The 57,671-nt window shown below is 40.2% G+C and carries 60 protein-coding genes (2 of these 60 running past the window's edge); all 60 read right to left on the bottom strand.

Features of this window, described 5'->3' with window-relative positions; translation table 11 throughout:
- A protein-coding gene (gene infB, locus CSV76_RS01170; RefSeq protein ID WP_099624517.1) for a translation initiation factor IF-2 crosses the window boundary here: on the bottom strand, nucleotides 1–1,649 show its 5' portion. It extends 637 nt beyond the left edge of the window; only the first 1,649 of its 2,286 coding nucleotides appear in the window; the start codon lies at nucleotides 1,647–1,649; the stop codon falls past the left edge of the window.
- Nucleotides 1,627–1,977, bottom strand: a complete 351-nt coding sequence (locus CSV76_RS01165) for a YlxQ family RNA-binding protein (RefSeq protein ID WP_099624516.1) — start codon at nucleotides 1,975–1,977, stop codon at nucleotides 1,627–1,629. Before CSV76_RS01165 ends, infB begins: the two co-directional genes overlap by 23 nt.
- On the bottom strand, nucleotides 1,974–2,252 hold the full coding sequence (rnpM, locus tag CSV76_RS01160; protein ID WP_085429111.1) for an RNase P modulator RnpM: 279 nt from the start codon (nucleotides 2,250–2,252) through the stop codon (nucleotides 1,974–1,976). The genes CSV76_RS01165 and rnpM overlap by 4 nt, the downstream gene beginning before the upstream one ends.
- 21 nt (nucleotides 2,253–2,273) lie before the next feature.
- A complete protein-coding gene (gene nusA, locus CSV76_RS01155; protein ID WP_099624515.1) occupies nucleotides 2,274–3,467 on the bottom strand; it encodes a transcription termination factor NusA in 1,194 nt (397 codons plus the stop codon).
- A gap of 200 nt (nucleotides 3,468–3,667) precedes the next feature.
- Entirely contained in the window at nucleotides 3,668–4,138 is a 471-nt protein-coding gene (gene rimP, locus CSV76_RS01150) for a ribosome maturation factor RimP (protein ID WP_085428676.1), read from the bottom strand.
- 141 nt (nucleotides 4,139–4,279) lie between these two features.
- Nucleotides 4,280–8,587 carry a PolC-type DNA polymerase III gene (locus tag CSV76_RS01145; protein ID WP_369823261.1) on the bottom strand — a complete coding sequence of 1,436 codons (4,308 nt, stop codon included), beginning with the start codon at nucleotides 8,585–8,587 and terminating at the stop codon, nucleotides 4,280–4,282.
- A 64-nt stretch (nucleotides 8,588–8,651) separates the two neighbouring features.
- Nucleotides 8,652–10,346, bottom strand: a complete 1,695-nt coding sequence (locus CSV76_RS01140; protein WP_099624605.1) for a proline--tRNA ligase — start codon at nucleotides 10,344–10,346, stop codon at nucleotides 8,652–8,654.
- Between the two features lie 18 nt (nucleotides 10,347–10,364).
- Entirely contained in the window at nucleotides 10,365–11,624 is a 1,260-nt protein-coding gene (gene rseP / locus CSV76_RS01135) for an RIP metalloprotease RseP (RefSeq protein ID WP_085428674.1), read from the bottom strand.
- Nucleotides 11,625–11,660: 36 nt separating this feature from the next.
- Nucleotides 11,661–12,815: a 1-deoxy-D-xylulose-5-phosphate reductoisomerase gene (dxr, locus tag CSV76_RS01130; protein ID WP_099624513.1), complete on the bottom strand. Its 1,155-nt coding sequence runs from the start codon at nucleotides 12,813–12,815 to the stop codon at nucleotides 11,661–11,663.
- Between the two features lie 19 nt (nucleotides 12,816–12,834).
- Entirely contained in the window at nucleotides 12,835–13,629 is a 795-nt protein-coding gene (locus tag CSV76_RS01125; RefSeq protein ID WP_099624512.1) for a phosphatidate cytidylyltransferase, read from the bottom strand.
- Nucleotides 13,626–14,417, bottom strand: coding sequence for an undecaprenyl pyrophosphate synthase (locus tag CSV76_RS01120; RefSeq protein WP_085428671.1), 792 nt, complete (start codon nucleotides 14,415–14,417; stop codon nucleotides 13,626–13,628). Before CSV76_RS01120 ends, CSV76_RS01125 begins: the two co-directional genes overlap by 4 nt.
- Before the next feature lie 132 nt (nucleotides 14,418–14,549).
- Nucleotides 14,550–15,107, bottom strand: coding sequence for a ribosome recycling factor (frr, locus tag CSV76_RS01115; RefSeq protein ID WP_085428670.1), 558 nt, complete (start codon nucleotides 15,105–15,107; stop codon nucleotides 14,550–14,552).
- The gene (pyrH, locus tag CSV76_RS01110) at nucleotides 15,104–15,832 is read right to left on the bottom strand and encodes a UMP kinase (RefSeq protein WP_085428669.1); all 729 of its coding nucleotides are present in this window, start codon (nucleotides 15,830–15,832) and stop codon (nucleotides 15,104–15,106) included. The genes frr and pyrH overlap by 4 nt, the downstream gene beginning before the upstream one ends.
- A gap of 79 nt (nucleotides 15,833–15,911) precedes the next feature.
- The gene (gene tsf, locus CSV76_RS01105) at nucleotides 15,912–16,799 is read right to left on the bottom strand and encodes a translation elongation factor Ts (RefSeq protein WP_085428668.1); all 888 of its coding nucleotides are present in this window, start codon (nucleotides 16,797–16,799) and stop codon (nucleotides 15,912–15,914) included.
- Between the two features lie 99 nt (nucleotides 16,800–16,898).
- Nucleotides 16,899–17,636 (bottom strand): 30S ribosomal protein S2, encoded by a 738-nt coding sequence (rpsB, locus tag CSV76_RS01100; RefSeq protein ID WP_085428667.1) that lies wholly within the window; start codon nucleotides 17,634–17,636, stop codon nucleotides 16,899–16,901.
- Nucleotides 17,637–17,788: 152 nt separating this feature from the next.
- Nucleotides 17,789–18,307 carry a helix-turn-helix domain-containing protein gene (locus CSV76_RS01095; RefSeq protein ID WP_085428666.1) on the bottom strand — a complete coding sequence of 173 codons (519 nt, stop codon included), beginning with the start codon at nucleotides 18,305–18,307 and terminating at the stop codon, nucleotides 17,789–17,791.
- A gap of 5 nt (nucleotides 18,308–18,312) precedes the next feature.
- A complete protein-coding gene (locus CSV76_RS01090) occupies nucleotides 18,313–18,606 on the bottom strand; it encodes an RNA polymerase subunit sigma (protein WP_099624511.1) in 294 nt (97 codons plus the stop codon).
- Nucleotides 18,603–19,379, bottom strand: coding sequence for a FliA/WhiG family RNA polymerase sigma factor (locus CSV76_RS01085; protein ID WP_085428664.1), 777 nt, complete (start codon nucleotides 19,377–19,379; stop codon nucleotides 18,603–18,605). The genes CSV76_RS01090 and CSV76_RS01085 overlap by 4 nt, the downstream gene beginning before the upstream one ends.
- A gap of 115 nt (nucleotides 19,380–19,494) precedes the next feature.
- A complete protein-coding gene (locus tag CSV76_RS01080) occupies nucleotides 19,495–19,989 on the bottom strand; it encodes a chemotaxis protein CheD (RefSeq protein WP_085428663.1) in 495 nt (164 codons plus the stop codon).
- A complete protein-coding gene (locus tag CSV76_RS01075) occupies nucleotides 19,990–20,622 on the bottom strand; it encodes a chemotaxis protein CheC (RefSeq protein WP_099624510.1) in 633 nt (210 codons plus the stop codon).
- Nucleotides 20,612–21,079 carry a chemotaxis protein CheW gene (locus tag CSV76_RS01070; RefSeq protein ID WP_099624509.1) on the bottom strand — a complete coding sequence of 156 codons (468 nt, stop codon included), beginning with the start codon at nucleotides 21,077–21,079 and terminating at the stop codon, nucleotides 20,612–20,614. The genes CSV76_RS01075 and CSV76_RS01070 overlap by 11 nt, the downstream gene beginning before the upstream one ends.
- Nucleotides 21,080–21,092: 13 nt before the next feature.
- Nucleotides 21,093–23,165: a chemotaxis protein CheA gene (locus CSV76_RS01065; protein WP_099624508.1), complete on the bottom strand. Its 2,073-nt coding sequence runs from the start codon at nucleotides 23,163–23,165 to the stop codon at nucleotides 21,093–21,095.
- 15 nt (nucleotides 23,166–23,180) lie between these two features.
- The gene (locus CSV76_RS01060; RefSeq protein ID WP_233204378.1) at nucleotides 23,181–24,260 is read right to left on the bottom strand and encodes a protein-glutamate methylesterase/protein-glutamine glutaminase; all 1,080 of its coding nucleotides are present in this window, start codon (nucleotides 24,258–24,260) and stop codon (nucleotides 23,181–23,183) included.
- Nucleotides 24,261–24,312: 52 nt separating this feature from the next.
- On the bottom strand, nucleotides 24,313–25,146 hold the full coding sequence (locus tag CSV76_RS01055) for a MinD/ParA family protein (protein WP_232319550.1): 834 nt from the start codon (nucleotides 25,144–25,146) through the stop codon (nucleotides 24,313–24,315).
- A 25-nt stretch (nucleotides 25,147–25,171) separates the two neighbouring features.
- On the bottom strand, nucleotides 25,172–26,284 hold the full coding sequence (gene flhF / locus CSV76_RS01050; protein ID WP_099624506.1) for a flagellar biosynthesis GTPase FlhF: 1,113 nt from the start codon (nucleotides 26,282–26,284) through the stop codon (nucleotides 25,172–25,174).
- Nucleotides 26,284–28,314: a flagellar biosynthesis protein FlhA gene (gene flhA, locus CSV76_RS01045; protein WP_099624505.1), complete on the bottom strand. Its 2,031-nt coding sequence runs from the start codon at nucleotides 28,312–28,314 to the stop codon at nucleotides 26,284–26,286. The genes flhF and flhA overlap by 1 nt, the downstream gene beginning before the upstream one ends.
- Before the next feature lie 24 nt (nucleotides 28,315–28,338).
- Nucleotides 28,339–29,430, bottom strand: a complete 1,092-nt coding sequence (flhB, locus tag CSV76_RS01040) for a flagellar biosynthesis protein FlhB (RefSeq protein WP_085428655.1) — start codon at nucleotides 29,428–29,430, stop codon at nucleotides 28,339–28,341.
- Entirely contained in the window at nucleotides 29,423–30,199 is a 777-nt protein-coding gene (fliR, locus tag CSV76_RS01035) for a flagellar biosynthetic protein FliR (protein ID WP_099624504.1), read from the bottom strand. Before fliR ends, flhB begins: the two co-directional genes overlap by 8 nt.
- Nucleotides 30,200–30,203: 4 nt before the next feature.
- Complete coding sequence (gene fliQ, locus CSV76_RS01030) at nucleotides 30,204–30,473, bottom strand: flagellar biosynthesis protein FliQ (protein ID WP_085428653.1); 270 nt, start codon at nucleotides 30,471–30,473, stop codon at nucleotides 30,204–30,206.
- 12 nt (nucleotides 30,474–30,485) lie between these two features.
- Nucleotides 30,486–31,151: a flagellar type III secretion system pore protein FliP gene (gene fliP, locus CSV76_RS01025; protein WP_085428652.1), complete on the bottom strand. Its 666-nt coding sequence runs from the start codon at nucleotides 31,149–31,151 to the stop codon at nucleotides 30,486–30,488.
- On the bottom strand, nucleotides 31,144–31,755 hold the full coding sequence (locus CSV76_RS01020; protein ID WP_158232597.1) for a flagellar biosynthetic protein FliO: 612 nt from the start codon (nucleotides 31,753–31,755) through the stop codon (nucleotides 31,144–31,146). The genes fliP and CSV76_RS01020 overlap by 8 nt, the downstream gene beginning before the upstream one ends.
- Nucleotides 31,756–31,818: 63 nt before the next feature.
- On the bottom strand, nucleotides 31,819–32,181 hold the full coding sequence (locus tag CSV76_RS01015; RefSeq protein WP_085428650.1) for a response regulator: 363 nt from the start codon (nucleotides 32,179–32,181) through the stop codon (nucleotides 31,819–31,821).
- A 22-nt stretch (nucleotides 32,182–32,203) separates the two neighbouring features.
- Nucleotides 32,204–33,382, bottom strand: coding sequence for a flagellar motor switch phosphatase FliY (gene fliY / locus CSV76_RS01010; RefSeq protein WP_099624604.1), 1,179 nt, complete (start codon nucleotides 33,380–33,382; stop codon nucleotides 32,204–32,206).
- Nucleotides 33,375–34,376, bottom strand: a complete 1,002-nt coding sequence (gene fliM, locus CSV76_RS01005) for a flagellar motor switch protein FliM (RefSeq protein WP_099624502.1) — start codon at nucleotides 34,374–34,376, stop codon at nucleotides 33,375–33,377. The genes fliY and fliM overlap by 8 nt, the downstream gene beginning before the upstream one ends.
- Nucleotides 34,377–34,424: 48 nt before the next feature.
- Nucleotides 34,425–34,856, bottom strand: a complete 432-nt coding sequence (fliL, locus tag CSV76_RS01000) for a flagellar basal body-associated protein FliL (RefSeq protein ID WP_085428648.1) — start codon at nucleotides 34,854–34,856, stop codon at nucleotides 34,425–34,427.
- Entirely contained in the window at nucleotides 34,846–35,070 is a 225-nt protein-coding gene (locus tag CSV76_RS00995) for a flagellar FlbD family protein (RefSeq protein WP_085428647.1), read from the bottom strand. The genes fliL and CSV76_RS00995 overlap by 11 nt, the downstream gene beginning before the upstream one ends.
- Before the next feature lie 54 nt (nucleotides 35,071–35,124).
- Entirely contained in the window at nucleotides 35,125–35,958 is an 834-nt protein-coding gene (flgG, locus tag CSV76_RS00990; protein WP_099624501.1) for a flagellar basal body rod protein FlgG, read from the bottom strand.
- Between the two features lie 84 nt (nucleotides 35,959–36,042).
- Nucleotides 36,043–36,414, bottom strand: coding sequence for a TIGR02530 family flagellar biosynthesis protein (locus tag CSV76_RS00985; protein WP_099624500.1), 372 nt, complete (start codon nucleotides 36,412–36,414; stop codon nucleotides 36,043–36,045).
- A gap of 17 nt (nucleotides 36,415–36,431) precedes the next feature.
- The gene (gene flgD / locus CSV76_RS00980) at nucleotides 36,432–37,121 is read right to left on the bottom strand and encodes a flagellar hook assembly protein FlgD (protein ID WP_233204377.1); all 690 of its coding nucleotides are present in this window, start codon (nucleotides 37,119–37,121) and stop codon (nucleotides 36,432–36,434) included.
- A 3-nt stretch (nucleotides 37,122–37,124) separates the two neighbouring features.
- Nucleotides 37,125–38,654, bottom strand: a complete 1,530-nt coding sequence (locus tag CSV76_RS00975; protein ID WP_099624499.1) for a flagellar hook-length control protein FliK — start codon at nucleotides 38,652–38,654, stop codon at nucleotides 37,125–37,127.
- A gap of 28 nt (nucleotides 38,655–38,682) precedes the next feature.
- Nucleotides 38,683–39,294, bottom strand: a complete 612-nt coding sequence (locus tag CSV76_RS00970) for a MotE family protein (protein ID WP_099624498.1) — start codon at nucleotides 39,292–39,294, stop codon at nucleotides 38,683–38,685.
- Between the two features lies 1 nt (nucleotide 39,295).
- Nucleotides 39,296–39,748 (bottom strand): flagellar export protein FliJ, encoded by a 453-nt coding sequence (gene fliJ, locus CSV76_RS00965; RefSeq protein WP_085428641.1) that lies wholly within the window; start codon nucleotides 39,746–39,748, stop codon nucleotides 39,296–39,298.
- Nucleotides 39,745–41,085 carry a flagellar protein export ATPase FliI gene (gene fliI, locus CSV76_RS00960; RefSeq protein ID WP_099624497.1) on the bottom strand — a complete coding sequence of 447 codons (1,341 nt, stop codon included), beginning with the start codon at nucleotides 41,083–41,085 and terminating at the stop codon, nucleotides 39,745–39,747. Before fliI ends, fliJ begins: the two co-directional genes overlap by 4 nt.
- Nucleotides 41,082–41,855, bottom strand: a complete 774-nt coding sequence (fliH, locus tag CSV76_RS00955; protein ID WP_158232724.1) for a flagellar assembly protein FliH — start codon at nucleotides 41,853–41,855, stop codon at nucleotides 41,082–41,084. The genes fliI and fliH overlap by 4 nt, the downstream gene beginning before the upstream one ends.
- Nucleotides 41,848–42,861: a flagellar motor switch protein FliG gene (fliG, locus tag CSV76_RS00950; RefSeq protein WP_085428638.1), complete on the bottom strand. Its 1,014-nt coding sequence runs from the start codon at nucleotides 42,859–42,861 to the stop codon at nucleotides 41,848–41,850. The genes fliH and fliG overlap by 8 nt, the downstream gene beginning before the upstream one ends.
- Before the next feature lie 14 nt (nucleotides 42,862–42,875).
- Complete coding sequence (gene fliF / locus CSV76_RS00945; protein ID WP_085428637.1) at nucleotides 42,876–44,477, bottom strand: flagellar basal-body MS-ring/collar protein FliF; 1,602 nt, start codon at nucleotides 44,475–44,477, stop codon at nucleotides 42,876–42,878.
- A 61-nt stretch (nucleotides 44,478–44,538) separates the two neighbouring features.
- Complete coding sequence (gene fliE, locus CSV76_RS00940) at nucleotides 44,539–44,847, bottom strand: flagellar hook-basal body complex protein FliE (protein WP_085428636.1); 309 nt, start codon at nucleotides 44,845–44,847, stop codon at nucleotides 44,539–44,541.
- Between the two features lie 31 nt (nucleotides 44,848–44,878).
- Nucleotides 44,879–45,340 carry a flagellar basal body rod protein FlgC gene (gene flgC / locus CSV76_RS00935; protein ID WP_085428635.1) on the bottom strand — a complete coding sequence of 154 codons (462 nt, stop codon included), beginning with the start codon at nucleotides 45,338–45,340 and terminating at the stop codon, nucleotides 44,879–44,881.
- A 2-nt stretch (nucleotides 45,341–45,342) separates the two neighbouring features.
- Nucleotides 45,343–45,732 (bottom strand): flagellar basal body rod protein FlgB, encoded by a 390-nt coding sequence (gene flgB, locus CSV76_RS00930; protein WP_099624496.1) that lies wholly within the window; start codon nucleotides 45,730–45,732, stop codon nucleotides 45,343–45,345.
- A gap of 552 nt (nucleotides 45,733–46,284) precedes the next feature.
- Nucleotides 46,285–47,061, bottom strand: coding sequence for a GTP-sensing pleiotropic transcriptional regulator CodY (gene codY, locus CSV76_RS00925; RefSeq protein ID WP_099624495.1), 777 nt, complete (start codon nucleotides 47,059–47,061; stop codon nucleotides 46,285–46,287).
- An 86-nt stretch (nucleotides 47,062–47,147) separates the two neighbouring features.
- On the bottom strand, nucleotides 47,148–48,536 hold the full coding sequence (gene hslU, locus CSV76_RS00920) for an ATP-dependent protease ATPase subunit HslU (RefSeq protein ID WP_099624494.1): 1,389 nt from the start codon (nucleotides 48,534–48,536) through the stop codon (nucleotides 47,148–47,150).
- Between the two features lie 3 nt (nucleotides 48,537–48,539).
- Nucleotides 48,540–49,079 carry an ATP-dependent protease subunit HslV gene (gene hslV / locus CSV76_RS00915; protein WP_099624493.1) on the bottom strand — a complete coding sequence of 180 codons (540 nt, stop codon included), beginning with the start codon at nucleotides 49,077–49,079 and terminating at the stop codon, nucleotides 48,540–48,542.
- Between the two features lie 8 nt (nucleotides 49,080–49,087).
- A complete protein-coding gene (gene xerC / locus CSV76_RS00910) occupies nucleotides 49,088–49,987 on the bottom strand; it encodes a tyrosine recombinase XerC (protein WP_099624602.1) in 900 nt (299 codons plus the stop codon).
- Nucleotides 49,988–50,373: 386 nt separating this feature from the next.
- The gene (gene trmFO, locus CSV76_RS00905) at nucleotides 50,374–51,684 is read right to left on the bottom strand and encodes an FADH(2)-oxidizing methylenetetrahydrofolate--tRNA-(uracil(54)-C(5))-methyltransferase TrmFO (RefSeq protein ID WP_099624492.1); all 1,311 of its coding nucleotides are present in this window, start codon (nucleotides 51,682–51,684) and stop codon (nucleotides 50,374–50,376) included.
- A 45-nt stretch (nucleotides 51,685–51,729) separates the two neighbouring features.
- Nucleotides 51,730–53,808, bottom strand: a complete 2,079-nt coding sequence (gene topA / locus CSV76_RS00900; RefSeq protein WP_085428629.1) for a type I DNA topoisomerase — start codon at nucleotides 53,806–53,808, stop codon at nucleotides 51,730–51,732.
- Between the two features lie 125 nt (nucleotides 53,809–53,933).
- Nucleotides 53,934–54,812 carry a DNA-processing protein DprA gene (dprA, locus tag CSV76_RS00895; RefSeq protein WP_085428628.1) on the bottom strand — a complete coding sequence of 293 codons (879 nt, stop codon included), beginning with the start codon at nucleotides 54,810–54,812 and terminating at the stop codon, nucleotides 53,934–53,936.
- Between the two features lie 74 nt (nucleotides 54,813–54,886).
- The gene (gene sucD / locus CSV76_RS00890) at nucleotides 54,887–55,789 is read right to left on the bottom strand and encodes a succinate--CoA ligase subunit alpha (RefSeq protein WP_085428627.1); all 903 of its coding nucleotides are present in this window, start codon (nucleotides 55,787–55,789) and stop codon (nucleotides 54,887–54,889) included.
- Nucleotides 55,790–55,807: 18 nt separating this feature from the next.
- Complete coding sequence (sucC, locus tag CSV76_RS00885) at nucleotides 55,808–56,968, bottom strand: ADP-forming succinate--CoA ligase subunit beta (RefSeq protein ID WP_085428626.1); 1,161 nt, start codon at nucleotides 56,966–56,968, stop codon at nucleotides 55,808–55,810.
- 134 nt (nucleotides 56,969–57,102) lie between these two features.
- Nucleotides 57,103–57,390, bottom strand: a complete 288-nt coding sequence (locus tag CSV76_RS00880) for an EscU/YscU/HrcU family type III secretion system export apparatus switch protein (protein WP_085428625.1) — start codon at nucleotides 57,388–57,390, stop codon at nucleotides 57,103–57,105.
- Nucleotides 57,387–57,671 carry the 3' end of a hypothetical protein gene (locus CSV76_RS00875; protein WP_099624491.1) on the bottom strand. The gene runs 1,947 nt beyond the window's last position, so 285 of the gene's 2,232 nt are visible here — the last part of the coding sequence; its start codon lies beyond the right edge, outside the window; its stop codon occupies nucleotides 57,387–57,389. The genes CSV76_RS00880 and CSV76_RS00875 overlap by 4 nt, the downstream gene beginning before the upstream one ends.

The following is a 57,671-nucleotide window of genomic DNA, read 5'->3' as shown; positions in this document are numbered from 1 at the left end:
AAGTTATCAAGTGTCACACGAGTTTTTTCTACGCGTTGTTCTTGAAGAGCTTCTCCGGCACGTGTTTCCCCGATTTGACGAGCAGTCTTTTCATCTTTAAACACAACGAAACGATCTCCTGCAAATGGAACATCACTCAATCCAGTAATTTCTACCGGTGTGGATGGGCCTGCTTCTTTTACGCGACGTCCAAGGTCACTGACCATTGCACGTACACGACCATACGTATTTCCGACAACGATTGGATCTCCTACATGTAATGTACCATTTTGTACAAGCAATGTAGCTACTGAACCTTTACCTTTGTCGAGCTGCGCTTCAATTACAGTTCCTCTAGCTCTAATAGATGTATCCGCAGTAAATTCTCCTACTTCTGCAACTAGTAAAACCATTTCAAGTAACTGTTCAATTCCTTCACCTTTTAGTGCGGAAATCGGAACGAAAATGGTGTCGCCGCCCCAATCTTCTGCGACTAAACCGTGTTCAGTCAATTCTTGCATGACGCGGTCTGGATTTGCTGCTGGTTTATCCATTTTATTAACTGCTACAATGATTGGAACTTCAGCAGCTTTCGCATGATTGATCGCTTCAATCGTTTGCGGCATTACACCGTCATCCGCTGCAACAACTAAGATTGTCAAGTCTGTGACTTTTGCACCACGTGCTCTCATTGTTGTGAAAGCTTCGTGACCTGGCGTATCTAAAAATGTGATTTTCTTGCCATTAGCTGTTATTTGGTATGCACCAATATGCTGAGTAATACCACCCGCTTCACCTTGAGTTACTTTAGTGTCACGAATCGAGTCAAGCAATGTTGTTTTACCATGGTCTACGTGACCCATGATAGTGACGACTGGTGGTCGCTCTGTCAACTCGCCTGCTACTTCTTCTTCCTCTTCAGGATCTTCGAAGTAGATCTCCAAGTCTGTTACGTCAATACGGATCTCTTCTTCTACCTCAACCTCGTATTCAGCACAAATCAATTCAATTGCATCTTTATCTAATTCTTGGTTAATGGTAGCCATTACCCCAAGCATGAACAACTTTTTAATGATCTCGGAAGGCTCTTTACCTAACTTTTTAGCTAGCTCGCCAACTGACAATGATTCATAAAATGTGATTTTATCCGGTAAAGGTATTTCAACCTTTTGTGCTGGTACTGCCGGACGATATCTACGGCGCCCTTGGTTGATTCCGCGTGCTGGTGGTCTTCCACCGCGACCGCCGCCTGGACGACCGCCTCCACCAGCTGGACGTGGTCCGCCGCCTTGTGCTTGACGAGGTGGCGGAGTGCTACCCGTTTTTGGAGCTGATGTAGATTGCCCTTGTGGACGTGTTGATGATGGTCGGTTCGATCCGCCTTGGTTACTAGCAGGACGATTAGTACCTTGTGTTGAGGCTGGTTTGTTTGTATTGCTTGGACGATCTGTTCTTTGGTTCGCTGGCTTGCTCGCCGGCTTAACTGTAGCAGTTTTTACCTCAGGCTTTTTCAGGTCTCCAAACTTTTCATCTAATTTTGCAATTGAAACTGGATCTAGTTCTTCCATATGGCTCTTAATCACAATATCACTCTTAAGTAATTCTTCAGCAAGATCTCTACTTGTTTTTCCTATTGATCTGGCATATTCATGTACTTTCATTTTCGTCATTAGCCCACCCCCGGTTATAATCGTTGAGTAGCTCGGATATTTTTTTTGCGAATCCTTTATCTGTTAGTGCCAAGACAACTCGGGCTTCTTTTCCAATTGCATGCCCCAGTTCTTCACGACTTCCAAATACATGCTTCTCAACGTTGTACGTAATACATTTATTCGTTAATTTCTTCATTGTATTCTTTGATGCATCGCCTGATAGGATGACCAGATGTGCTTCACCTGAACGAACCGCCTGTACGACTAAATCTTCACCCGTTGCAATTTTACGTGCACGGGCAGCCATACCTAGCAGTTGATATATTTCTGTCGGATCTTTTGTCATTTGATTGCCTCTCGTCGAATTGCATGTAAAAGGTCATCGTAGACTTGTTCCGGTACTTTAACTCCCAATTGATGTTCAAATGAGTGTTGCTTACGTGCTTTCTCCACGGCATCCTCCGTTTTAGAAACATATGTACCGCGGCCTGACTTCTTTCCTGTCAAATCTACGGATACTTCTCCTTCTTTCGTACGGACAATTCGTATCATTTCTTTTTTAGGTAACATGTCACCAGTCGCTGCACATTTACGCAAAGGGATTTTCCGATTGTTCGACATCAGCATGCAATCCTTTCCAAATCAATCTTCTTTGTCTTCATCTGCGTATAAATCAAAGTCTTCAGCTGTTTCAACAGGTGTTTCTTCTTCATACTCGTATGTTTCCAAGAACTCATCTGTTTCGACTTCAGGTTCTTCTACTAGAACTGCAAGAGATTCTTCACGAGGATAGATCCCTAATTCTCTAGCGTCAGTTTCGCTTTTGATGTCGATTTTCCAGCCTGTTAATTTAGCAGCCAATCTTGCATTTTGCCCTCTTTTTCCGATAGCTAATGAAAGTTGGTAATCCGGCACGACAACTGTTGTCGAGCGTTCTTCTTCATTTACTTGTACATCAATTACTTTAGAAGGACTTAGAGCATTTGCAACGAAGACTACAGGGTCTTCTGACCACTCTACGATGTCCACTTTTTCGCCATTTAATTCATTTGAAATAGATTGTACGCGCGCCCCTCTTGAACCTACACAAGAACCGACCGGATCTACTTCTTCATTTGTTGTGTAAACAGAGATTTTCGAACGATCACCGGCTTCGCGTGCAATCGATTTAATTTCCACTGTTCCATCATAGATCTCAGGTACTTCAAGTTCGAATAAACGACGTAGTAGCCCTGGGTGTGTTCTAGAAACAAACACTTGCGGTCCGCGTGCTGTTCTTTCGACTTTTGTAATATACACTTTAATGCGATCGTGCGGAGCATAGTTTTCTGTTTGGATCTGTTCGCTTGTCGGCAATACAGCCTCCACTTTTCCTAATCCAACGAATAAGTTTTTCGGATCCATACGCTCTACGATTCCGTTTACGATATCTTCTTCACGGTCGATATACTCTTCATAAATCAAACCGCGTTCAGCTTCACGTACACGTTGTGTCACAACTTGTTTAGCGGTTTGCGCAGCAATACGGCCAAAGTCACGTGGTGTAACTTCTTCTTCGACGACATCTGTTAGTTCATAGACTGGATTAATCATTTGTGCATCTTCCAATGAAATTTGCAAACGATCATCTTCCACTTCTTCTACTACGTCTTTTCTTGAATAGACAGCCATAGTGCCTTTATTTAAGTTCAAATCAACACGGACGTTTTGCGCCTGGTTAAAATTTCGTTTGTACGCTGTTACAAGCGCTGCTTCAATCGCATCAACTATTACTTCTCTTGATATACCTTTTTGCTGTTCAAGAGCTGTCAATGCCTCGAGTAGCTCACTACTCATGTTCATCACTCCTACATTCCGATTGTCATTACTCATGGTGATTTAGTCGCTAGCACAGGACTAGACGGTGTTTGTGCTTTTGTTTACATCTAGCTTCAAGAACCAGGGGTCACTTCGAAATTCCCATAAAGGCAAAAAGCGCCTTTGTGGGAATTTCTCCAACGCCTGTCGAGGCTAGATGGTTCTTTGCGCTTTTGTTTTTAAAAGTCAATCGCCAGTCGCGCTAAAGCAATTTTTGTTTTATCGATTTCTACTAGTACTTTTCTTGTCTTGATCCGTATTTCCACTTTTGCATGGTCCGGTCCGTATCCGAGTAAGTAGCCTTCGAATTCTTTCATTCCATCAATCGGTTCATAAGTTTTGATGAACACATATTGGCCTACGGCTTTTTCAAAATCTTCATCTTTTTTCAATGGTCTTTCCGCTCCGGGAGAAGACACTTCAAGGAAGTAATTTTGCGTAATCGGGTCCACACGGTCCAGTTCCTCGCTTAGCTTATTACTAACAGCCGCACATTGATCTATGTCAATGTTACCTTCCGGCGTATCGATGTAGACGCGTAGAAACCAATCGCTACCTTCTTTTAAGAACTCAACATCAACCAGCTCAAGACCCAATTCTTCAACGATCGGTCTTGCCAACTGTTCGACTTCTTCTGTAATTTTACTCAAATGGTATCCCTCCCGAAATTCAAAATAACAACAGAAAAGAGCGGGGAGCCCCACTCTTTTCCGCAAGACGTATAGCAAAAGTTGTTTTAATCGTATCACATGGCCTTTTACAATGCAACTGAAGCAACCGCCACGAGCCCATTAGAATAGGGATAATTGGTTCGCTTCTGGCATTCCTTCCATACAACCAAGATTATCTAGATACTCAACTACTGTTTTAGAAACACGGCCTCTCTTCTGAAAGTCCTCTTTCGATAAAAACTCGCCATCTTTTCTTGCTTCAACAATCGTCTTCGCAACGTTCGTTCCGAGTGACGGAATCGAGTTAAATGGTGGAATTAATTTATTACCTTCAATAATAAACTGCGTTGCATCTGATTTATAGAGGTCGGGTTTAGCAAATGTAAATCCTCGCTCGACCATTTCAAGTGCAATCTCTAAAACAACTACTAAGTTCTTTTCTTTTGGAGGTGCATCCAATCCCTTAGCATTGATCTCTTTAATCATCGCTCGAATACTTGCTGAACCTTTACACATCGTCACTAAATCGAAGTCAGTCGCACGAACGGTAAAGTATGTCGCATAGTACATGATAGGATGATGGACTTTGAACCAAGCGATTCGAAGTGCCATTAAAACATATGCGGCTGCGTGAGCTTTCGGGAACATATACTTAATCTTCTTACATGAGCCGATATACCAAGCAGGTACTTTATTTTCTTTCATTGCTTCTTCAAATTCAGGTGTTAGCCCTTTACCTTTTCGAACTGACTCCATTATTTTAAATGCAAGCGAAGGTTCTAGACCCTGATAGATCAAATACACCATAATATCATCACGACAACCGATTACCTCTGACAGTTGACATGTTTTATTTTGGATTAATTCCTGAGCGTTCCCCAGCCAAACATCGGTGCCGTGTGACAATCCCGATATCTGGATCAACTCGGAGAACGTAGATGGTTTTGTTTCTTCCAACATTTGACGTACAAACCGAGTACCAAATTCCGGCACACCAAGCGTCCCAGTTTTACAATCAATTTGTTCTTCTGTGACACCAAGTGAAGACGTGCCGCTAAATAATTCCATAACACCTTTATCGTCGGGCGGTATGGTTAACGCATCGATGCCAGACAAGTCTTCTAGCATTTTGATCATCGTCGGATCATCATGTCCTAAAATATCTAATTTCAATAAGTTATTATCGATGGAGTGGAAATCAAAATGCGTCGTTTTCCAGCTGGATTCAAGATCATTGGCCGGGAATTGAATGGGTGTAAAATCAAAGATGTCCATTGTATCCGGTACAACAATAATACCACCAGGGTGCTGTCCAGTATTTCGTTTAACACCTGTGCAGCCCTGCACAAGCCGATCGATTTCAGCACCGCGCATTTGGATATCATTATCATTCATATATCCTCGAACATATCCGTAAGCAGTTTTTTCAGCTACTGTCCCAATTGTCCCTGCACGAAATACATAATCTTCACCGAATAATTCTTTAGTATAGTTATGTGCGTGTGACTGATACTCACCACTAAAGTTCAAGTCAATATCTGGAACTTTATCACCGGCAAAGCCAAGGAACGTTTCGAATGGTATATCTTGACCATCCTTTTTAAACATTGTCTGGCAATTTGGACATTCCTTATCCGGCAAGTCATAACCTGAGCTAACTGAACCGTCGTCGAAGAACTCATATGTCTTACAAGATGGGCACACATAATGTGGCGGCAAGGGATTTACTTCTGTTATTTCCATCATCGTTGCAACAAATGAAGAACCGACTGATCCACGCGAACCAACTAAGTAGCCGTCATCCAAGGACTTTTTGACAAGCTTATGTGAGATAAGATAAATAACTGAGAAGCCATTGTCAATAATAGAAGTCAATTCTTTTATGATACGGGCTTCAACAATTTCAGGTAATGTTTCTCCATATATTTGATGTGCCATAGAGTAAGTTAAATCTCGCACTTCGTCTTCCGCACCATCGATTGTAGGAGTATATAAGTCATCTTTGATTGGTTTGACGTCACCTACACGCTCCATTATTTTCACCGGATTATCAACCACGATTTCTTTTGCTACATCTTCACCTAAAAACTCAAACTCCTTCAACATTTCATCTGTTGTACGAAAATGAACTTCAGGTAAAGAGTGCCGATTCAACGGATTCGCCCCACCCTGTGAACGAACAAGTACTTGGCGATAGGTTGCATCAGTTTCATCCAAATAATGAACATTTCCCGTAGCACAAACGGGCAAGCCAGTTTTCTTACCAAGCTTAATCATCTTACGCATGATATCTTCGAGGTTCCACTCATCGCGAATCAAATCGAGTTCAAGTAAATGAGAGTAGACTGGCTTCGGATGAATTTCTAGGTAATCGTAGAAACTCGCAATTTCTTCTACCTCTTCCATCGGTTTTTGCATTAAACCTTCAAACACTTCACCTTTATCGCAGCCCGAACCAACTATTATGCCTTTTCGATACTTTACGAGCAACGAACGAGGGATACGTGGCACCCGATAGAAGAAGTCCATATGCGATATAGATACGAGCTTGAATAGATTTTTTAACCCTTCATTGTCTGTTGCAAGCAACGTGCAGTGTGAAGGTCTTGACCGCTTATAGGCATCTCCTTCACCGATGTTTTTATTAAGATCATCTAACCACTCGATCCCTTTTTCCTGTGCATCTGATAATAAACGCAAAAATAGATGTGCTGTAGCTTCTGTATCGTATATAGCACGGTGATGTTGTGTTAGTTCAATATCGAATTTTTTAGCTAACGTATTTAGACGATGATTTCGTAGTTCTGGATATAGGAATCGCGAAAGTTCCAACGTATCGATAACAGGATAAGCTACAGTTTCAATCTTCGCGCGCTTACATGAAGCATAAAAGAAGCCCATATCGAATGAAGCGTTATGAGCAATCAACACACTATCGCCTATAAAGTCTATAAACTCTGCCATGACATCTTCAACTTCGGGTGCATTTTCAACCATGTCATCTGTAATACCTGTCAAATTGGTAGTGATAGAAGACAGCGGATGATGCGGATTGGCAAAACGTTCAAAGCGATCAATGATTTCCCCATCTTTCACCCGCACAGCCGCCAGTTCAATGATTGTGTCGTAGACTGCTGACAAACCTGTAGTCTCAACGTCGAATACGACATACGTATCTGTTTCTAGCAAACGGTGTTGTTCTTCATAAACGATTGGCACACCGTCATCGACCAAGTTGATTTCTAAACCAAACAACACTTTTATACCATGCTTTTTACCTGCATTATACGCGTCAGGATAAGATTGTACGTTCGCATGATCGGTAATGGCAATTGCGGGATGTCCCCACTTGGCTGCTTGAGCAACTAAAGCTGAAGCTGAAACGACTGCATCCATTTGACTCATGGAAGTATGTGCATGTAATTCCACACGCTTCTGCCCATCTGGAGCTTTATCTTTCCGTTCAATTGTTGGAATAACCGCAATGTCCTGCGCCATCATGATTAAGTCTCTAACGAATGTATCGTTCTGTATACCGCCACGCGCACGAACCCACATACCTTTTTTGAAAGACTTCATGATTTCAGCGTCCTCATTATCTCGTGAAAACATTTTAACTAAGATCGAATCGGTGTAATCCGTTACTTTCAGTGTCAATAAAGAACGACCACTTCTTAATTCACGTACTTCTGCATCAAATACAAAGCCTTCTATAATCAAACGTCTTTCTTCATCTTGTATTTCATGGATTGGAACGATTGGCTCGTTAGCTTTGATTGGTGTACCAAGAGCAAGTACTTTATCAGAATCACCTTGTTCACTTTTCATCGATTCACGTTGTTGCAGCTGATGATAGGCCTGCTTGGATAGTACATCCTCTTCTTGTTTCTTTTGTGAGAGGAATTGTTGACGTTCTTCTTCTGCATTATGGTTTTCAACTATTGAAACATCTAACATATACTTTGGAAAACCGAATTGTTGATACAGGGCTGATATGGTTTCGATATATTTGTTTTTTAACGTTTGACACTCCAAGTCGCTTGAGCAATTAAGCAATAACTTCTCACCATGTATCTTAGGTGTTTGACCCACTAAACATTGACGCAAAGGGGGAGATATATCTGCTAATTCATCAATTATAATTGGCCAATAATCTATAATTAATTGTTCGTTTACTTCGTTGTTTCTTGCTTCCATTTCAAGATGAACATTCGCTATCGCAGCAAACGATTCATGAACGCGTTGTTGCATAAACTGAAAAACATCAATCGGCAACACTTTATCCAATGTAATGTTGAATTTCCACACTCTTGATTTCTTCTGTACGGTGACACGATTCAACTCACCATTTTGAAAATAGTTCATTAACTGATCATCTGTTAGACCTGTCTGTTGGAGCAATGTTAAAAACTTTTGAGCGGCATCCACTATATATTCCTCCGTTCTATCGCGAAAAGAAGGGAAGTTCCGTTAACGGACTCCCCTTCTTGGATTAATCTGCACTAAAGAAGGACTGTAGTTTTTCCAACACTTCTTCTTTTTGCCATTCTATTGACTCACCACTGTGGCGATACATAACTTCCACAATTCCTTCATCTGCTCTTTTACCAATTATAATGCGAACCGGCAAACCAATCAAGTCTGCATCAGCGAATTTCACACCCGCTCTTTCGGCACGATCATCATATAATACATCATATCGATATGACTCTAGTACAGCATATAATTCATCAGCTAGTTGTACTTGCACTTCATCTTTAACATTCATCGCAATTAAATGTATATCAAACGGCGCTAAATGTTTTGGCCATTTCAAACCATTTTCATCATTAAACTGCTCAGCAATTGTCGCCAGTAAACGTGAGATTCCCATACTATAACTTCCCATAATGAATGGCTTTGTTCGACCGTGTTCATTGAGGAAAGTTCCTTTCATCTGCTCACTGAAAACAGTACCTAGTTTACGAATATGCCCGACACCAATTCCTTCAGTGAATTTAATCGTACCCATTCCGTCCGGTGAGGCATCTCCTTCTTGAATAAAACGAAGATCCACGTAATCGTCTATGGCAAAGTCACGTTCTGGGTTAACGTTCAATAAATGATAATCGTCAATATTTGCTCCTGCTACTACGTTAACCATTGCATTAACCGCATGATCTGCATATACCCTTACACCAATAGGTAGTTTCACAGGACCAATTGAACCAATATGACAGCCTAGTAATTCTTCGATCTGTTGTTTAGTTGCCAGTTCTATATGAGTTACATTTAAAAAACGCTTTAATTTATGTTCATTGATGCTATGATCACCACGACATATAACCATAACAAAATCTTCATCTGCTTTATACACCAATGACTTGATGATACGCTCAGGGTCAACCGATAAAAATGAAGCGAGATCCTCAATTGTTTGTTGGTTTGGCGTGGAGATTTTTGACATTTCCAATTGCTTTTCATCTGGTGTCTCATACTCCGCATTCACTTCAGCAAACTCCATATTCGCAGCGTAGGAGGAGCTATCACTATACGCAATCCGGTCTTCTCCATTTTCTGCTAACGCTATGAACTCATGAGATCCTGCCCCCCCATCCGACATGACCATGCGGAAATGCATTCCAAGACGGGTTAACATATTGGTATAGGCTTGCATGACTTCCAAATACTTTTCATCCAAACTTTCTTGTGTGGCATGAAATGAATAGGCATCTTTTCTTATGAATTCCCTACTATGAAGTAAACCTGCACGAGGTTTTACTTCATCCCGGAATTTCGTTTTGATTTGAAAAATGGTTAGAGGCAACTTTTTATATGATCGAACTTCGTCACGCAACAAGTCGATGATTGCTTCTTCATCACTTGAGCTCAACGTCAATTGATTAGTTTGTCTGTCAGCGACATGGAACATTTCCTTACCGTATGAGTCCCAACGCTCGGTTTCTTTTAGGATACTCGAGCTTTGCAATGCAGGCAAAGAGATTTCTATTCCTTCGATAGCTTCCATTTCTTGACGGATAATCGTCGCGATCTTTCTAAACACTTTTTGTGCAAGAGTTAAATACGTGTACACACCATTGGCATTCTGTCGGATATAACCTGCCCGCAACAATAACTGATGTGAACGCATCTCTATATCTGCTGGATTTTCACGCATTGTGGGTATAAACGTTTTCGATTGTTTCATCATATACTCCCACCTTCTTTAGAAGAAAAATCGTTGGATGTCATTCCATGTCACAACAAGCATCAAAACCATTAATAGCATGATCCCTACAAAATGCACCATACCTTCTTTTTGTTTATCAATTGGTTTACCTCGTAAGCCTTCAAACAGGAAGAATAATAATCTACCGCCATCTAATGCAGGCAATGGCAGTAAATTCATGATTCCCAGATTGATACTCAGCACAGCGCCCCAATTCATTAAGTTGAAAATACCATGTTGGGCCACTTCTTCTGTCGCCTTATAAATACCAACAGGACCCGATAGTGCGTCTATTGTAAACTGACCTGTAACGAGCATACCTAATAATTCGAAGATCTTCACAGTCCATGTGTACGTCTGTTCAGCGCCGAACACAATGGATTTGATAATTCCTTTTTCCAATGGACTTGAATACATAACTCCAATTTGACCGAATTCCTGTCCTGCATCTTCTACTGTATCAGGTACTACATCTAAAACAACTTGTTTACCTGCACGTTCCACTTCTATAGACATAGGGACTCCGGCACTGTTTTGAATTGCTTCAGAAAACTTTGGCCAAGAATCAATTGACTTACCGTCTACTCCAGTAATTAAATCATCTTTTTTCATTCCGGCCATTTCTGCCGGTGTATCCGGCTTCACTTCTGAGATGATAGGTTCATTGGTTGGTACACCATTCATTAAACCCAAAGCCAAGAAAATAAAAAATGCTAGAATAAAGTTGAATAGAGGTCCTGCAAATATTGCCAACGCCCTGCTACCCAATGACTTGGATTCAAATTGACGATCATAAGGAGCAATTAATGTTTCTTGACCTTTTTCGATAATCATTGCCGTTCTGGCAATTTTCAGATGAACCAGTTGGCCATCTTCGTCATATCCTTCAATATATAGTTCTCTATCTAAATCCGACTTTTCTACTTCTACGTTTAAAATATTCGGATTAGAAACATTTCGATTCAAATAAATCTTTTCTATCTCGTCTTGTGCATTCAATAATAGACCTACGCGGTAACCTGGCTGCAATTCGACTGTATCGAAATCTTCACCAGCCATGCGTACATATCCACCTAAAGGCAACAAGCGTATCGTATATTGCGTTTCACCTTTGCGGATCGCTAAAATTTTAGGTCCCATTCCGATAGCGAACTCTCGAACCATGATGCCGGCTCTCTTAGCAAACAAGAAATGACCAAACTCATGAAATGCTACAAGTGTCCCGAATATTACTATAAACGCAATAACCGTTTCCATTCAGTAACCACCTTCACCGGCTGTGTCAGCCTGAAATTAATCTTGATACTTAACTATACCATAGACTTTTTTTCTCGTATTGCGATCTGTCTCTAAAATTTCTTCCAAATCAGGATTTTGAATAGTTTGATGCTGATCCATCATTCTTTCAATAATATCTTCAATTTGCATGAAGGAAATATGTCCTTCCATAAACAGTTGAACCGCCACTTCATTGGCCGCGTTCATCGCTGTAGGCATAGTACCTCCTTCCCTACCTGCATCATATGCAAGAGACAAGGCTTTAAATCGTTCATAATCCATTTTTTGAAAGTGTAATTTCCCAATTTCATCAAGACGAAGACGTTTGGCATCAGCCATCGGAATACGATCCGGATACGTAAGTGCATACTGAATTGGAACACGCATATCAGGAGACCCCAGTTGTGCCATAACGCTTGTATCTTCAAACTCCACCATAGAGTGGATAATACTTTCTTTATGTAGTAAACATTCAATTTGATCATAAGCCATCGCAAATAAATGATGTGCTTCAATCACCTCAAGCCCTTTATTCATCATGGTTGCCGAATCGATTGTCAACTTATTGCCCATTGACCAGTTAGGATGCGCAAGCGCTTGTTCCACTGTGACGTGTTGAAGTTGATCCCGAGTATAGTCCCTAAAGCTTCCACCGGAGGCCGTTAAAATCAAATTGGTAATTCGCTTCGGATTTTCCCCATTCAGCGATTGGAATAAAGCAGAGTGTTCACTATCTACCGGAACAAGCGGTACGTTATGGTGCTTAGCTGCTTCTACAACTAAGTCCCCAGCCGCCACTAATGTTTCCTTATTAGCAATAGCAATTGTCATACCTGCTTTAATTGCAGCAAGTGTCGGTCTAAGTCCTACACTACCGATAACTGAGTTCAGCAAGACATCGGCTTCCATCCCAACCGCTGCTTCAATAAGTCCTTCATCACCATGAACGAATTGAACGTCAGGAAACTCATTTTGTAAGCGTACTGCGTCTGCTTCTTCCAATACAGAAACTAACTTAGGATGAAACTTTGCAATGATTTCACTTACTTTTTGAATATTTCTTCCTGCCGACATTGCTGTTAATTCAAAGCGATCAGGATGAGCTGCAATAATGCTTAATGTTTGAGTACCGATAGAACCAGTCGCACCAAGCAAATTGATTTTCTTCATATTATGAACTTCCTTTCCATTATCCTATGAATTGAACAAAATGAAGCAATGGGAGTACAAACAGTAAGCTGTCAAATCTGTCCATAATACCGCCATGTCCAGGCAACAACTTCCCTGAATCTTTTACGTTATAGAAACGTTTCAGTGCAGATTCAACTAAGTCTCCCATTTGACCTACAACCGATGCCACTATTGTAATAATAATGAATGATACATACGATGTAGAGATAGGATAGAACATATTATAAATCAAAGTAATTGCTACCGCACAAATAATACCTCCGACAAATCCTTCGATGGTTTTGTTAGGTGATATTTCAGGCCAAAGTTTTCGTTTCCCTATTTTCCGACCAACAAAATATGCACCAGAATCTGTTGACCAAATAATAAGTAACGCATAGCCTATGTATTCTAAACCAAATAAACGCGTTTCAATTAAATAGTAAAAACCGATGCCGACATATAATGCGCCAATCGCACTGAATGCAATGTCCTCAAATGTCCACTTGTTTTTCATGACTACAGTATAGACTAATAATAATAATACCAGTACATAGATCATTTCAAGTTTCCCTAACCGCAGAAAACCTTCTACCTGTCCCGTCCATCTTGAAGGAAGTAAAATGACGAGTAAAAGTAACCAAGAGATAAATCCACCTATTGAAAAGATGGACATATTCCGCATACGTAGTAGTTCATATAAACCAATCGTAGATATTGCAAAGATCATAATAATAAACGGTAATCCACCGACGATAATCAAAGGTACGAAAAATGCGAGTGCTACAATGGCTGTGATGATTCTTTGCTTCATCTTTTCTGATCTCCTTCCAAGCTTCCAAAGCGCCGATCTCTATTTTGGAAATCTTCTATCGCTTGTAAAAAGCATTCTTCATCGTAATCAGGCCATAGTACATCGGTAAAAATGAATTCTGCATACGCTAATTGCCACAGCATGAAATTGGATAATCGCACTTCACCACTTGTGCGAATCAGTAAATCTGGCTCCGGTAGATGTGCAGTCATCAGCTTAGATTCAATTGAATCTTCATTAATTTCATCCACTCTTAATGTTCCAGCAGCCACTTCTTCTGCCAATTCTTTCATAGCATGAACTAGCTCGACTCTACTTCCATAATTCATCGCAAAGTTCAATACTAAGCCTTTGTTATCTTTCGTTTGCTCTATTGCTTTCTTAATTGCTTTTTCTGTATGACTTGGAAGTGCATCCATATTGCCTATCATTTCCACCTTGATACCCTTTTCCATTAATTCGGGTAAATACGTATTAAGGAATTCACCAGGAAGATTCATCAAAAAGTCAATTTCGATTTTCGGTCGTTTCCAATTTTCGGTCGAAAATGCGTAGAGAGTGAGGGCCTTCACACCCATGGCATTTGCGAAATTGGTGATTTGACGAACCGTTTTCATTCCTTCATGGTGGCCGGCAATTCGCGGCATTTTACGTTGCTTTGCCCATCTTCCGTTTCCATCCATGATAATTGCCACATGGTTAGGAATCTGTCTATTTTTAACAGCGTCAATCCGTTCATCCAGCAACTGAATATCTGCCGTTTTTTTTCGCATTAGTTTTCTAAGCATAGCGTTCCCCCACTTGGCTCTATTCGGATACTCCTACTGACTATCCTACCAAATTGCATGGTAAATAGCATGCAAAAGAAAGAAAAGAGCGTCCTAAAAGTAGGACGCTCCTCCTTATAGAAAGTTCTGTACTCAAATTTCCAAGATTTCGTTTTCTTTATCTTTTGCTGTTTGATCAATCTTTTCGATAAATTCATCTGTCATCTTTTGTACTTGTTCAGTAAAACGGCGTAACTCATCTTCAGTAATTTCTGCATCTTTTTCAAGCTTTTTCAAATCTTCATTGCTGTCGCGACGAACATTACGAATCGCTACTTTTGCATCTTCCGCTTCACGCTTTACATCTTTAACTAAATCTTTACGGCGTTCTTCTGTAAGAGCAGGTACCGCTAGACGAATTACTGAACCATCGTTGGACGGTGTGATACCGATATCCGATTTCATAATCGCTTTTTCGATTTCACCGATTGTTGTTTTATCATATGGTTGAACTACTAGCAATCGTGGCTCAGGAACAGAAATTCCCGCCATTTGATTTAATGGTGTAGGTGCACCATAATAAATCACTGAAATTCTGTCTAATAGGCTTGCATTAGCTCTTCCAGCACGGATAGAAGCCAATTGTCTTGAATAGGCGCTATGTGCTTTATCCATACGTTCTCTCGTCTGATCCATTATTTCTTTAGTCATTGCTTGTTCCTCCTAACGACTGTCCCGATTTTATCACCGAGTACAGCTTTTTTGATGTTGCCATTTTCCATGATTGAGAATACTACAAGTGGGATATCGTTGTCCATACATAGTGTAGAAGCAGTCGAATCCATTACTTCAAGACCTTGACTAATAACTTCAAGATAAGAAAGTTCCAAGTATTTCGTAGCAGATGAGTCTTTCATTGGATCGGCTGTATACACCCCGTCCACATTGTTCTTCGCCATTAAAATAACATCCGCTTCGATTTCAGCAGCACGTAATGCAGCTGTTGTATCTGTGGAGAAATAAGGGTTACCTGTTCCTGCCGCAAATATTACGACACGTTTTTTCTCTAAATGACGGATAGCTTTTCGGCGTATGTAGGGTTCAGCTACTTGTCTCATGTCAATAGACGACATAACCCGTGTTTCTGGTCCTAACTTTTCAAGAGCGTCTTGAAGTGCAAGAGAGTTCATGACCGTTGCAAGCATTCCCATATAGTCAGCTGTTGTACGGTCCATTCCCATTTCGCTTCCGACTTTCCCGCGCCAAATGTTTCCGCCGCCTACTACTACTGCTACTTCTACACCAAGCTCTACTACTTCTTTAACTTGGTTTGCGACCGATTTCACAACTTCCGGAGATAGTCCGTAACCTTGCTCACCAGCTAATGCTTCACCACTTAATTTTAACACGATACGCTTATATTTTGGAATACTCATGTTGGCCCTCCTGCAATTTCTTATTCTCAAAAAAGAGGAACACATAATGGATGTGCCCCTCTGTAAGATTGTATTATACTTAGTTACCTTTAACTTGACTCATTACTTCGTCAGCAAAGTTGTCTTCACGCTTCTCGATGCCTTCGCCTACTTCATAACGAATAAACTCTACTAATGTTCCACCAGTAGTTTTAACGAAATCACGAACTTTTTGGTCAGAGTTTTTAACGAAAGCCTGGTCTAGGACACAGATTTCTTCAAAGTACTTTCCAAGACGTCCTTCTACCATTTTCGCTACGATATTTTCTGGCTTACCTTCGTTTAGAGCTTGCTCAGTCAATACGTTACGCTCTTTTTCTACTTCATCAGCAGATACTTCATCACGTGAGATGTATTTCGGGTTCATTGCTGCGATATGCATTGCTACATCTTTCGCTGCATCTGAATCTGTTGAACCTTCAAGAACAGTCAACACTGCGATACGTCCACCCATGTGTAGGTATGGTCCGAAAGCATCTTGATCTGTTTTCGTACGGATTTCAAAACGACGAAGAGTGATTTTCTCTCCAATTTTAGCCACTGCGTTTGAAATGTGTTCAGATACAGTCAAGCCGTTATCCAATTTCGCAGAGTTTGCTTCTTCAACTGAAGCTGGTTTAGTAGCAATCAAGAACTCAGAAATTTCTTTAACAAGTGTTTGGAAGCCTTCGTTTTTCGCTACGAAGTCTGTCTCCGCATTCACTTCAAGGATTACTGCTTCGTTACCTTGAACTAGAATGTTTGCAACTCCTTCAGCTGCAATGCGATCTGCTTTCTTAGCTGCGCTTGAAAGACCTTTTTCACGCATGAAGTCCATTGCCGCTGCCATATCACCGTCTACTTGAGTTAGAGCTTTTTTGCAGTCCATCATACCTGCGCCTGTTTTTTCACGAAGTTCTTTAACCATTTGAGCTGTAATTGTTGCCATTTTGAAAATTCCTCCTATTATATATAATCTGAAGTCGCTTATTACTTTAAAAAGAGACGATAAGGGGTAAGCCACCTATCGTCTCGTCATTTACTAATTTCAGTCTGCAGAAACAGTTGCTGTTTCGTTCGCTGTTTCAGCTACTTCTTCATCTTCACCTTGACGGGATTCAATCAAAGCATCGGCCATTTTACTTGTTAGTAGACGAACTGCACGGATTGCATCGTCGTTCGCAGGGATGACATAATCGATTTCGTCCGGATCACAGTTAGTATCAACGATTCCAACAAGTGGAATATGCAATTTGATTGCTTCAGCTACCGCAATACGCTCTTTACGTGGATCTACAATAAAGATTACATCTGGTAAGCCTTTCATGTCACGGATACCGCCTAGGAATTTCACAAGACGTTCGTGCTCTTTATTTAATTGAGAAACTTCTTTTTTAGGAAGTACGTCAAACGTGCCATCCTCTTCCATTTTCTCAATAGCTTTCATACGCGCTACACGCTTTTGAATAGTTCCGAAGTTAGTTAATGTTCCACCCAACCAACGTTGGTTGATGTAGTACATTCCAGCACGTTCTGCTTCTTCTTTGATTGCTTCTTGTGCTTGTTTCTTCGTACCTACGAAAAGAACTTTACCACCATCAGCACCGACTTGGCGCATGAAGTTGTAAGCTTCCTCTAATTTTTTGACCGTTTTTTGAAGGTCGATGATGTAAATGCCGTTACGCTCCACGAAGATAAATTTCTTCATTTTTGGGTTCCAACGACGTGTTTGGTGTCCGAAATGTACACCAGCTTCTAGCAATTGTTTCATTGAGATTACTGACATGTTTAATTCCTCCTATTGGTTTTTATCCTCCGCGTACTTCTAGCGAATAAGTGACCACAATGGCACCAACTCATTCATCCGCACGCGTGTGTAGTAATACCATCTACAAAAATAACACAATTCTACGTTCTTTGCAACCTTTGCATTTAACTTTAGCCAAACTTTAATAATAATTCGATTTCAGTCTTACCTTTTTTTAGCTCTCTTGCAATATCTGAAATGGATTTCCCTTCAGCATATAGCTGTTTTGCTTTCTCCCTGTCATCGAGTGGTCTAGCTTGTGGCTCTTTTTGCGTTTCTTTTTCGTTCCTTTCGTTCTCCACCGTTTTCTGGTAAGATCGTAAAGCGAAATGGACAGGAACCGGATGAGGCTTCGGCTTTGGTATCGACTCGGGCGTTTCAGCTTCTTCATCTATTGAATACTCAGGCGTTGCTGTATTTGATAAAGGGTTCACATTGTCTTCCGTCCGTTGATTCAATTGATGGATCAAACGATCATTTTCTTCCTTGATCTCTGATAGATAAGCTAACACCGATTGATCCATCTCTTTCATAAGTTGTTGTTGCTTTTTCTCCAGATCATTGAACTTAGAAATTCTCAAGTACAGCAATGTCATTACCATAAAACCTACGATTTGTAAGATGAATAAAATAGCTAATAAAATCCCCATACTCATTACCCACTGTAATCAACGAACGAACCTTTAAACGGGTGCTTGGCTTGTTGTTGCTCTTTCTCTTTTTTTTCTTGTTGTGGAGATCCTTCTTTGGGTTGCCCATCATCTGCATCCAACTTTGCATACGGATCGGATTCCAAAACGGTTTCCTGATTTTTTAGTGCCTGCTTTTCTGTTTGCATATTCGCACTGTCCTGAGCAAGTTGAGACTGCTGTTGTTTTTGCTCCGCAATCTTTCCCGCTTCAAATGTTTTGGGTATAGCAATTTGAAGTTCAATCGCTTTCAAACTCATAAAATCCCTCCATCTGTAATTTCAGCGGCTAGTAACGACCGTAATTTAAACAGCGCTTTTGAATGTATTTGCGAGATTCTAGATGTAGATAAGCTTAATATCTCTCCGATTTCCGTCAACGTCATGTCTTCTTGATAAAAAAGACTGAGCACCAATTGTTCATTTTCATTCAGTTCTTTAATTTTCGTAACCAAATCCCCTATCAATTCGCTTTTTACAGCTTGTTGTTCAGGCGTTTTCGTTTGTTCATCTTGCAACACGAAAGTCTGATCGTGATCATCGTCTTCGTTCATTTTTTCATCGATCGATAATACATTTGCAAAATACTGTTCATGCACAGTTTGATAGACTTGATCGGTTGTCATGCCTAAATGATCCGCTACTTCCTCAGGTGTTACCGTTCGCAGGTAGGACTGTTCAAGCTTACTGATTTCTTCATCCATCTTTTTTGTTTTTTCTCGTGAAGAGCGTGACAACCAATCTTCCTTTCGTAGTCCATCTATAATGGTACCTCGGATACGAAAAGATGCATATGTGTCAAATTTCAAATCACGTGAAGGATCAAATTTTGTTAATGCGTCGAAAAGGCCTTGATAACCAAGTGATTTAATTTCATCACGCGATACATTTTTCGGCAACCCAGCGCTGATTCGTTGAACGTGATAATTCACAAGAGGTGTATACATTCGAACTAGCGTATCACCTGCATCAGGATCACGGTCTTCGATCCATAACTTCCACTGATGTCGTTCAGTTACATCTTGATTTGCCATCGAATTCACGCCTTTCCTGTGAGGTTTCTTCTACCGATCTTATCTCTTATGTATAAGTATAACAAATGCCAATAGATAAAGGCGACTAATGCATTAGCCGCCTTTGCTCTTACTGTTAAATTTCCTGTGTTCCGGCATTGACGGTACGAACATGTAGGATACCTGTATCAGGATCAAATTCAATTGTACGTCCACTCGAGCCACCCGTATCCTCTGCAACAATTGGGATTGAATATCTCTTCAATTCCTTTTTAACAGCTTCTACATTGCGCGGGCCGATACGAATTGTATCATTCGAACCGAATTGAAACATTTGTGCGCCACCCGCAATTTTTGCTTTAATACTGAAAGGTCTGACCCCTTCTGATTTTAATAATTCTAACAAAGCATGAATACCCGTGTCAGCGAATTTCGCTACATTTAGTTTTGTCGATTTACCTAACTCGCTGTCAGGCAACATAACATGTACCATACCTGCTATTTTCTTTGAAGAATCATACAGTATTACACCTACACATGAACCCAGTCCTGATGTGCGAATCGTGTGAGGGGATTTCACGATATTCATATCTGCAATCCCTACGCGTACTACTGTTTGGATAGCTGCCATCTACAAGACTCCTAGCGAACTGAATATCGTACGGTAAGACGGCGGGTCGGGTAATAAGAAGAAGTGTCCAGCCAGACTAGACATTCCTTGTTCACCTTCTTGCAATATTTCCGTCTCAATGACGATTACTTCATCACTATACTGAGATACTTCGATCAGGCCGAAGCTGACAATGGCACCCACCATGTCAATACTTAATGAGGGTACAGTTGGATAAATATTTAATGATGTGAAATCAGAAAGCGATGATAGATAGGAACCTGATAAGATATTTCCCAGTTCCTGAAGCGCAGATGCACCCATTCCCAAATCCTCTGCATCAGTAAAAGTAAAGCTCGTATCACCAGTTAGTTTGCGGATAAATTGTGTAGCAGATTCAATAGTCAGCACAAAAAACATCGTCCCTGTCAAATCGCCTTCTATGCGTAAAAAGATGCCAGCAACCACTTTTTCACTACCGCCTGCCAGATTAAACATTTCATCAAATGTAACTAGTTCAACATTAGGTACGCGCATATCAATCTTCTGACCTAAAAGCTGAGATAGTGACGTTGCTGCATGCGCTGCTCCAATATTACCGATTTCCTTTAAGACATCCAAATGCATTTCTGTAATTTCATTTTCAGAATTCATCTGCATTCGCCTTCTTAATCGGCTGCAAAACTTTATCTAGATTCAACATGACCAATAATCTCTTATCGACTTTTGCTACTCCTGAAATGAATTCGGACTCCACAGATCCCACTACTTCGGGTTGAGGCCCTATTGCACTTGTCGGCACATCCATCACATCATTCGCATCATCTACAATTAATCCGACCTCAGAATCTGCATGCGACACAATTATAATACAACTTGTCTCATCAAACTCTTTAGTCTCCATATCAAAACGTTCACGCAAGTCTACTACAGGCGTTACTACACCACGTAAATTTAACACTCCTTTGACATAAGAAGGCATACGGGGAACGCGTGTAATGGATAAAGATTTCTCAATCGATTCCACCACATTAATACCAATCGCATATTCTTTATTCATCAATTGGAAGACGATTACTTTCATATCACTTACTTCTACTGTATTTGTCATGTCATCACCTCGATTATTTAATCAATGCATTACAGTCAACAATTAATGCGACTTGACCATTTCCTAGAATCGTAGCACCTGAGATCGCAAAGACACTCTGCAAGTATTCTCCGAGTGATTTTAATACGATTTCTTGTTGACCAATAAATGAATCTACGACTAAACCAGCTAAACTTTCACCTTTACGAACAATTACGATAGACTGGAACTCATCTTCTTCATTACTTCTATTCTTCATTTCAAATATATCTTTCAAGTCTACTAACGGCACAATAGTCCCACGGAAGTCAATGACCGGTTGATTATGCGCATTTAAAATATCAGACTTCTGAATAATGGCAGTCTCAATAATAGAAGACAATGGGATTGCATATATTTCTTGATCCAATTCTACTAACATGACAGAAATAATAGAAAGAGTAAGAGGTAACTGCACCTGGAATAACGAACCTTTTCCTTCTGTCGAATCGATAGATATGTGTCCACCGAGAGATTCAATTGTATTTTTAACTACGTCTAGACCCACACCACGACCTGAGACGTCAGTTATGGAAGCTGCAGTTGAAAATCCTGAAGCTAAAATCAATTCGGCCACTTGCTTATTTGTTAATGAATCTGCCGCTTCCGGACTGATAATTCCTTTTTCAATTGCTTTACCTACTACACGCTCACGGTTTACACCAGCTCCATCATCTTCAAGCTCAATGAATACATGGTTACCCGAATGGTAGGCACGCAATGTTACAGTCCCTACTTCTGGCTTACCTTTCGCGATACGTTCTTCAGGCATTTCAATACCGTGATCTAAAGCATTTCTTATTAAGTGAACAAGTGGATCCCCTATTTCATCGATTACAGTGCGGTCTAGTTCTGTTTCAGCTCCCACAATCTCCAAATCGATTTTCTTATTGAGATCCCGTGCCAATTGACGCACCATTTTAGGGAATCGATTGAAGACAGTTTCCACAGGCACCATTCGCATATTCAGTATAATATTCTGCAAGTCTCCTGATACACGTGTCATTCTCTCAACGGATTCATTCAATTCCGGGTTATGCAATTCACTCGCGATCGATTGAAGACGTCCGCGATCGATGACCAGTTCTTCAAATAAGTTCATCAAAATATCGAGTCGATCAATATTTACCCGTATAGTTTTATTGGAGTTTGAAGACGCAGACTTTTTAGTTTTAATAGCTTCTTTTGACACTTTTTCTGTTGGCGTAACATTAGCAACTGGCACTATTGTCGTTTCAATCACTTCTGGAGGCGTTTCATTTTCATTTATCGCAGCTTGCTTATATTTTTGCACATATTCATCTGTAATATGTGTGATTTTCACGTCTTCTATTTCAGAAACTTTCATTACTTTTGCTTTTAGGTCTTCAGCGTCCTCCTGTGTCAATAACACAATCGTAAATTTCTGATCGAAATCTTCATTTTCCAATTGTTCTACTGTAGGAACGGTTTTTATAACTTCGCCTGATTTTTCTAAAATCTCAAACGTCATGAATACGCGTGCCACTTTTAACAAGCAGTCTTCACGTAATGTAACCGTAATCTCTAGTGCATTAAAACCTTGCTCAGCAGATTGAGAAATAACCGTCAACTCAAATTCATCATATTGAACCCCTGTAGAAGTGACCACTTCAATTGGTGCTTCCTCAGTAGTCGCTGATACAGAATCCTCGACCAAATCAAGCGGTTGGCCTGCTTCAATTCGATTTAGCGTATCAACTAATTTGCTGACGTCTTTTTTTCCATCTCCACCAGATTCAATGTCTTGTACCATTAGTTCAAGATCATCCACCGCTTCAAATACAACGTCTAGTATTTCAGTTGTGACACTGATCTTTGAATTTCGAATTGCATCTAGAACGTTCTCCATCTTGTGCGTTAAATCTGCGATATCTTCATATCCCATTGTCGCTGACATTCCTTTAAGCGTATGTGCCGCTCTAAAGACTTCATTGACAATTGCCAGATCATCCGGATCATTCTCTAACGCGAGTAGTTGCTCACTACAAGCTTGTAAGTGTTCTTTACTTTCTTCGATGAACATGTCCAAATACTGACTTACATCCATTGCAAAGCCCCCTAGTTACTTCAAATTTCCCATTATGGCATTGGCGATCTCTTGCACGTCTTTTACTTCATCACTCAGACCCGCATCTATTATGGCTTTGGGCATTCCATACACAACGGAAGTTTTCTGGGATTCCGCTATGGTAATCGTTTTGCATGACGCACGTAAAAGTTCCATGCCTTCTTTTCCATCAGATCCCATGCCTGTCATGATAGCTGTTACAAATTTCAATTCTTTATGTGTGGCCGCTGATTCTAATAACACATTTACTGCTGGGCGGTGTCCAGAACGAGGTGCTTCGTTTCCATCCAATACAATTTGATAACCTGTTCTGGATTTCTCGAACTTCAAATGTAACCCCCCTGGTGCAATATAGGCTGTTCCATTTTCGATTAGCTCTCCATGTTCAGCTTCTTTAACTGCGATTTCACTTAAGCCATTAAGTCGTTCGGCTAATGACTTTGTGAAGCCGGGCGGCATATGCTGAACAATAAGAATTGGATAGGGAAATTCTGCAGGAAACCTAGTTATAACTTCTTGTAAGGCTCTTGGACCCCCAGTCGATGTACCTATTATAACAAACGTTTGGGCAATAAGTGTAATATTTTTAGAAAAATTTACAGTTTGTACCGGTACCGATGGAATGATTCTACTATCACTCGGAGTATTCATTCTAGTTGGCGGTGCTGTATACCTTTTTTGTGGCGGGGTAATTTTTCTTGTTAACGTCTGAATCCCCACATTTGAAGCGGCAAATACTTTCTCCACAATCTCTTTTTCTATTTCGTGAAGATTTAACGAAATAGCGCCACCAGGTTTCGCTATAACATCCACTGCTCCGTATTCTATAGCGAGTACGGCATTTTCCGTATTATGTTTTGTCGTACTCGATAATATCACTACAGGGATCGGCATTTGATCCATAATAAGCTTTAAAGCTTCTAGCCCATTCATCATAGGCATTTCAATATCCATTGTAATGACATCGGGATGAAGGTCACGTACCTTTTCCACTGCATCCTTGCCATTCCTAGCGATGCCGATGACTTCCATCAAGGGGTGTTTATTCAACATATCGGAAATTAACTTCCGCATAAAAGCTGAGTCGTCAACAACTAGAACTCGCCTTTTCTTTCCAGTAATCAAATCACACACGCCCCTTCTGAAATATACCTTTGATTTTATCTATGAATCCAGAGGTTTCAATAGAAGTGCTAGGCTTATCGCCATGCATAAATGTATCAGTGATGGCCAGCATACGCTTGCTGACTTTTGCATCGGGATACAACTTAACGAAAGGTGACTGTGCAATCACCGCATTACGTACATGTATATCATCAGGCAAGAATCCTAAAATACTGGTTTCGACAGATAAAAATCTTCGCATAGCTAATTGAAGACGTGCGACGGAATCCCGACCATCTTGCTCCTTCAGTACACGATTACTGACTATGCGGATGGTTTTATTCGCATCTTGTAAACAGATGAATTTTATCATCGAATAAGCATCCGTAATCGACGTTGGCTCAGGTGTCGCAATTAAAATTATCTCGTCCATCGCCAATATTAAATCGATAGAACTCTTCGTAGCTCCTGCACCCATATCGAATAAAATAACATCATACTCCATCTGTAAAATAGAGAACGCTTCAATCAATCGATTAAACATCGTATCCGACCATTCAACGACTGTTTCCAGTCCAGAACCTCCTGCAATAAATGCCAAGTTTTCTTCAATCGGTGTCACGACATCTTCTAATCTTTGGATGTCAGTCAAGTAATCTTTTAAATGATAAGTAGGAGTAGCGCCAAATAATATATGAATATTTCCCATTCCAATATCCATATCCACAATTAAGACTTTCTTGCCCTTTGCTACTAAAGCATAAGAAAAATTCGCAGTAAAGTTCGACTTGCCTACTCCACCTTTACCACTGATGATGGCAATTGAGCGAGCTACAGGTCTTTGATTTCTGATCATTTTTAGTCTAAGTGCTTCCGCCTGATCATGCATGTGGTTCACCTTCTAACAGAAGATTTATCACTTTTTCAAAACTGGCTTCTGTCAAATCCTCAGGTACCTCTTGTCCATCTGTGAAGTATGCCATGCCTATACCATATTTCATCATTAGGTTAATAATCGAGCCTACAGAATTTGTTTCATCTGTTTTCGTGAATATAAATTTATTGATCGGAAATTTATCAAATTGTCTGATGATAGTATCCATATCCTGTTCCTTTGAAGTCGTGGATAACACAAGAAACGTTTCCATTTCTAATGAAAAATCTATAAGTTTTGTTAAATCATCAACAAATTTTGCTTCTTTATAATTTCGTCCCGCTGTATCAATAAATATAAGATCTAGATCTTTCAATTTTTCAATTGCAGTACGGAAATCTTCTTCGTTATAAGCAATTTCAACTGGTGCCTGAAGTAAATTAGCATATGTTCGTAATTGTTCAATTGCCGCAATACGGTACGTATCCGTTGTGATGAAACCCACTTTCTTTTTTTCTTCTAATAATGCACGTGCTGCAATTTTGGCAATCGTTGTTGTTTTCCCGACACCTGTAGGACCTAGTACATTAATAAACTTCTTCTGATAAGAGATTCCACCAAACGGCATATTGTGAAGTTGATCCCAGAACCAGCTTCGAATCAATTCGATTTGCTGGTCTTCTGTAAAGTCCGTCTTATCTTGTTTCATACGATCGAATACCAAATTGCCGATTTCCATAATATGTTCATTTGCTAAACCTTGCACTTGCAATCTCTTCAACACTGGAAGAAGTTCATCAGGATATTTTCCTAATGTATGATCTACTTGCTTAATGTCTTTCAGCATTTGTTTGATTTCTCGTATTTCCCTCTGCATACGCTCAACCGACTCGGGTTGTGCAACAGGTTGTATAGTACGAACCTGTGATTCATAGGCACGTTGATCATTCGTTTTATCATAGCTTGCAACTACTTCTACTGAACGTTTACGAAATAGACCAAGAAAACCTTTTGTTTTTGTGACATTTGAACTAAGGATGACGGCGTCGTCTCCAAAATCTTCACGTACTTTCGCCATCGCTTCGACCATAGTAGGTGCTGTATACTTTTTCATTTTCATTAAATATCCACCACCCCTACACTTTGAACTTCCACTGATGCTTCCAATTCATTATAGGACAGTATAGGTATCTGTGGAAAATACCGTTCTGTGATTTGCCGCAAGTACATTCGAATTGCAGGTGAACATAAGATTACAGGGGACTGGTCGAGCATAGCTACCCGTTCAACTTCCTGCGCAATCCGTTCCAAAATCATTTGAGATTGTGATGGATCAATGGACAAGAAGTTCCCTTGATCAGTCTGTTGGATGCTATCCGCAATGAGTTTCTCCACTTTTCCGGATACCGTTAAAACTTTTAACGCTTCATTTCCTACTACGTATTGCCCCGTAATCTGACGCGCTAATGATTGTCTTGCATATTCTGTCAGCACATCGACATCGGAAGTATACTTTGAATAGTCTGCAAGTGTCTCGAAAATAATAGGTAGATTACGAACAGAAACTTGTTCATTTAATAATTTAGCAAGTACTTTTTGAATCTCACCAATCGATAGTGGAGTAGGTGTCAGTTCATCAACCAAAATCGGATACGTCTCATGAACGTGATCCACAAGTTGCTTCGTTTCCTGACGGCCTAGTAAGTCGGATGCGTTAGCACGAATGACTTCTGTCAAGTGTGTTGATACAACACTTGGCGGATCCACAACTGTGTAGCCCATGATCTCCGCTTCCTCTTTCGCTTCTTCAGTAATCCATTTTGCCGGCAATCCGAATGAAGGTTCAACAGTATCGATTCCTTCTATCAAATCTTCGCCACCAGGACTCATCGCTAGATAATGATCTAACAAGAGCTCTCCCCTGGCCATTTCATTTCCTTTAATTTTGATTCGATATTCATTTGGTTGTAATTGAATATTATCTCGGATACGAACAACTGGAATTACAAGACCAAGTTCTATTGCCAACTGACGACGAATCATTACGACACGATCCAATAAATCTCCGCCTTGTGTTGCATCTACGAGAGGAATTAGTCCGTAGCCAAATTCAAATTCAATTGGATCGACATTCAAAAGATCCACGACATTTTCTGGTCTCTTCAATCCTTCTGTTTCTACATCTTCTTCCATTTCCAATAATTCATCTGGATCTTCATCTTTTTTACGTGACATCATGAACGCACCCGTTGCCAATGCGCCTGCAATTGGAATTGTCAGTATGTCATTGATAGGAGTGGCAAGACCTAGTAAAAAGATCGTAATGGCAGCAACATAAAGTAGTTTAGGTTGACCTAATAATTGATTCGTAATGTCCGTACCTAAGTTTCCTTCTGATGCAGCTCGTGTAACTACGATACCCGTCGCTGTAGATATTAACAGTGCAGGGATTTGAGAAACAATTCCATCACCTACAGTTAATGTAGAGAATTGAAGAGCCGCTTCTGCAAACGGTAAGCCCATCTGCACAACACCGATAATCATACCGACCAACAAGTTGATCATGACGATGATAATTCCGGCAATCGCATCTCCTTTGACGAATTTTGTCGCACCATCCATCGCACCATAGAAATCGGCTTCATTACTAACTTTTTCACGACGTGTACGTGCCTCTATATCAGAAATCATTCCTGCGTTTAGATCAGCATCAATACTCATTTGCTTACCTGGCATCGCATCAAGTGTAAAACGTGCAGCAACTTCAGATACACGCTCCGAACCTTTCGTTATAACAATAAATTGAATAATAATTAAAATAACAAATACCACAAGTCCAACAATTATATTTCCCCCGGTAACGAACGTACCGAATGTATCGACTACTCCACCTGCATTACCTTCTGAAAGAATCGCACGTGTTGTAGAAACGTTAAGGCCTAACCGGAATAATGTAAGGAGTAGCAAGAGTGATGGAAAGATAGAAAACTGAAGTGCTTCTTGCATATTCATCGCAGTCAGTAAAACCATTAAACCAAGCGTGATATTTATAATAATCAAGAAACTTAATAACCAAGGTGGTAAGGGGATGACAAGCATCGCAATGATCATAATAACCGCTGCGAGTACTCCAATATCTTTAAACTGCATGCCACCCCTACTTTCTAATTTCACTTATATTTTTCTTTGAATCCGATAAACATATGCTAAGATTTCCGCAATTGCTTTGAAAAACTGTTCAGGTATCCGATCACCAATTTCTACCTCGTCATACATAGCACGTGCGAGAGGCCGATTTTCTACCATGACAATATCGTGTTCAGCTGCAATCATCTTAATCTTTTGTGCGACAAAATCTGCACCTTTTGCAATAACAATTGGCGAGTCCATCTGATCTTCATCATACTTTAACGCTATCGCAAAGTGAGTAGGATTTGTGATAACTACATCTGCTTCGGGTATTTCCTGCATCATACGTCGCATCGCCATTTCCCGCTGACGTTGTCTGATGCGAGATTTAATAAGCGGATCGCCGTCCATGTTTTTACTTTCATCTTTAATATCTTGTTTCGACATTTTAAGATTTTTTTCATAGTCAAATTTCTGATAAAGAAAGTCTAAAATAGAAATGAACAATAGTACTAGTGACGCGATGATTCCCATCATTCCGACTAATTTTGCAACAGTCACCAAAGTTACTTGTGGTGTTTTAAAAGCTAAGTCGAGCACTTGGCCAAGATTACTCCATACGATCAGTGTTGTAACTGTACCAATAAAAGAAATCTTTAAAATAGATTTTAGCAATTCTACAATTGCCCGAATAGAAAAGATTCGTTTTAATCCTTTTATAGGATCAATTTTCTTTAGATCAAATTTCAATGTCTCCGTAGTAAATAACAAACCAAATTGCAAAAGATTCGCTGCAATACTCGCAATAACTGCAATGATCATAATAGGCAACAAAATAATCGCCATTTGTTTAATAACACTTATGTATACTAACATGACTTGTTCTTCATCCATTGTTTTGATAGGGATAAAGTGTGTAAACGATTCTCGGAAAAACACAAAGAAATTATCTCGCATAAAACCTGCTGCAAAGAACATAAATGTGAAAATAGAGAACAGTACGATTGCAGCCGTTACGTCTTGACTTTTTAGTACTTGTCCTTTCTTACGCGAATCTTCCCTTTTTTTCGGGGTAGCTTTTTCCGTCTTCTCACCGGCGAAAAATTGTAAATCCAGCCTCAGTAACAAGTTAGCCACCTCCGAGCAATATCATCAGATTTCTCATCGTCACAATCATAATCTCAAACATTTTCTTCATGACGACTATGAATACACTCGCCATTGTCACGATCACCAAGAAACTGACACCAATTTTTATCGGGAAACCTACAACAAAAATATTCAATTGGGGTACAGCACGAGCTGTTATTCCAAGAGCCAGATCGACGAGAAATAATGTCGCCACGACAGGAATTGCCATTTGGAAAGCAATCGCAAATGATTTCGCAAACGTCAAGACAATGAATTCCGCCATATTAGGACTACCAAAAGGAGGCCACATAGCTGTAATTGGAACAAAGTCATAGCTGTAAAATATTCCATCCAACAACATATGATGGCCATTCACGACAAGTAATAACAACATCGCCAACGAATTTAGAAATTGTCCAAGCAGCGGCGACTGTGCACCTGTCTGAGGATCAATTACGTTCGCTATCGCAAACCCCATCTGAAAGTCGATGAATCCTCCAGCTACTTGAATAGCCGACATAATAATAAAAGCGGCAATGCCGATTGACAAGCCGACTACCGCTTCTTTAAGTACAAGTAATATGTATTGTCCATCAATCACCAATTCCGGCATTGTAATTGAGTAAGACATCATCCACGCCAATATGGCTCCGAATAGTAAACGCTGCGTGGCCGGAATGGTTTTATATGAAAATAATGGCAGTGTCACAAAGAAAGATGTAACACGGGTCAGAATAAGCAAAAATGCGGGTAAAGACGGAATGATTTCATTCATTCAATCACCCGACATACCTGGAGAGACTGGAAAAGATATCGCTCGCATAATTGGTTACATACGATAACATCCAAGGTCCAAAAAATATAATAGCAACCATTACCGCTACAATTTTAGGCACGAATGCCAATGTCTGTTCCTGGATCTGTGTAGTTGCCTGAAATATACTCACGGCAAGTCCTGTCATTAAAGCGACTATTAAGAGAGGACCTGAAGCGAGAAGAATAACCCAAACTGACCGTTCTGCAATGGTAATAACAAATTCACTCGTCATTCAAATTCCTCCCTAAAAGCTTTGCAGCAATGACTGGATGATAAGATACCATCCGTCTACCAGAACAAATAATAATATCTTGAACGGCAATGAAATCATAACAGGCGGAAGCATCATCATCCCCATGGACATAAGTACACTGGCAACAATCATATCGATGACTAGAAAAGGAATGAAAATCATGAAGCCCATTTGAAATGCGGTTTTAATCTCACTAAGGGCAAATGCCGGTACCATCATCGTCAACGGAATATCTTCAATCGTATCCGGTCGTTCCATTTGATTATATCGCATGAATAATTCCAAATCTTTCTGTCTCGTATGTTGACTCATAAACTCTTTGAACGGAATACTGGCACGTTCGTATGCCTCGTCCAAGCTAATTTCTTCATCAAACAGCGGAGTCAAGGCTTCTTCATTCACCTGAGATAACACAGGTGACATAATGAAGAATGTTAGAAATAAAGCTAAACCTACTAGCACTTGGTTAGGAGGCATTTGCTGTGTAGCAAGTGCCGTTCGTACAAATGACAAGACGATAATAATCCTTGCAAACGAAGTCATAAGGATTAAAATCGCTGGTGCGAGTGACAAGACTGTAAGTAACAACAACATCTTTATAGAAGTAGAGACGTTGGTCGGATCACTGTCGGAAAATGTTTCCAGAAAATCAACCATCGCGGTCGCTCTCCTTCCGATTTAACCGATTTAACTGTTCTCTACGATCAGATTTGATTTCATCCATTTTGGTTGAGAACACTTGACTGAAAGTGGGTTCTTCTACATGAGATTGCTCGGCCTTTGAGAAAAACCGGGTGTACAAATGTGAAAATATTCCCTTCTGAACTTCATTGCCTTGATCATAACGTTCAAGCAAATCCGCGATTTCATCAGGATCATCTATTTCTCTTAGTAGCTGAACATTTTCCCCTACACCCACCACAAAATAATGACTACCCATTTTTACTAGTTGAATAGATTTATGTTGCCCTAATGGAACACCGCCCAAATTCGTCATGAGGCGATTTTGATCAAAGCTTCTATTGCGCTTATTCATGAATCGCAGCAACCACACGAGCAAACCTATTACAAATATAAAAGCCAGAATAGTCCGGATGTAATCTTTTGCTGTAAGACCTTTCGGCTCGTCCAGGTCATTATCAGTTATGTTTTTTTCATCATTCTCAGCAACCGGTGCTTTTTCTTCACAATCTTTACCTTTTCCAATACAATCTGACACGCTGATGTCGGGATCCGTATCTGCAAGCGCTAATGGTGTCATAGTAAAACACAGAAGGAATAGTATAAAATATTGGACTACTCTTTTTACATTCATAAGACGCACTTAGCTCAATGCTTTGTCGATCGCTTCAATAACACGGTCCGCTTGGAATGGTTTAACGATAAAGTCTTTTGCTCCAGCTTGGATTGCATCGATGACCATTGCCTGCTGCCCCATTGCCGAACACATGATGATGGTCGCAGATGGGTGTGTACCTTTAATTGCTTTCAATGCGGCAATTCCATCCATTTCAGGCATTGTGATATCCATTGTGACTAGATCGGGCTTCAATTCATTATACTTTTCGACAGCTTGTGCACCGTCTGCAGCCTCTCCAACTACTTCATAGTTATTCTTCGTTAAGATATCCTTGATCATCATGCGCATAAATGCTGCGTCATCTACTACTAAAATTCGTTTTCCCATTCATATTCCCTCCAAGTATCTTCTATCGTAAATTGTTTAACCGATCCATTTGACTCAAAATATCCGTAATGCGGACTCCGAAGTTTTCGTCAATGACTACTACTTCCCCTTTTGCTATATAGCGATTATTGACTAATATATCAACAGGCTCCCCTGCCAATTTATCTAGTTCAATAATCGATCCTCCAGACATTTCCAGTATTTCTTTAACAGAACGCTTCGTACGTCCTAATTCTACTGTTACTTGGAGTGGTATATCAAGTAGTAAATTTAAATTATTTGATTCTTCCTTGTTTAAAGATGGTGCTTGGAAACTAGCGAACTCCGCTTGCTGAACGTGCACAGGCGCTTGAGTCTGTCTCGGTGCAGCTGGTTGTTGAACAGGTGGCGCTTGATATGCTGTTTGTTGTTGCACGGGTGCAGGCTCTTCTGGTGCATACATAGGCTCTGGTTCTGAATAGTGGGATGTCTGTGGTGTGGGCGGTACTTCTGTCATAGTAGCCGCTTCTTCTTCACCCATCAGAGAAGACACTAACTTTTTACCAAACTCCAGTGGGAACAATTGCATTATGTCAGAGTCAATCAAATCACCGACTTTTAAATTGAATGACACGCGAATCAATAAATTATGTGCAGGAATATATTCGGTTCCTTGATCGATTTGAATATTCAACAAATCAATAGTGGGTGGTGAAATGTCGACTTTTTTATTAAAGATGGTAGACATCGAAGTAGCTGAAGATCCCATCATTTGATTCATCGCTTCTTGAACTGCACTCAAATGAATTTCACTTAAGTCTTGATTTGGCGCTGTGCCGTCTCCGCCGAGCATTAAGTCAGCGATAATGGCCGCGTCCGTTTGTTTGATGACAAGCAAATTAACACCGCTTAATCCTTCAGTGTATTCCACTTTGATCGCAACATATGGATGAACGAAATCATCTTCCAAGTTATCACGTTGGATTAATGTAAGTTTAGGTGTTGTGATTTCTACTTTTTGGCCAAGCAAAGCGGACAACGCTGTTGCTGAACTACCGAATGAAATATTACCGACTTCACCTAATGCGTCTTGCTCCATTTCGGTCAAGTAATCGTTAATGTCGATAGTTTCTGATGCAGGTTCGGTCGTTTCCGCAGGCTCTAATGTTTCACCACGCAATAACGCTTCAATCTCTTCCTGTGAGAGAATATTATCACTCATCATCTTCATCCTCTCCCGTATTCAGTATTTCTAGTATTTGAACAGCCATACGGTTACGTAATTTTCCTGGCTGAGCAGTGAATTTAGGTTTTTCTCCTATCCGTATCGTCAGAGGTTCCTCAATGCTAGTATCCAATGAAATAACATCCCCAAGCTGTAAATGCAAGAAGTCCTGAATGGATATTTCGCCTTTTCCAAGGTCTGCTACTACGGGCAGCATCGCATTTTTTATTCGTCGTTCCAACTGTATGCTTTGTTCAGGGGTAGGTTCTTTTTTATTCGTTTGCATCCAATACTGCACGGACAAGTTCGGAATAATTGGTTCTAGCACCACATGGGGAATACAAATGTTGATCATGCCGCTAGATTCACCAATCATTATATTGAAAGAAATAACGATAACGGTTTCGTTCGGTGAAATCATTTGAAGAAACTGCGGATTGACTTCCATTTCGGTCAAATATGGATCAATTTCAATCAATCCTGACCAAGCTTCCCGTAAGCTATCAAATGAACGCTCAAATAAATTCGTTAAAATCTTCGTTTCAATTTCAGTCATATTATCTGTTTTTCCTGAACTTGACCCAAAGCCGCCCATCAGTCGCTCCAACATGGAATAGGCTACGTTTGGATTGACTTCCATTAAAATGTTTCCTTCAAGAGGAGACACATCAAATATATTGATCAGTGTCATATTAGGTATAGAGCTGATAAACTCTTCAAAAGGAATTTGGTCTACCGACATTACATTGATTTGTACATACGTACGCAGCTGGGCCGAAAAGTACGTCGTCAGTAATCTAGCGAAATTTTCATGAATTCTAGTCAAACTTCGAATCTGATCTTTTGAGAAACGAAGTGCACGCTTAAAGTCATAGACACGTACTTTTCTTGTTTCTTCTTCTTTTTTCATTTCTTCTGCTGACATTTCACCCGTCGATAAAGCAGACAGCAACGCATCTATTTCATTTTGGGACAGTACATCTCCCGACATAAGCCCACCTCCCATCGCGCACACTTCTCTAGTACGTCATTCCAGCCGTCACTGGATGATATAAGAGACAATATACACCTTCTGTATTTCACCATCTTGCATCAGCTCATTCAACTTCGCTTTAATGGTATCTTCAAATTGCTGTTTGCCCACTTTCCCTTCAAGATCTTTTGCGGTCATTTCAGACAATTCTTGAATGGCTAGATTCTTCACTTGGAAATCACGTTTCGTTAATTCTTCAGCCGCTTTTTTACTATCTGTTTGGATTTTCAACGAAACACGGACAAAATTACGACCTGACAAATTCGTGGTGATCTCTTCCATATCCACTGACGATTCAATAATTTCATCAATCGATGGGGCTTTCTCTTCTCCATCACTATCTTTATTAAAATTCATAATCAAAACGACCGCCACGACACCGATCAACGTAATACTCACTAAAATGATCAATGAAATCGTCAACAACTTATTCTTCATCTTCTTCATCACCCCGGATATGCGGATTGGATAGCAGCTGGACCGCTTGATAAAATTCAATGATTCGGCTATTAACCTCTTCGGCTGAATCAAGAACGACATACTTTGACCCAGTCGTCAATGTGATCGTCGTGTCTGGAAACGACTCGACTCTCTCTATATACAATGCATTTAACGTAAACGTCGTTCGATTTAGTCTTGTCACTTTAATCATATGTAAGGGGCCAGGCCAAGGCCGGCCCGACCCTCCTTCTCAAACTATGCTATGTTATCGCTTCAAGTTTACTAGTTCTTGCAAGATTTCGTCTGATGTCGTGATGATTCGCGTGTTGGCTTGGAACCCACGTTGCGCAACGATCATTTCTGTGAATTCTTCAGATAGATCGACGTTGGACATTTCTAGGGAGCCTGATTTTACCGCTCCGTGTCCACCTTCACTAAGTGGTACATCCACTGAAGGTGCTCCTGAGTTGGCACTTTCTTTATACAAATTCCCCCCCACTTTTTCCAAGCCGCCGGGATTATTAAACTTGGCTATTCCTATAGTTCCAGCTGTATCCAAAACATTATTTCCATCATCATCTTTACTAACGTAAGAAACTATTCCATCTTGACTTACCGACAAGGATGTTGCCGAAAGAGGTATAATAATTTTCTCTCCTGAACTGTTTAAAACAAATCTACCTTCTCCATCTACAAGATTTGCAGACTCGTCAGTATCTCCTGCTCCAGCATCTAAATAAAAGTTACCCGCTCTGGTATAAAACCGTTCCCCACCATCAGGATCACCTACAATAAATAAACCATCACCTTCTATTGCCAAATCCAATGTATTCCCTGTAAATTGCGCAGATCCAGGAGCATGAATAGTATCAATAGCACCTAATTGTGAACCTAAACCCACTTGTTTAGGATTTACCCCGCCACGAGCAGTACCAGGTGCTCCAGCTAATGAAACTTGCTGTGAATATAAATCCTTAAATACAACTCGTCCTTTTTTGAAACCATACGTATTGACGTTCGCGATATTATTACCGATTACATCCAATTTTGTTTGAAAGTTTTTCAATCCTGATATTCCTGAGTACATTGAACGAAGCATAATGTAGTTTCCCCTCTCGGTTTTAAAGTGCACCGCGTCATTCAGTCGGCGGTGCAATGGCATCCTGTTAAGGTCCTGCCGTTTTTAGCTTAGTAGTATCGTGCCGTCAATATTCGTAAATAGTTGGTCCTTCGCTTCCATGCGGTTCATCGCTGTGATAACGGTTGAGTTCTTTGCACTAACAATGAGTGCGGCTTGATCGGTCAACACGAGTGATTCGCGGATTCCCTTCCTCTTCGCCTCGTCTACTTTTTGTGAGATATGCGCCCATTCTGAGTCGGTCATTTGAATACCCCGTTCTTGCAGCCGGTCGTTCGCATGTTTACTGATCTTTAGTTTTTCTGGCTGTGTCGCGTGCTGTAAGTGTTCGAGAAATGACTGCTTCGATTGTGCTTGTATCTGTCCTTGGCGTATGGGTGGCGGTGATGGAATGCGATGGATATCGATCTTGTTCATGACATCGCTCCATTCAATTATTCACTGATCGTTGTAAGTTGATTACCTTCGATTTTCGTACCGTTTTGCAATATATAATATAAACTACCTTCTTTATTCGTAACAGATATGACTTTTCCTGTACGCTCTTCTTCGCCTTCCATATAGCCTACCGTCTTGCCAATTAACATACTGGCTTGTACTAGATTATTCGGTTGACCAATTGCTCCAGAGCCTGAACTAGAACCATTTCCCATTACTTCTGAAATGTTTCCTGGTGATAACTCTTTGCCGTCTGCCATCGTAAAGATTACTGAGCCGTCGATATACTTAATGGACTGTATGACCCCTGTACCTTCATTGATAATCGGCTTATCATCTTCGCCTTTTTTGTCAGATACTTCGTGCCAACGTATTTCTTTTCCAACAAAGCTATTGTATTGAATCAATTGACTTTGATTTTGTGAAGCTGCAAATTTTTCAAATGCATTCGCTAAGTTCATCGTTTGTTCCAATGAAGAGAATTGTGCCATCTGTGCAACAAATTCTGTATCTTTCATCGGATTCGTTGGATCTTGATTCGCCATCTGTGCAATCAATATTTTCATGAACGCGTCTTTCCCCATTGTATCGGGTCCAGTTTTCCGCTGATCACGTTGCTTATTGACTAGATACATGGAATCTGTAATCGCACTATTAGTTGTTGTAGAATTTGTTCCTTCTGGCAATGTTTACGCCTCCAGTTCAATCATGAATTCTTGGAATGTTTGTTGTTGTTCATCTTGAGTTTCATTTTGATCGGTAGCTTGTTCTTTTTGTTGCTGGTTTTGCTTGTTGAAAGCTTGTTCTCTATCACTCTTCGACGGATCTTGAAGTGTTTGTGATAGATCAATTCTATCCACTTGCAAGTTCTGTTGATTGAAGGCATGTCGCAGTTGATGCATTTGGCTGTCGAGCATTTCACGTGCCATCGCTGTAGATGCCAAAATCCTCGCTGTCATCACACCGTTTACTTCCAGTAATTCTATTCGAATTTGTCCAAGATGTTCCGGATACAGTTTGATTGAAATCCGGTTCATTCCATTCGTCTGACCAAAGTTCGCGCGGTTCAATACAGCTTGGAATTCACGCATCAGAGCTTCACTTCGACTTTCTGGTACTTTCTCTGTGGTATTCATCTGGAATACAGGTCTAGCTTCATTCTGTGTGGTGGCTGTTACTGGTGTGACTGTCTCATTTGCCTTAGATTGTTGATCTTGTTGTTTCGCATCAGCTGCAGATTGCTCTGTTGTAAATCGAATAACATGTTGCATAGCAGATGGAATTTGCACAGATTGCTTCACTTCAGGTTGTATAACTTTCGCCTCTAACTGACTTGCAAACTGAGAAAGAATTGGTTGGATTGTTTTCACCAAATCTATTTGTTTTGTAAATAAATCCATCTTAGGTGCTGTTAGTTCAATTGTTTTTAGCAATGCAGTTAATTCAACGGTGACTTTTGGCGGTAATTGCTCCACAGCTATTTTAATTTTTTCAGACGGCAATTGCTGTAATACTCCGAGCACATACCAAATGTCTCCTGTAGCTGCAATCTCATCTAGTTGTTCTTTTGTCACGCCGACGTCTTCTAGGACATTTGTAATTACTTCTATTAGTTTATCAGGATCTTCACTAATAAGAGCAGCTAATTGTTGCAGACTTGGAAACTTATGAAGGTTTTGTAGATCTGTTAAATTTAATTCCGTATTACCATTAACCAAACTTTCCTTTTCGAGACTAGAAATCATTTGCCCAAGCAACTCTTCAGCTTCTTCTGTTAGTTGAACAAGAGAATTTTGTGTTTGATTTTGATTTTGTGTTGGTGTTGCTTGTTCAAGTTTTAACTCTTCTGTTTGTTCTTCTATAGTTTTTTCAATTATTTCAGTAGAGATTTTCTCAACAGCAGTTCCTTTTACCGAAATCGTTTGTCTTAATCCAGCCTCTTTCAATAATTGAGCTACAATAGGCGACTTCACAGATTGCTTTAACTCCTCAAGAAGTCCTTCTAACTCTTCCAACGAATCAACGTTGAGAACTTCGCCGAGTAATTTAGTCAACTCTTGATCAGCGCCTAGTGTCTGGGATTTTGCAGGAATAGCGGTTGCGGACATCAAACTTTGGAATACACTTCCGAACCCTTCTCCTTCAATATTCACTGTAGAAGGGGCTGAATTCATAGGAATGCTTGGAGAACCTATGCCCATTAATAGTCCTAAGTTCACTTTTTCACCTCCCTCAATTACTATTATACTACTTTGTAAGCATAGAAGTATATTTAGCAGCCTCTTCAGGGGACATTTTCTCTAGTATAGCTGCTAGCGTAGCGGGCTTTAGACTAGATAATATTTGAATGGCTTCTGCATCGCCCATTTTGGTAATGACAGGAGCCGATGATTTAGCCGACATTTGCTCATATGTCGTAACAATTTCTTTGAAATCACGTTTGGATTCACTTTGTTCTAGTTTTAGCTTCTCGATCTCTTCATCCAGTTTTTCTTTTTCGATTACAAGTGTTTCATTAGAGTCTTTCACTTGAGTAAGCTCATCTTGCACTTCGAATAATTGTGCTTCTTTTTCTTGGATTTCTGCTTGTAGAGAAATTACACGTTCTTCTAATATTAGATCTCCTTCGACTTTTTCATCAGGTGCCTTTTGTTCCAAGAACGGGACTTTTGATGTCCATTCTTTCGCCTGATCGAAAACGTTAACATCTGCTACTTTAGCTATTATTAAGACAACAGCTGTTGTGAACATAAGAGGAATGATGATCCATGCGAGTAGAATCTGAAAAAAGCCGATCGACTTTTTTTCCGATACTTCTACAGAGTCTTTAACCTCTTTTTTCTTTTTCGATTTAGCCACTTTACCACCCGTCTTCTTTTGAACGAAACTTCATCGTCGATAGTTCGTCAATTCGATTTGCTTCCACATGTTCCATCTCGGCATTATGTTGTTCTTTACCGATTTCCTTCATCTTCTCAAACTTCTTTACTTCTATGTTCTTTTCCAACAGCTGCGTTTCATACCAATTCATTTTTGAACGAGATTTCATTACTTCTTGTTGAATGTGATCTATCGTTACATCAAGTGTAGTAATAAAACGAGAGTAGTGGTGCAAGTCATCAATAGAAAAACCTGTAGTCATACGTTGTTGCTGTTCTTCCAAGATATTTTCTTTCTTTTTCATCTGGTCATACAACTGTGTTGCCACTTTTTCGAACTCTTCGATCGCTTCTTTATAAGCCATTTCTGTTTCATCACGCTCTTGTTCACGCAAATCTAAAACTTTATCAAAACGATAATGGAAAGAAGTCATTTACGCTCTCCTCCTCCAGAAGCTAACGCGACCATTTCATTTACCGTGTCTTCTAATTGGATATTCTCATTAAATTTTTGCTTTAGAAAATTGGTAATGAGCGGCTCATATTCAATCGCTTCATCGATTTCTCGTGACGTTCCTTTTTTATATGCACCAATATTGATTAAATCCTCTGATTTGTCATAGGCATAATACAATTCACGCAATTTCGCTGCTGCTTTCAGGTGTTCTGGATCCGCAATATGATTCATTAGACGACTGACACTTTTCAACACATTGATTGCAGGATATTGGCCTTTATTGGCTAGCGTACGATCTAACACTATATGACCGTCAAGAATCCCTCGCACAGCGTCCGCAATCGGCTCATTCATATCATCACCGTCAACTAACACAGTATAAAAAGCGGTGATAGCGCCTTTTTCATTCGTACCACTGCGTTCTAAGAGTTTGGGTAGAATAGCGAAAACAGAAGGGGTATACCCTCTTGTGGCTGGCGGTTCACCAACTGCTAGACCAATTTCACGTTGCGCCATGGCTACACGTGTAACTGAGTCCATCATCAGCATAACGTTCAGCCCTTTGTCTCGGAAGTACTCCGCAATCGCTGTAGCTGTCATCGCACCTTTTATTCGCATTAGCGCTGGTTGATCGGAAGTGGCAGCTACGACAATTGTTTTCTTTAATCCCTCTGGCCCAAGATCACGATCGATAAACTCCCGAACTTCGCGACCACGTTCCCCAATCAGTGCGATCACATTGATGTCTGCCTCCGTATTACGTGCGATCATTCCAAGCAATGTACTTTTACCAACACCCGACCCCGCAAATATCCCGACACGCTGACCACTTCCCACCGTCAGCATGCCATCGATTGCCTTTACGCCTACAGCCAACTTGTCATTAATAGTAGGACGTGTCAAGACGTTCGGTGGGCTGTTTTCCGTTCGTACTGTTGCCAGACCTTTAGGTAGGGGGCTATTATCAATCGGTTTTCCTAAAGAATCTAGAACTTGTCCTAGTAGATTCATTCCTACTTTCACTTCAAGTGGTTTACCTAGCGTTTCCACTAAACAACCACTTGAAATATTACGAATATCCGTATAAGGCATCAGCATGACAATTTCTTCTCTAAATCCTACAACTTCGGCTTGAATTAAGGAACGTCCTTCTTCTGGGACGTTCAAGTGAATAAAGCATACATCACCTATAGATGACTCGGGACCTTCGGATTCTATCAGCAATCCTACTACTCGAATAACGCGCCCAAACTTCTTTAACGTATTGATATTCGGAATGATTGGAATGAGATCTTCAGCTTTTTTCAAATTCACACACCATCTTCCATTATTTTCACCAATTGTTCTTTCAGTTCATTCAGTTGATCATCTACACTCACTACGATGCGACCATGGTTCGTTTCGATAAAACAATCTGTTGCATTGAAATCTTCATTGACAAAAATAAGGAACGGGGTTTCGGGCGGGAAAATCGAAGCGAGTTCCGACCGATGTGTCGTGACCATTTTAAACTGCTCAGTCGGTACGAATAATTTAATTTCCTTACTCTCCTGAGCTTCTTTAATGCCTTTGCGGACAATGGATAAATACGCTTCATCGTCTTCCTCTATCACTCTGTTAATAATTCTTTCGGCTGAGTGCATGCCAATATCCAAAATCACGCGTTCTTGATTGATTAAATATTGGGTTGCGTTCTCGTAAGATAAAGTAGTAGTTTCGTTCGCAGCCTCTATCATTTCACGCATTTCAGCCATTGCTTTATTACGACCATCTTCATACCCTGCCTGAAAACCTTCATCATAGGCTTGTTGCTGCAATTCTTCTTTTTCACTAGCCCACGCGGCATGCATCGATTCGACATCTGCAGCAGCTTGATCTAGTCGTTGTTTTATTTCGGTATCTACTATGCTTTTACGTTGCTCCATCTCCTGCAATAAGCGATTGCGTTCCATGAATACTTTACCCATACTTACCGGCTCCACTGTCTCTTCAACCGGTTGTGAAGGTTGCAAGTTACGGATTAAAATTTCTTTTGTAGGACTTTGATTCATTACCGTACGCTCGGATCGAAACAGATTAGACAATGATGTCATCTCCTCCACCACGCGCTATGATGATTTCTCCTGCATCTTCAAGTCTACGGATGATTCCGACGATACGGGATTGCGCTTCTTCTACATCACGAAGTCGTACCGGCCCCATAACATCCATTTCTTCCTTGAATGACTCTGCCATACGTTGTGACATGTTCTTAAATAATATATCTTTTACTTCTTCGCTTGATACTTTCATTGCTAAAATCAAATCTTCATTTTCACAATCACGAATAACACGCTGAATGGAACGGTTATCCAATGTGATGATATCTTCAAAGACAAACATTCTCTTGCGAATTTCTTCTGCAAGTTCAGGATCTTGAATTTCAAGCGCATCGAGAATCGTTTTTTCTGTCGAACGGTCTACACCATTCAACACTTCCACGACTGCGTCTACTCCACCTGTTTCGGTAAAGTCCTGGGTAACAGTAGAAGATAATTTTCGTTCAAGGACTGCTTCAATCTCACTGATTACTTCCGGCGAAGTAGATTCCATTGTAGCAATGCGTTTTGCTATATCGGCTTGCATTTCTTGTGGGAGTTGTGACAGGATCAATCCTGCCTGCTCCGCTTCCAAATAAGATAAAATCAACGCGATTGTCTGTGGGTGTTCATTTTGTATAAAGTTTAAAATCTGTGATGGTTCTGCACGTCTAGCGAAATCAAACGGTCGCACTTGAAGTGAAGAGGTCAAACGGTTAATAATAGCTTGGGCATGGTCTTTTCCGAGTGCTTTTTCAAGAACTGTCTTGGCATAGCCAATACCGCCTTGTGAAATATAATCCTGCGCAAGAGCGATATTATGAAATTCTTCAATAATTTCTTCTTTTACAGAGGATTCGACTTTTTTCACACCCGAAATCTCCAACGTCAGTTGCTCGATCTCTTCTTCATTCAAATGCTTATAGACTGAAGCCGAAACTTCTGGCCCAAGAGAGATGAGCAATAAGGCAGCTTTTTGTTTACCTGACATGACTTTATCTTTCTTAACCAACTAATACCCCTCCATTACTCCTTGGCAATCCATGTTCGCAATAACTTTGCGAATTCTTCCGGTTTATCTTTAGCCATTTTTTCTAGTTGTTTTCTTCTTGCTGTCGCCTCTGTTTCTGTTTCCAAGTTGATGTCATCAATTTGGACGGAATCTAATTGGGCTTGAGCTTGTTCCATCGCGAGCTCTTCATCCATTGCTGCTTCATTACGTCTCTTACGCAAGAACAGCACGACGAGAACGATAACTGCTAGCAGTAATACACCGCCAATTAAATACGCCCACCAAGGAATCACTGTCTTCGTATCTTCAAACGCGATATTCTTGCCTTTAAGTGGTTGAACGGAAACCGCGATTTTTTCGGCCAGTATTTCATCCGTTAATTCCCCAGCTGCTTCTTTATCCAAGGATGTACGTACAATAGTCTCCAAAATACGTTCAACATCTTGTCTAACTTCTGGAGCTAATGAAGTTGGATCATCTGCAGTTGGAGGTTCGATCATAACTTGAATACCGATATTGCTAATTTTGTACGGGCTCTCTACTATATCTTTTTTAATTCTGTTCACTTCATTATTAATAGTTTCTTCAAGACGTTCGTAATCTCCGTCTCCGCCTTCACCTTCTACATAAGTCGTACGATTATCGGTAGGGTCTTCTCCTTCAGGGGTTCCACCTACTGCCGGATTCGTACCAGAGAATGATTCCGTTATCCGTTGCACACTAAGAGCAATACCTTCCATGTTTTCGGGATCTACTGGCGTAACCAAGTTTTCTTCACGTTGTTCTTTCTTGAAGTCAATATCTGTCGTAACCGATACAACTACTTTATCTTGCCCCATCAATGTACCGAGCATCATTTGAACCTGTCGTTGCAAGTCGCGTTCAATGGTCTTTTTCACGCCCATTTGATCCGTCACACTAGCTCCATAAGAATCTCCTGAATCTTTTAGATCAAAGTACTCAAAATATTGGTTCTGTATGACGATATTATCATTGGATAGGTTAGGTAAGCTTTTTGAAACTAGATTATAAAGTGATGTGATTTGTTGTTCCGAAAAACTTTGTCCTGGATTCGTCTTCAACATGATCGCTGCACTAGCTTCGGATGTAGTATCGTTTACGAAGATTCCTTCTGTCGGTAAAGTAAGCATAACTTTTGCGTCCTTAATACCTTCTATACCCTTTATTAGATTAGCTAATTCTGTTTGCATCGCAGCAAGCTTAATCATATTGAATTCATTATCTGTAGTACCAAACCCTGCGTTATCCGAGAAGAATGAATAGTCGATCAGTCCAGAGTCTGGGAAACCTTCTGCCGCAAGTGAAACTCGCAAGTTATCTAGTTGCTTCTCAGGCACAGATATCGCTGTACCGCCAGGCTCTACAAGATAAGGAACGCCCTGACCGTCTAGCACTTCTTTTATGCGACCGATTTCAGATGGTGATACTTCTGAATAAAGTGTTACATACGTAGTACGTGACAAAGCCACTGTCAAAAAAACCGCCAGCGCGATTACACTGGCCGCTGTCACTATATATATAATTTTTTGATTTTTTGTTCGACTTCCCCAGAAGGCTTTAAGATCTGCTCTGAGTTTTGTCAATCTTTCTTTCATTCTAATCCCCCGGTCAGCCTCACTAGGCACGATTCCGCTTCTACCTAGTGCTTTCTATCTGTTAGACAGGCATTCTAATGATTTCTTGGTATGCTTCTACGACTTTATTACGCATTTCTACTGTTGCATTTAATGCGATACTCGCTTTTTGTGCCGAAATCATCACATTATGTAAATCGACATCTTCACCCTTAACAAGTTTAGCTGTCATAGTATCTGAGACTTTTTGTGTTTGATCCACTTGATGAATTGCATCATTTAACATTGCTGAGAAGTTCTGTTGAGCCTCAAAAGGTGTCCTTTGTGCTTTCATGTCAGATTGTTGGATCGACATAGCAGGCATTGCACCTGTAATAGATTGAATCGCCATCTAGTTCACTCCTAATAAATTACTAATATATTTATCTTCCGATCTCCAACGCTTTCATCAGCATGGATTTGTTTGCATTCAACGCCGTTACGTTCGCTTCATACGATCGAGTAGCAGACATTAAATCAATCATTTCGCGTAAAGGGTCAATATTCGGCATTTCGACATACCCTTCATCATTAGCATCTGGATGTGATGGGTCGAACACCAATTTAAATGGAGTTTCTCGGTCTTCTTTGACACGTGTTACTGCCACACCATTTCCTGCATTCCCATGCGAATGAACTCCTTTAGCTACTTGTAGGAATGAGGAGAATTGACCTTCCTTGGGTTGTAAGGTAACTGTTTTCCTTCTGTATGGCTGCCATTCGCCATCTACTTGCTTCGCCCTAGTTGAATCGACATTCGCCATATTGGACGAGATAACATCCATCCGTAACCGTTGAGCTGTTAATGCAGAAGTCGATGAATTTAGACTATGAAAAATACTCATGATTAACGACCTCCCTTAATAACACTCTGTAATGAATTGAATTTGCCATTTAATCGTTCAATCAAAGCAGAGTTATATATTTGATTAGCTGCTAAATCCGCTTGTTCTTTGTCCATATCCACACCATTACGATCTTGTCGATAACGCAAAGCAGATACATCGAATACTTTACTCGATGCTGAATGGGTAAAGTCTATATGTTTTGAATCAGTCTTATAAGCTTCAAGACCTTTACTTTTTTCACTGGAAAATACCTCTTTAAAGTTAGCATTCTTCGTTTTATAGTTCGGCGTGTCTACATTCGCTATATTTTGCGAAATCGCCTTGCCTTTTGCAGAAGAGTAGTCCAAACCTTTTTCAAGCAGGTTGATGGTCCCGCCATAAATCTCCATCGTCTCCCACCCTTTCCTCATTTAGTTCAATCTTCATGGTTTTTAATAGAGTTTTATTGATTAATATTGTTCTTCACTAATAAGTTTGTAGAAAAAGGATATTTTTCATGATACTACTACTCTATTGTAGCGGAGATTAATGATTTTTGTCCAATGTTTTCTAAAACATTTCATAGTATAAAGTAACTATTTTACCAGATTCATAGTAATAAACATAAATCATCTCGTTACTTTATATCATGTAAATCAATATTACTACTTAATTAATATGATCTATTTAGTGGGTTGCTTACGTTTTTTGTCGTATAAGCTCATATAATGTAAACATAATATTTTTAGCAGACAGTATTTCCTTTTTCTTCTGTGAAGCAACTTTTTTAATGAACGTAACAAACTTTATGAAAATAATGACCTTTCTTGTTGAAATGGTATAGTTCTTCCACACTAGATACATGAACACAAAGTATTTAGAAACTAAAAAAAACTGAAGCAAAGTCCGCGGTTACGGATCTCACTTCAGTTCTTAGATATATTTTTTAGTGGCAATATTTTTTATGAATTATGCTTTTCAAGTTCTTCGAGGAATTTATCATTCAATACTTTAATATACGTACCTTTCATTCCTAAAGAACGTGATTCAATAACGCCAGCACTTTCTAATTTACGAAGCGCATTTACGATGACTGAACGCGTAATTCCAACTCGATCGGCAATTTTAGAAGCTACAAGAAGTCCTTCGTTACCGTCTAATTCTTTGAAGATGTGTTCGATTGCTTCGTGCTCACTGTAAGACAATGAGTTGATCGCCATTTGCACGACAGCTTTACTGCGTGCTTCATGCTCAATTTCTTCAGATTTCTCACGTAAGATTTCCATACCGACTACTGTCGCACCGTATTCAGCAAGAATTAGATCATCTTCTGTGAATCCTTCTTTTAGTCTGGCAAGAATCAAAGTACCCAAGCGCTCGCCGCCACCAATAATTGGTACGATCGTAGTTAAACCGTCTTGGAATAGTTCTTTGTTTTCGATAGGGAATACTGTATGTTCGCTCTCGATATCAATGTTTGGAGACGTTTCATTAATCTGGAACAAGCGAGTCGTATACTCCTCAGGGAATTTACGATCTTCAAACATTTTCTTCATGCGATCATTGTCGATTTGGTGGCGGATTTCTAAACCAAGTAATTTACCTCTTCTGCTTACGATAAACGCGTTACAATCAATTACGTCACTTAGCTCTTCCGCCATCTCTTTAAAGTTAACAGGACCGCCTGCACCTTTTTGTAACATTGCATTAATTTTTCTTGTTTTAACTAATAAGCTCATTTCTATTGTTCCTCCTCAAGGATTTCTTCTGACTTTAATGAATATTCTAAAGGTTTTCAATCGTTAAATAAACTATTACGACTCCCTTATAGAATAAAATGTGACAAATCTTTGTTCTTTACAATTCCATCCAGCTTTTCGTCCACATAGGCTGGTGTAATCTTGATAGATGCAGGGCTGATTTCTGCCGCTTCGAATGATAAATCTTCTAGCAACTTTTCCAAAATCGTATGCAATCTTCTAGCACCAATATTTTCTGTTTCATTATTTACTTCGTATGCAATTTCAGCCAGCTTGCTGATCGCTTCGTCTGTAAATTCAATTTCAACTTCTTCTGTCGCAAGAAGGCGTTCATATTGTTTTAATAAAGAAAAATCCGGTTCTCGCAGTATGCGCTCAAAATCATCTTTTGTCAATTTGTCTAATTCTACACGAATTGGGAATCTACCTTGAAGCTCCGGAATAATATCAGATGGCTTCGACATATGGAAGGCTCCAGCAGCAATGAACAAAATATAATCTGTCTTAACAGCCCCGTATTTTGTTGTGACTGTAGAACCTTCGACGATTGGCAAAATATCGCGTTGTACACCTTCGCGAGATACTTCACCAGAAGACTTTTGGTTGCTACTTGCGATTTTATCCATTTCATCAAGGAAAATAATTCCCGCTTGTTCTGTTAATTCAATCCCCTTGCGTGCCACTTCATCTTGATCAATTAACTTATCCGCTTCTTCTGCTTCCAATACGATTCTCGCGTCTTTTACTTTCATGCGACGCTGAACTTTCTTCTTCGGCATGAGTGATGATAGAGCGTCTTGCATGCCCGACATTTGATCCATACCAGACCCTTGCAACGCATCAAATAAAGAAGGTTGTTGCGCTTGCACTTCTACTGTCACCATTTTTTCTTCTATTTGACCATTAGCTAGCTGATCTGCAATGTCTGAACGCTTTCGTCTAATCTCAGATTGATCTTCTGTTTGCACTGGTTCAGGTTGTGTCTTTTGACCAAAAAACATTTCAAATGGATTTTGACCTTCTGTATTCTTTTTCGCTTCAGGAACAAGTAATTTCACTAAACGTTCTTCCGCCAGCTTTTGAGACTGTGTTCTAACCGCTTCGCGCATATCTTCTTTAACCATACGCACTCCCACTTCAGTTAAATCACGAATCATGGACTCAACATCTCGTCCCACATAGCCTACTTCCGTAAACTTTGTCGCTTCCACTTTTACGAAGGGTGCATGAATTAACTTTGCAATTCTTCGAGCAATTTCTGTTTTCCCGACACCTGTAGGCCCAATCATCAAAATGTTTTTGGGTATGACTTCTTCCTGTTCTTCAGGTGTTAATTGCATACGGCGGTATCGATTACGCATAGCAACTGCCACTGCCTTCTTTGCTTTTTCCTGCCCAATAATAAAACGGTTTAAATACGCCGTGAGCGCTTTAGGAGTCATTTCTTGCTTCATTAGTTAAAGCACCTCCACGATAATATTATGATTAGTAAACACGCAAATATCGGCTGCTGTCTCTAGTGAAATCTTCGCAATTTCTTCTGCTGTCAATTCACTGCTATGTTTTTTCAATGCACGTCCAGCAGCTAGAGCATAATTACCACCCGATCCGATTGCCAATACCCCGTCATCCGGTTCTATTACTTCGCCAGTACCTGAGACAAGCAATAGTGTGTTTTTATCCATAACAAGTAACAATGCCTCTAGTTTACGCAGTATTCGATCCCCACGCCATTCTTTGGCAAGTTCAACAGAAGCTCTTTGAAGATTACCGTCGTATTCATTCAGTTTTGCTTCAAACAAATCAAATAACGTAAATGCATCTGCTACAGAACCAGCAAAACCAGCTAAGACTTTACCATTAAACAATCTGCGAACTTTCTTTGCTGTATGTTTCATGACGACTGACTCACCCATCGTCACTTGCCCGTCTCCTGACATAGCACATTGCCCATCATGATGAATAGCAAATATCGTTGTTGCATGAAATTCCATTATAGTTCCTCCTAAGCACGAGGGTGCGTTTGTAAATAAGTCTGGCGTAAGTGTTCATTTGTGATATGGGTATAGACCTGAGTTGACGACAGATGACTGTGCCCTAGTAGTTCCTGTACTGACCGAAGATCGGCACCAGCACTGAGCAAGTGTGTCGCAAACGTATGACGGATCATATGTGGTGAAATATTGGTATGCAATGATGCCTTCTTCATCAAGTCATCTAGTACATAGCGTACACCACGATCTGTTAATGGATCCCCACGTAGATTAACAAATAACTTCGTATGTTTCTTTTGCTTCATTAATCGTGGACGACTACTGTCTATATAGTTTTGCAATGCTTTCCCTGCAAAACTCCCGAACGGCACAAAACGTTCTTTTCGTCCTTTACCCATTACTTTCACAATTCCTAAATAATGATCCACATCTTGCACTTCGATTTCCACTAATTCACCTACACGGATACCGGTTGCATAAAGCATCTCAAGTAGAGCGCGATCCCGTAATGACCGAAAATCTTCACCCATCGTGGCATCAAATAATTTCTCCAACTCTTGTTGATAGAAAAAAGCAGGAAGACGTTCTTCTTGCTTCGGATGATACAATAATCGAAATGCCTGATCTTCAATTCCATATCGAGCATTAATGAATTTAAAAAAAGATCGGATAGCTGATATTTTTCTAGAGATACTCGTTCTAACGTACGAACGATCATATAAACGGGTAACATACAATCTAGCTACAGGATAATTAACATCATCCAACGCATCGATTTTCTCTTGCTGCAAGAATAATAAAAAATCTTGAAGATCTTTTTCATATTCTGCGACGGTATAGGATGAATAATTTTTCTCCAGACGAATATAGGATACGTATTCTTTTGCTAGTTGTTCTATTTCAGGAATCATTTTATCACCTCGATACGAATTTATCATCGTACAACGTGCACCTGAAGCTTCGAAAGATTATTGGTTGCAAATAATTGGGAATAGAATATTTAATCTAAATGTTGTCCATAAAACACTATACAATAGCAAGGAAATTTGGGCAACTTTGAAAACTGATTCCTGATCATATCTGTATTTATGAAGTATTTCCGTCACATAACGGTCAAATTAGTTTAACTTCCAACTACTTATACATTATATGTATGATCGTTTCTTCCTAACTACAAGACGTTATATCGATGAAGAAGTTGCACCGTTTAAATACAACTCAAAAACTGAAGATAGAGCTCCGATTAGATGGAGTCCTATCTTCAGTTTAATTTCAAACATATTAGATGATGTGATCATTATATATTTGTTGTTGATTTGAATTCTTGTAGTGCATCTAACGCACGTGTCGCATGTTTGTTTGCACGTTCAGATTTTGTTCTATATCGTCTATTCAGTTCAGGGAACAACCCGAAGTTGATATTAATTGGCTGGAAGTTATTCGGATCAGCTTCCGTGATGTAGCGAGCCATGCTACCGAGGGCCGTTTCTCTAGGGAATCGGACCGGCTTCTCGCTCTTCGCCAATTGCGCCGCATTAATACCCGCTATCAACCCTGAACCTGCTGATTCTACATAACCTTCTACGCCAGTAACTTGACCTGCAAACAAGATCGTTGGTTTTGATTTCAGTTGGTATGTGCAGTTCAATACTCTAGGAGAGTTGATGAATGTATTACGATGCATGACCCCATAACGCACAATATCTACATTTTCTAATCCCGGGATCATTTGTAATATTTCTTTCTGTGCTCCCCATTTCAAATGTGTCTGAAATCCAACCAAATTATACAATGTTCCCGCTGCATTATCCTGTCGTAACTGAATAACTGCTTTTGGTTCTCTTCCCGTTTTAGGATTTTCAAGACCAACCGGTTTCAATGGACCGAATAACATCGTTTTCACACCGCGCTTCGCCATTTCTTCAATCGGCATACATCCTTCAAAATACAGTTCTTTTTCAAAGTCTTTTAAAGGGGCTACTTCAGCTGAAATTAACGCTTCATAGAAACGTTCGAATTCTTCCGCATTCATAGGGCAATTTAAATATGCCGCTTCGCCTTTATCATAACGTGACTTCAAGTAAACTTTATCCATATCGATCGAATCTGCCTCTACAATCGGCGCCGCTGCATCATAAAAATATAAGTAATCTTCACCTGTCAGTTGTCGTATTTCTTCCGCTAACGCCGGGGACGTCAGTGGACCTGATGCAATTACCGTAATGCCTTCAGGTAATTTTGTTACTTCTTCATTGACTACTTCTATGTTCGGATGGGTACGGATCTTTTCAGTGACGTTGTTAGCGAATTCATGACGATCTACTGCAAGCGCGCCGCCAGCAGGTACGGCACAAGCATCCGCGGCTTGAATGATCAAAGAATTGAATTGGCGCATCTCTTCTTTAATCACACCGACTGCATTTGTCAGATTGTTGGCACGTAGGGAATTGCTACATACTAATTCCGCAAATTTATCTGTGTGGTGGGCAGGCGTTTGCTTCACTGGGCGCATTTCAAATAGTTTCACCTGAACTCCCCTATTAGCCAATTGCCAAGCAGCCTCGCTACCGGCTAAACCTGCTCCGATCACATTTACAGTTTGCGTCATTTCAACTACCTCTTTCTCATTATACTGATTTACTTTGATGTTTTTTTAGCTTTGTGGTTCTTCTTTGTAATCACATTCTGTACATTGGATCTGAACACCTTTTTTCAAGCGTTTTTCGACCATTGTGTTCTGACATTTTGGACAGGGTCTCGAAATCGGTTTATCCCATGAAACATAATCGCATTCAGGGTATTGATCACAACCGAAGAAGATTCGCTTCGTCTTACTCTTACGCTCGACAACTTCGCCTTCTTTACACTTCGGACACGTCACGCCAATCGGCTTAATAATGGCTTTTGTATTACGGCAATCTGGGAAATTAGAGCAAGCCATGAATTTTCCATAGCGACCCATCTTATAAACCATCGGCGAACCACATTTCTCACAATCCTCACCCGCTGGTTCATCCTTGATTTCAATTTTCTCCATTTCAGCATCTGCAACTTCTACGTGTTTTTCGAAATCACGATAGAATTCATCGATTACTGTTCGCCACTCTATTTCGCCTTCTTCGACATGGTCAAGACGCTGTTCCATTTGTCTCGTGAATTCAATATCAATGATGTCCGGGAAATATTGATTTACCGCCTGATGAACGATTCCTCCAAGTTCTGTTGGAATAAAGCGTTTAGCATCCAAGGTAACATACCCACGTTTTTGAATGGTATCAAGTGTCGGTGCATACGTAGAAGGTCTACCTATACCTAGTTCTTCAAGTGTCTTCACTAGGCGAGCTTCCGAATATCTTGGTGGCGGCTGTGTGAAGTGCTGTTTCGGATCCACGTCCGCGTATTTAATACGTTCTCCTTCTTCAAGAGGCGGTAAAATATTTTCTTTTTCTTCTTGTTGATCATCATTGCCTTCGATATAAACTTTCATGAAGCCCGGAAATTTCACTTGAGAACCCGATGCTCTAAATCGAATATCCTCATTTAAGAAATCTGCGGTTACAGTATCCAAAACTGCTGGCGCCATTTGACTTGCAACAAGCCGTTCCCAAATGAGTTTGTATAAGCGATACTGATCTCTTGATAAGAACGCTTTCATCGCATCTGGTGTCCGCATAGCAGAAGTTGGCCGTACAGCTTCGTGCGCGTCCTGCGTCTTTGCTTTAGCTTTCGCCTTTTTGGTACTAGTTGAAATAAACTCTTCCCCGTACATCGTGTGGATGAATGATTTTACTTCTTCTTTTGCTGTATCGGAAATTCTTGTCGAGTCGGTACGCATATACGTAATTAAACCAACTGTACCTTCTTTTTTTCCAATTGCAATTCCTTCATATAATTGTTGCGCGAGCATCATCGTTTTTCTTGCACGGAAGTTCAGCTTTCGGGCTGCTTCTTGCTGAAGCGATGAGGTTGTAAACGGTAAAGCAGGATTACGTTTACGTTCTTTCTTTACTACTTTCGATACTTCAAATTCATCCGGTTTGATTGAATTGACTATCTTTTCTACTTGTTCTTGGTTTGTCAATTTGACTTTTTCTGAAGCATCACCATAAAATTGCGCTTCAAAAGTTTTATCACCTTTAGTAAACTGGGATGTGATCGACCAGTACTCTTCCGGTTCAAATGCATTGATTTCATTTTCTCGGTCAATGATTAATCGTAATGCAACTGACTGTACTCGTCCCGCGGATAATCCTTTTTTTACTTTCTTCCAAAGGATCGGGCTAATGTTATAGCCTACCAATCTGTCCAGGATTCTTCTAGCTTGTTGCGCATCCACTAAGTCCATATCAATAGGACGCGGATGCTTAAATGATTCCTTGATTGCATCTTTTGTGATTTCATTGAAGACTACGCGGCAATCTGATTCAATATCCACTCCCAATTGATGCGATAAATGCCAAGCTATTGCTTCCCCTTCGCGATCCGGGTCAGCCGCGAGAAATATTTTCTTCGCTTTTTTTGCTTCTTTTTTTAATTCTTGAAGTATCGGACCTTTTCCACGAATCGTTATATACTTCGGTTCATAATTATTTTCGGTATCTACTCCCATTTGACTGCGGGGTAAATCACGTAAATGACCAAGTGATGCACTAACTTTATACTTTTTTCCTAAGTAACGTTCAATCGTTTTCGCTTTAGCAGGCGATTCCACTATTACTAAGTAATCTGCCATATCGTTCCCTCCTCAGAGAGATTTCTTTATATTTATTCAGCAAAAGAATATCTGTTGCAAAATGTATAACAGTTTTCATGATAATGCAACCTTTTAAACATTTTACAAAAATAGGATATACCGATTTACTGTAAGGAATCAATAATTTGATAACCACTCCACAATGGCTTGGCTCCTTCATCTAACAGCCTATTCGGACCTGCAGAAAGAGGAGAATCTATAGCGCCTGGCACTGCAAAAATTTCTTTTCCGTGATCAAGCGCATGCTCGACTGTACTCATCGTTCCGCTTCTTTCGACAGACTCCGTAATGACTAACGCGCTGGATAATGCGCTGATGATCCGATTGCGCATAGGGAAAGTCCATTTTGCAGGGGGAAAGTACGGTGGGTATTCAGTTACAAGCAGGTGATTTCTCGCCATTTCCTCAGCTATTCGCTGATTCTTTTTTGGATACATATGAGAAAATCCATGACCTAATACACCGATCGTATCCCCACCATATTCAATCGCTGCTTGATGTGCCATAGTGTCTGCACCGTCTGCTAACCCTGACACAATTGGTATGTGATGATCAACAAGTGGGGGAACAATAAACGCTAGCGCTTTCCTAGAGTAGTCAGTAGCTTTGCGAGAGCCGATTATTCCCACGCGAGGATGTATTTTCAATAAATCAATATTTCCTTTGCCATATAGAACAGCAGGTGAATCGCATAATTGTTTCAGTTCTTCAGGGTAATCAGAATGAAAATATGGAATAGGAAAGCATCCTATTTCTCTTAATAGCTCCACAATAGGTAGTTCGGATATTTCCTTAAATTTCATAGGAAACTCTTCAGTTTTCGCCACCGGTAAGTTAAAAATATACGACCAGTGAAGCGCAGAATAAGAATGTAAGTTTTCTAATGAAGGATTTTCCTGTAATAACTTAGTGAAACGATTAAATGGTACAGGATGGATATAATGTAAGTTAAGTAAATGACGTTGCTGATTAGTATATAGCATCGAATTCTCCTCTATTCGACACTACAAGCATGAGCACGAAAAAAAGGAGCAGCGATTAAGCTACTCCTTTCAGTTTACTTCGTTTTACATTTCTCGTATAGTCCTTTTTCTTTCAGAACCTTGATTAATGTTTCACCTATGACAGAAGGTGTTTCTGCGACTTGAACATCAGCTTCTTCAAGAGCTTTAATTTTATCAGCGGCTGTACCTTTACCACCGGAAATTATAGCTCCTGCGTGTCCCATGCGCTTACCTTCAGGCGCCGTTTGACCACCGATAAAGCCTACAACAGGCTTCGTCATATTTTCTTTAATCCAAGCGGCTGCTTCTTCTTCTGCAGTACCACCAATTTCACCGATCATAACTACTGCATATGTTTCTGGATCTTCATTGAATGCTTTCAAGACGTCGATAAAGTTAGTACCATTTACCGGGTCTCCACCAATTCCGACAGCTGTAGTTTGACCAATTCCTTCTTGCGTTAACTGATGAACCGCTTCATACGTTAGTGTACCTGAACGAGAAACTACGCCCACGTGACCTTTTGTATGGATATAGCCAGGCATAATACCGATTTTTGTCTCGTCTGCCGTGATAACACCTGGACAGTTTGGACCGATCAATCGAGTATTTTTCCCTTCCATATAACGCTTCACTTTAATCATATCAAGTACAGGAATGTGCTCGGTAATACAGATGGTCATTTCAAGTTCTGCATCTACACCTTCCATAATTGCATCCGCTGCAAATGGTGCAGGAACATAAATGATGGAAACTGTTGCGCCTGTTTCTTTAACTGCTTCTTCTACAGTGTCAAATACCGGCACGCCTTCCACCGTCTGACCGCCTTTGCCAGGCGTTACGCCAGCGACAATTTTCGTACCATATTCCAACATTTGCTGTGTATGGAACAGGGCAGTGGAACCTGTAATTCCTTGTACAATTACTTTTGTATCTTTATTTACATAAATACTCATGATTTGTACCTGCCTTTCTTATCCTATCAACTCGACGATTTTTTTCGCGCCTTCTGCCATGGAATCTGCAGCAACAATATTGATGCCTGATTCTTTCAGCAAGGCTTTCCCGCGTTCTACATTCGTTCCTTCAAGACGTACAACAAGTGGCACTTGAAGTCCTACTTCTTTAGCAGCTTCAATTACACCTTCAGCAATTACGTCACATTTCATGATTCCGCCAAAGATATTAACAAAAATACCTTTTACCTTTGGATCTGATAATATGATTTTGAAAGCAGCCGCTACTTTTTCTTTCTTTGCGCCGCCCCCAACATCCAAGAAGTTAGCGGGTTCTCCGCCGTAGAAATGAATCGTATCCATTGTAGCCATAGCTAAACCGGCTCCATTTACCATGCAACCGATATTTCCATCTAAAGAAATATAGCTTAAGTCATGCTTGGATGCTTCGATTTCTTTCGGATCCTCTTCATCATAGTCACGTAATTCCATAATGTCTTTATGACGGAATGTAGCATTATCGTCAAAGTTGAATTTCGCGTCCAATGCAAGTACACGATCATCTTTTGTTACGACAAGTGGATTAATTTCAACGATTGATGCATCTTTTTCGCTGAATACTTTATATAAACCTAGGAAGAAACTTACTGCTTTATTGATTAGATTACTTGGGATTTCCATATTGAACGCCATACGACGTGCTTGGAAAGGAACCAACCCGACTACTGGATCGATCACTTCGTAGAAAATCTTCTCAGGGCTGTTTTCTGCCACTTCTTCGATTTCTACGCCACCCTCTGCAGATCCCATCAATGTTACACGATCTGTTGCCCGGTCTACGACAAGGCCGATATAAAATTCTTTTTCGATATCGATTCCTTCTTCAACAAGAAGACGTTTGACTTCTTGTCCTTTAGGACCTGTTTGGTGTGTTACGAGTTGCGTACCGATTAAATCAGCAGCTACCGCACGCACTTCATCAAGACTTTTCACGATCTTAACTCCGCCTGCTTTACCGCGTCCACCCGCATGTATTTGCGCTTTTACCACAATAGGCTCTGTACCGATTTCTTTCGCTATTGTCATTGCTTCTTTTGGCGAAAATGCGACACGGCCCTTCGAAACAGCCACTCCGTAATCTCTTAATAGCTGCTTCCCTTGATATTCATGGATGTTCATACGTACTGCCTCCATTCGATTTACAATTGCTTGAAGCTCAACTACTGTTTTATTGTAATCAAATCGTCACACATTGTCCAAGAATCACTATTGTAAAACTAAATTCTATAATTTCCAATAATTCAAATGGACTCTTATTGCTTACCGCTTTTCTCACGATCTAAACGATATATATAAGCAAAAACTTCAGAAACCGCCTGATATAATTCTTCAGGAATTGTTTCGTTAACGTTTAATTGACCAAGTAACTCCAATAGACTTGGATCTTCTTGTACAGGAATGTCATGCTCTAGTGCACGTTCAAGAATATTCTCTGCGATTTTTCCTTTTCCTTTAGCCAGTACTTTCGGCGCGTCCGAAACTTCAGGGTCGTAGGAAAGCGCAATAGCTTCTTTTCGTGTAAATCGCTGTTCTTCTTTCATATTCTGTAATCCACTCCTCCTTCATCTAAATGGAAGGGACTAGTTGGCTTTTGAGCAATTTGTTGCTGTTCATTGAAAGGCTTAAAAGTAACACCAGATAGTTTATAACCCGCTCCTTCAAGACCTTCTTTTAACAAACTTTGGAAATTTGAACCAATTGTTTTTAACGAAGATAATTCGTTAAATATCGTCAAGTTAACCACTTTGTTTTGCACATGCATATCAACTAACGTAGTCGACAGTGACTCCAATTCCAAATAAAACAATATTCGAGCGAATGC

The organism is Sporosarcina sp. P17b (assembly GCF_002743115.1).
In the GTDB taxonomy this organism is placed as follows: domain Bacteria; phylum Bacillota; class Bacilli; order Bacillales_A; family Planococcaceae; genus Sporosarcina; species Sporosarcina ureae_C.
This window is presented reverse-complemented; position numbering and strand designations above follow the sequence as displayed.

Bases quoted from the DNA above. Each gene is read 5' to 3' on its own strand.
- CSV76_RS01090 (WP_099624511.1), bottom strand. From the start codon at position 18,606: ATGAGTTTGAAAGCGATTGAACTTCAAATTGCTATACCCAAAACATTT.
- xerC (WP_099624602.1), bottom strand. From the start codon at position 49,987: ATGATTCCTGAAATAGAACAACTAGCAAAAGAATACGTATCCTATATT.
- flhA (WP_099624505.1), bottom strand. From the start codon at position 28,314: ATGCAGTTTAAAGATATTGGAGTACTCGCAGCGGTTATTATGATCATT.
- CSV76_RS01055 (WP_232319550.1), bottom strand. From the start codon at position 25,146: ATGATCAGAAATCAAAGACCTGTAGCTCGCTCAATTGCCATCATCAGT.
- CSV76_RS01060 (WP_233204378.1), bottom strand. From the start codon at position 24,260: ATGCGGAAGTTAATTTCCGATATGTTGAATAAACACCCCTTGATGGAA.
- fliJ (WP_085428641.1), bottom strand. From the start codon at position 39,748: ATGACTTCTTTCCATTATCGTTTTGATAAAGTTTTAGATTTGCGTGAA.
- dprA (WP_085428628.1), bottom strand. From the start codon at position 54,812: ATGCTATATACTAATCAGCAACGTCATTTACTTAACTTACATTATATC.
- fliL (WP_085428648.1), bottom strand. From the start codon at position 34,856: ATGAAGAATAAGTTGTTGACGATTTCATTGATCATTTTAGTGAGTATT.
- flhF (WP_099624506.1), bottom strand. From the start codon at position 26,284: ATGAAAATGAAAAAGTATACAGCACCTACTATGGTCGAAGCGATGGCG.
- tsf (WP_085428668.1), bottom strand. From the start codon at position 16,799: ATGGCAACAATTACAGCTCAAATGGTTAAAGAACTTCGTGAAAAAACA.
- sucD (WP_085428627.1), bottom strand. From the start codon at position 55,789: ATGAGTATTTATGTAAATAAAGATACAAAAGTAATTGTACAAGGAATT.
- topA (WP_085428629.1), bottom strand. From the start codon at position 53,808: ATGGCAGATTACTTAGTAATAGTGGAATCGCCTGCTAAAGCGAAAACG.
- nusA (WP_099624515.1), bottom strand. From the start codon at position 3,467: ATGAGTAGTGAGCTACTCGAGGCATTGACAGCTCTTGAACAGCAAAAA.
- flgC (WP_085428635.1), bottom strand. From the start codon at position 45,340: ATGAGTATTTTTCATAGTCTAAATTCATCGACTTCTGCATTAACAGCT.
- CSV76_RS01125 (WP_099624512.1), bottom strand. From the start codon at position 13,629: ATGAAGCAAAGAATCATCACAGCCATTGTAGCACTCGCATTTTTCGTA.
- hslU (WP_099624494.1), bottom strand. From the start codon at position 48,536: ATGAAGCAAGAAATGACTCCTAAAGCGCTCACGGCGTATTTAAACCGT.
- fliF (WP_085428637.1), bottom strand. From the start codon at position 44,477: ATGAAAGAAAGATTGACAAAACTCAGAGCAGATCTTAAAGCCTTCTGG.
- CSV76_RS01075 (WP_099624510.1), bottom strand. From the start codon at position 20,622: ATGAATTCTGAAAATGAAATTACAGAAATGCATTTGGATGTCTTAAAG.
- flgB (WP_099624496.1), bottom strand. From the start codon at position 45,732: ATGGAGATTTATGGCGGGACCATCAACCTGCTTGAAAAAGGTTTGGAC.
- CSV76_RS01020 (WP_158232597.1), bottom strand. From the start codon at position 31,755: ATGACACCATTAGCGCTTGCAGATACGGATCCCGACATCAGCGTGTCA.
- CSV76_RS00985 (WP_099624500.1), bottom strand. From the start codon at position 36,414: ATGAACAAGATCGATATCCATCGCATTCCATCACCGCCACCCATACGC.
- CSV76_RS00995 (WP_085428647.1), bottom strand. From the start codon at position 35,070: ATGATTAAAGTGACAAGACTAAATCGAACGACGTTTACGTTAAATGCA.
- rnpM (WP_085429111.1), bottom strand. From the start codon at position 2,252: ATGTCGAACAATCGGAAAATCCCTTTGCGTAAATGTGCAGCGACTGGT.
- CSV76_RS01070 (WP_099624509.1), bottom strand. From the start codon at position 21,079: ATGACAAATACAGTAGAAGTAAGTGATATGAAAGTAATCGTCTTCCAA.
- fliP (WP_085428652.1), bottom strand. From the start codon at position 31,151: ATGGTTGATTTTCTGGAAACATTTTCCGACAGTGATCCGACCAACGTC.
- CSV76_RS01065 (WP_099624508.1), bottom strand. From the start codon at position 23,165: ATGGATGTAAGTCAGTATTTGGACATGTTCATCGAAGAAAGTAAAGAA.
- fliM (WP_099624502.1), bottom strand. From the start codon at position 34,376: ATGTCGGGAGATGTACTGTCCCAAAATGAAATAGATGCGTTGCTGTCT.
- CSV76_RS01095 (WP_085428666.1), bottom strand. From the start codon at position 18,307: ATGGGGATTTTATTAGCTATTTTATTCATCTTACAAATCGTAGGTTTT.
- dxr (WP_099624513.1), bottom strand. From the start codon at position 12,815: ATGAAGAAAATCAATTTGCTTGGTGCGACTGGTTCTATCGGTACTCAA.
- pyrH (WP_085428669.1), bottom strand. From the start codon at position 15,832: ATGAGTATTCCAAAATATAAGCGTATCGTGTTAAAATTAAGTGGTGAA.
- rpsB (WP_085428667.1), bottom strand. From the start codon at position 17,636: ATGTCAGTAATCTCAATGAAACAATTGCTAGAAGCTGGTGTACATTTC.
- fliY (WP_099624604.1), bottom strand. From the start codon at position 33,382: ATGAGTGATAATATTCTCTCACAGGAAGAGATTGAAGCGTTATTGCGT.
- rseP (WP_085428674.1), bottom strand. From the start codon at position 11,624: ATGGAAACGGTTATTGCGTTTATAGTAATATTCGGGACACTTGTAGCA.
- frr (WP_085428670.1), bottom strand. From the start codon at position 15,107: ATGACTAAAGAAATAATGGATCAGACGAGAGAACGTATGGATAAAGCA.
- CSV76_RS01015 (WP_085428650.1), bottom strand. From the start codon at position 32,181: ATGGGAAAACGAATTTTAGTAGTAGATGACGCAGCATTTATGCGCATG.
- fliE (WP_085428636.1), bottom strand. From the start codon at position 44,847: ATGGCGATTCAATCTATTACAGGTGCAATGCCTGCTATGTCGATCCAA.
- sucC (WP_085428626.1), bottom strand. From the start codon at position 56,968: ATGAACATCCATGAATATCAAGGGAAGCAGCTATTAAGAGATTACGGA.
- fliQ (WP_085428653.1), bottom strand. From the start codon at position 30,473: ATGACGAGTGAATTTGTTATTACCATTGCAGAACGGTCAGTTTGGGTT.
- trmFO (WP_099624492.1), bottom strand. From the start codon at position 51,684: ATGACGCAAACTGTAAATGTGATCGGAGCAGGTTTAGCCGGTAGCGAG.
- CSV76_RS01165 (WP_099624516.1), bottom strand. From the start codon at position 1,977: ATGACAAAAGATCCGACAGAAATATATCAACTGCTAGGTATGGCTGCC.
- CSV76_RS01120 (WP_085428671.1), bottom strand. From the start codon at position 14,417: ATGCTTAGAAAACTAATGCGAAAAAAAACGGCAGATATTCAGTTGCTG.
- CSV76_RS01080 (WP_085428663.1), bottom strand. From the start codon at position 19,989: ATGGCAGCTATCCAAACAGTAGTACGCGTAGGGATTGCAGATATGAAT.
- CSV76_RS01140 (WP_099624605.1), bottom strand. From the start codon at position 10,346: ATGAAACAATCGAAAACGTTTATACCCACAATGCGTGAAAATCCAGCA.
- CSV76_RS00880 (WP_085428625.1), bottom strand. From the start codon at position 57,390: ATGAAAGAAGAACAGCGATTTACACGAAAAGAAGCTATTGCGCTTTCC.
- flgG (WP_099624501.1), bottom strand. From the start codon at position 35,958: ATGCTTCGTTCAATGTACTCAGGAATATCAGGATTGAAAAACTTTCAA.
- fliR (WP_099624504.1), bottom strand. From the start codon at position 30,199: ATGAATGAAATCATTCCGTCTTTACCCGCATTTTTGCTTATTCTGACC.
- CSV76_RS01085 (WP_085428664.1), bottom strand. From the start codon at position 19,379: ATGGCAAATCAAGATGTAACTGAACGACATCAGTGGAAGTTATGGATC.
- codY (WP_099624495.1), bottom strand. From the start codon at position 47,061: ATGAGCTTATTAGTTAAAACAAGAAAAATTAATGCAATGTTACAAAAA.